Source organism: Pseudomonas sp. GCM10022186, assembly GCF_042656385.1.
In the GTDB taxonomy this organism is placed as follows: Bacteria; Pseudomonadota; Gammaproteobacteria; order Pseudomonadales; family Pseudomonadaceae; genus Metapseudomonas.
The window spans coordinates 1-56513 of the sequence record NZ_JBHSOU010000007.1 but is presented as its reverse complement, the minus strand read 5'-3'; the positions used below and the strand labels follow the sequence as shown (position 1 = coordinate 56513).

Here is a 56513-nt window from a genome sequence, read left to right as displayed (position 1 = left end):
CCGTTGAGCGAGGCGCCGCCGGTGAGCGGCGCGATGGTGGAGTTGGGCTTGAAGGACTCGCTGTAGCCGCCATACAGCGACAGCGTGTCGCTCAGCTTGTAGACCAATCCGGCGCGGGGCACCCAGGTCTGACCGTCGATATCGGTGTTCGCCTGGAAGGGACGGCCGCGCCCGGCGAGCTGGTCGTAGAGCTGGTAGCGCGCGCCGGCGACGAATATCCAGCGCTCGCTGAGATGCATCGAGTCCTGGATGAAGGCCGACTGGGTCTCGAGGCGGTCGGTCTGGTCGCTGTCGCTGGCGACCACTGTGGTGGGCACCGGTACCTGGCCGTAGACGGGGTCGTTGTAGTTCAGCCGGACCTTGGTGTTCTCGCGAATCAGGTCTTCCCGGAAGAACTTGCGGTACTCGTGGTCCACGCCCATCAGCAGGTCGTGGCGCATGCCGCCGAGCTGGACCTTACCGTCCAGGTCGAGCGTGGCGAAATGCTCGGTGCTGACCGCGCCACGGGTGCCGTCCAGGCGTCGCCCGACCGTGCCGCTATCGGTGTCGATGCTGGTCACCCGGGCCTGGAAATCGTCGTAGGTGTCGCGGTTGTAGCTGTAGGCAAAGTGCGCCTTCCAGTCTTCGCTGAACTGGTGGGACAGGTCGAAGATGCTCAGGTCGGAACGCCCCTCGGTGATGTTGAAAGGCTCGTCCAGGCGGCGCTCGGCAGGGATGTCCAGGGGCTTTCCGGTACGCGGGTCGATCACTGTGCCGCGGTCGAACGGCACGCGGTACTCGCGATGCTCGTAGCTGAGGTTCACCGTAGTGTCCTCGCCGAACCAGGTCAGCGAGGGCGCGATGGTCTTCTCGCGGCTATGGCCGAAGTTGCGCCAGTAGTCGGCGTCGTCGTAGTCGGCGATCAGGCGGTAGGCCAGGCCGGTCTCGCCCAGCGGGCCGGTGACATCCAGCTGCCCGCCGCTGCCGTTCTTGCCATCGCCATAGGTCGAGGCGCGGCCGGTTATGGCGTGGTAGGACGTGAGCTGCGGCTTCTTGCTGATGACGTTGATCACCCCGCCCGGATCGAGGATGCCATAGAGCATGGAAGCAGGGCCCTTGAGCACTTCGACGCGTTCGGCAGTGGCGGTGAAGTTGCGGCCCTGGATGGTGCGCATGCCGTCGCGCAGGATGGAGCCGTCGCGGTTGTCGCCGAAGCCGCGCTTGGTCACCGCGTCCAGAGTGCTGCCGAGGGTGTTGGCCTGGGTGATGCCACTGACGTTGTACAGCGCGTCGTCGAGGTTCTGCGGCTGCTGGTCCGCCAGCACCTGCGCGGGAACCACCGCGACGGCCTGGGGAATCTCCAGCAGCGGCGCCTCGGAACGCATGATCGAGGTCTCCGGCGGCGGCTGGTAACTCCCCGCCTGGCCCAGGCGCGAGTCGATGGTCACCGCATCCAGCTTCATGGCTCCGTCATTGCCGAAGGGCTCCAGGGTGAGGGTACCCGCACCGGCCTGGCGCCAGGTGAAGCCGGAACCGGCGAGCAGCCGGCCGAGGGCCTCGTTCGCGCTCATGCGGCCGTTCACCGCCGACGACCTCAAGCCGTACGGCACATCAAGGGTGTAGACCACGCTGAGGCCGGTGACGCGGCTGAAGGCATCCAGCGCCTGGGGTAGCGGCTGGGCGGCAATGGCGAAGTCGTGGGCCGCGGCGGCGGCCTGCGCCTCGGCTGCAGGGGCCACGCCCGACGCCAGCGGCAGCAAGGCGCCAGCCCACAGCAGCGAAGCCATCCCCAGGCCCCTGAACCCACCAGCCTGCACCCGTGTTGTCCTGTACTTCATGAAGTCTTTCACCCTTGGCGTATTGGCGTCTCGTTTGCGAATCACTCGCATTACAAGCACTACACGGATGCCGCCATGGAGTACCTCAGTGGGGATGCGAGAAATTTTCGTCGAGCCGCCGGGAATGCTCCTTTTGTGGGGGCGAATTCATTCGCCAAGCAGGCCGAAGGGCTGCCCTTCGGGGTCCCAGGGGCAGCTTCGCCGCCCTTGGCGAATGAATTCGCCCCTACAACGAATGCCCCGCTGGCCTCAGCGCAGGATCATCACCCGTCCCAGCAGCTCATCCTGCTCGAAGCCCACCACGGCCTTGAGCGAGGCCAGCACCGCCACCGGGTCGTGGCTGGGGAAGCTGCCGCTGATGCGCTTGCCGGCCAGTTCGTCGTCGAGCAGGACGATGCGGCCGGGGTAGTAGCGGTCCAGTTCGGCCAACACCTCGCTCAGGGGCGTGCGGTAGAAGGTCAGGCGGCCTTCGCGCCAGGACAGTTGCGCCGGGACGTCCACCCGCTCCACGGCACCGGCCACACCATCGGCGAAGGCCACCTGCTGGCCGGCGCCCAGCACCTGTTGTGCACCATCGGAATGGGCACGCACACCGACCCTGCCCTGCTCCACCGTCACCCGTGCGCCGTCCGGGCGCAGGCGCACTTCGAACCGGGTGCCCAGCACCCGCGCTTCGCCGCCATTGGCGGTCACCACGAAAGGCACCTGCCCCGGCGAGACCTTGAAGAAAGCCGCGCCGCGGCGAAGCTCCACCTGGCGGGCATGGGCGCCGTAATGCACGGCCACCGCGCTATCGGCATCCAGGGTGAGCACCGAGCCATCGGCCAGGGCGACGTCACGCACCTCGCCCGGCGCCGACACATAATCGGCGCCCAGGTCGTCGAGCAGGTTCTGCGGCTGCCAGCCGCCAACCCAGGCCGCCAGCAGCAGGCTGGCGGCCATGGCCAGTGCGGCGCCCCAGCGGCCGATGCGACGGCGCGGCGCGGCGTCCATGCGCGCCAGCAGCGCGTCCAGCCCGGCGGCGTCTTCCTCGGCCAGGCGCGCGGCGCCGGGCTGGGTCAGACGCCAGAGGTCCTGGGCGCGGGTGTAGGCATCCACATGCTCCGGGGCAGCATGGAGCCAGACCTCGAACTCGCGGCGCAGGGCCGGCTCCGACTCGCCCTGCAGGCGCCCGAGCCAGAGCCAGGCGACCTGGTCGAGGTCGGGCTCGCGGCCATCGTCGACGGCGCGCAATGGCGGTGGCTTGAGGCTCATGGCTTGGCGCTCCGGGTGCTGTGCTGATCCTGCGTGGCCTCGGCGAGGCTCGCCTTGCAGGCATCCAGGGCGCGCATCATATGTTTTTCCACGGCGCTCTGGGTCAGCTCCATGGCCCGGGCGATCTCACCGTAGGTGCGGCCGTGGATGCGGTTGAGCAGGAAGATCTGCCGGGTCCGCTCCGGCAGGCCGCGCAGGGCTGCCTCGACGTGGCGCAGCTCGCTGCCGGCTTGCAGGGCCGCCTCGGGCGAGGCGGGCTCGGCCCGCTGCTGTTCCGGTAGCAGGCCGCCTTCGGCACGGTTGCGCGAATCCTCGCTGCGCATATGGTCGATGGCCATGTTGTGCGCGCTGCGCAGCAGGTAGCTGTCCAGGTCCTCCACCGGCGCAGCAGGGCGGCGCCAGAAGCGCAGGAACAGGTCCTGCACCAGATCGGCCGCCGTGGCCCGGCAGCCGACCTTGCGGCTTACCAGCGCTTCCATCTGCCGCCGGCGGGAGAGGAAGGTATCGAGAAAGGCCTCCCGCGACGCGGGCGCGTCGGGCAACGGAATGGAGCCCGGGGAGGAGGAATCGGACATGGCGGTGCAGGCGGGGGTCGGAATGGCGCAGATGATAATGTTTATCACCTGTAAATGCATCGCCCTGCAGAAGGTGGCCGACCATCGGCCACCCCCATCCCCGCCGCGCCGTCAGAAGGCCCGCGCCAGGTCGATCACCAGGGCGCGATAGCCCACACTGCCCGGTTGTCGACTGTGCACTTTCAGCTCCACCTGCACCTCCTGGCTGCCGTACTTCACCTCGTTGAGCAGGGTGGTGGTGAGCTTCTCCGGGGTCAGGAAGTTCACCGAGGCGGAGTAGATGAACTGAGTGTCGGTGTCGGCACGGTATTGGACGACCGAGGTAATGGGGCTGTACCAGGCGTCCCCCCGTTCCTTGCCGTATTCCCAGATCTGCTCGACGGTGCCCTTGGCTTCGTCGATGCGGTACTCCACCGCGCGGCTGTAATTGCCTGCAAGCCTGGTCGGCGCGAAGTTGCGGCCCCAGCCATTGTCGAACACGGTCAGCGTGCCCCGGCCGGTGAGCCATGCGGTGTGCTGGGTCCAGGACCAGTCGAAGCCTTCGGCATAGACCCCGCCGTCCTCCGCCAGCACCTCGCCCCTGGCGTTCACCGGGGTCAGCACCTTGGCCTTGAGCCGTTCCGGCCAGCCCTGGGGAGACGCGAGGATCCACTTCACCGCCTTGTCGCGGCCGATCTTCACCACGCCCTGGTGGCGGGCGGAGATGATGATGCTGTCGTCGCTGGCGTCGTAGTCGATGGCGTTGACGTGGGCCCAGTTGCGACCGGTGCCGACGCCGGGGGTATCGCCGAAGGGCAGGTCGCCTTCCAGCAACTCGTTGGCGGCGGTGCTGTCCTGCTTCTGCACGCCCTCGGGGAGCTGGATCGCGGCCTTGCCCAGGGTTTCCAGCAGCTCGCCGCGATAGGGATCGAGGATCTGGTTCAGGTCCCAGAAGTCCAGCACGTCGCCGGCCTCGTTGACTTCGATGATGTGGTCACGGATCGAGCGCACGCGCTTGCCGTCGGAACGGCGGTAGTCGCTGGTGCCGACCCGCAGCAGGTAGGTGCCGTTGGGCGTTTCGCGTATCTCGTGGGAGAAGTCGGCGAACTTGTCCGGCAGGCTGCGCTGCCAGACGCGGCGGCCCAGCAGGTCGTACTTGGAGTAGGTCTGCCCCTGGCCCCAGATCAGCTTGCCATCCGTGGTCTGCTGGAAGCCCATGGTGCCGCCCAGGCCGTCCTTGCGGCTGGAGTCGTGGATCTGCTCGATATCCAGGTACCAGCGCACGTCGCCATTGCTGTCGGCGATCCAGTTGTTGCCCACCTGGTCCCACTCCGCCGCGCCGCCCAGGCCGTTCCACCTGAAGGCGCGACCGCCGGGAATCTCGCCCAGCAGGTGGTTGAACAGATAGAGACGCTGCTCGAAGCCGGGCGCCACCTTCACCGGCTCCACCAGGGGCAGGGCCGCGGTCTGGCTGGCCACCACCGGCAGGCGCACGGCCGGGGCATAGACCTGGTAGCGCTCGCGGATGCGCTCGCCGTCCAGCTTGTAGGTCACCTCCACCTGGTTGACGTGGTCCGGGTAGAGGCCGAACACCGGAATGCCGCCATAGGTCCAGAGGGAGCGCTCGGAGACGTCGTAGGCGATGTCCACGCCGCGCTCGCCCTTGCCCAGTACGCGGACATGGGCGGCGCTGATGGCCTGGCCACCATCGCGGATGATGGCGGTCAGCGGCGCCAGCTTGTAGGGGTTGACCACCACATCGCCGAGCAGCGCGGTGCCACGTTCGGGAACCTTGGCGGTGATGCAGGCGCCTTCGGGGAGGTCAGGGGTTTCGGTCTTTGCGTTCATGGGGAGGTTCCTGTGCGGTTCGGGATCAGAAGTCGTAACGGGCCGTGGCGCCGACGGTGCGCGGGGTGCCGAGCACGCCCGCAAAGCCGCCGTTGGCGGAGCTCCACAGGCTGGTGAAATAGGTCTTGTCACCGGCGTTCTTCACCCAGAGGGAGAGGTCGAGGACGCCGTCGCCCTGGTCCAGGCGCACGCCGCCGGAGAGGTTGACCACGGCGTAGCTGGGGATCTGGCCGAAGTCGGAGTCGTCGATGGTGCCCACGGCCTTCGAGCGGAACGCATAGCTGGCGGTGACATAGGGCTCGACGCGGTCAGCCAGCTGCCACTTGTATTCGCCGTTGAGGTTGGCGATGTACTTGGAAGCACCCACCACCTGGTGGCCGGTGAGGTCGCAGGTGGCCGCCGGATTGGCGAGACTGACTTCCGGCGGGCACGGCGCATCCTTGTAGTCGGTGTAGCGCACGTCGTTGTACGAGCCGTTGAAGTTCAGGGTCAGGCCGCGCAGCGGCAGCGCGGTGGCCTCGAACTCCAGGCCACGGGAGCGCACGGAGCCGGCGTTGGCAAGGAATTGCACCCGGTTGACCTGGTCGTAGACGTTGGCCTGGTAGCCATGCACTTCGGCCCAGAACAGGTTGGCGTTGAGCAGCAGGCGGTGGTCCAGCAGGGTGCTCTTGATGCCCAGCTCCGCGTTGTTGATTCGCTCGGTGCCCACCAGCAGCGAGTCGGTGCCCAGGCGCGGCGCCGCCCCCACGGTGAGGTTGATGCCGCCGGACTTCTCGCCGTGGGACAGCGAGGCATAACCCAGCACATCGGGGTTGAACTGGTAGCTCAGCGAGAGCAGGCCGGAGGGGCTGAAGCTGTACTGGCTGAGGTCGCCCGAGTCGAAGGCCCCCGCCCGTGCCTGGCGCGCGGCAGCGGCGGCGCCGGTAACCGCTGCGCCGCCAATGGGCGCGTCACGGTCGACCCGGGCGCTTTTCTCCTCATAGGTGCCACGGATGCCGGCGGTGAAGTCCAGGCGCTCGGTGAGGTGCCAGGTGCCCTGGGCGAAGAGTGCGTAGCTGTCGGTGTCGATGTGGCCATCGCCGAGGGTGGTGACGTTGGCCAGGGCGCCGGCCGGGGTGCCGTTCCAGATGTCCGCCTGGGGTCCGTAGAAAATGAAGGAGTGGTTGTCCAGGTCCTGCTTGAAGTAGTAGGCGCCCAGCACGTAGTCGAAGAAACCGCCGGTGGGCGAGGCCAGGCGGAATTCCTGGGAGTACTGCTTGTCGCGCACCGAGACGCCGGCGTTGATCGAGGCCGGGACATTGAGGCCGTCGTCGTTGCGCGGGGTGAAGTCCCACCAGCGGTAGGCGGTGATGGAGGTCAGGGTGAAGTCGTTGGGCAGGGTCCAGTTGGCCTCCACCGAGGTACCGCCCTGGAACACCGTCACCTGCTGGTCGGAGTCGAAGTTGACCTTGCGGTCCTTGCCCGACACCAGGGTGGCGCCGGCCCGGGCGGCGCGCTGCTCGTAGAGGTTCACGCCGTTGATCGTGGGGCCGGTGCTGAACAGGGTGAGGATGCCGTTGTCGGAATCCTCTTCGTTGTACTCGCCGATCCAGCGCAGGTTGAAGGTCTCGCTCGGCTCGAACAGCAACTGGGTGCGGAAGCCCTGGCGCGCGCCGCCATTGAGGTCCGCGCCATTGAAGACGTTCTTCACATAGCCGTCGTCTTCGGTGTGATAGGCGCTGAGACGCCCGGCCAGGGTGTCGGTGAGGCCACCGGAGACGCTGGCGAGGGTCTGCCAGTAGCCGTCCTCCCCCACCGAGCCCTGGATGCTGCGCTCGGGGGTGAAGGTGGGCTTGCGGGTGCTGATGTTGATCACCCCGGCGGTGGTGTTCTTGCCGAACAGAGTGCCCTGGGGGCCGCGCAGCACTTCCAGTTGCTCGACGTCCAGCAGGTCGAACACCGCCATGCCGGGGCGGCCGAGGTAGACGTTGTCCAGGTAGACGCCGACGCTGCCCTCCAGGCCGTCGCTGGCCGGGTTGTTGCCCAGGCCGCGGATGGAAATGCTCGACTGGCGGGCATGCACGTAGGAAACGTTGGTGCTGGGCACCAGTTGCTGCAGGTCCTGAACGCGGTAGATGCGCTGGTGCTCCAGGGTCTCGCCGCCGAGGACGCTGATCGGGGTGGGCACGCTCTGGGCGGTTTCCTCGCGGCGCCGGGCGTTGACGGTGACGGTGCCGAGCTGGGTGTCCTGTTCGGCTTTCGGCCGGGGACTGGCCGCCTCTTCAGCCTGACCCGGCAGGGCCAGGCCGGCGCCGGCCAGCAGCACGGCCAGGGCGAGGGGTTGCAGAACGGGCGCCGGACGCCGGGTCGGCCCGTGGATAAGTCGGGACATGCAGTGCTCCTTGAGGGGTTGGCCTGGGCGAGCACTTCCGTTGGCGGAACCGAATCGCAATCGGGCGGCAAACTTCTTATATCTTTATAGAATATAAATATTTTTATTTCTTTGTTTTAGAAATAAGTAATTGCCTTTATAAGGAGCGCAACCCCGAGCAGCAATTGCATTTCACCGAATCTTTCCATGTAGAAAATGCATATCGACCTTCGCCAACTCCGCCATTTCATCGCCCTGACCGAGCACCGCAGCTTCGTCGCCGCCGCGGCGGCGGTGAACCTGTCGCAATCGGCCTTCAGCCGCAGCATCCAGACTCTGGAGCACAACGTCGGCTGCCGCCTGGTGGACCGTGCCAGCAAGGACCTCGCCCCCACCAAGCAGGGGTTGCTGGTGCTGGAGCACGCCCGTCGCCTGGTGCATGGGGCGCATAACCTGGTCAACGAAATCAGCCAGTTCAACGGACTGACCGCCGGAGTGGTGCGCTTCGGCTGCGGCCCGGCGCCGGCCGCCCAGCTGATCCCGCGGGCGGTGGGGCGCTTCGTCAGCGACTATCCGGGTGTGCGGGTGAAATTCCAGGTGGACAGCTGGCAGGAGCTGAACCGTCGCCTGACCAGCGAGGAGATCGAGTTCTTCGTCGCCGATACCCGCCATTTCGAGGCCGACCCCGACTACCGGGTGCACAAGCTCAGGGCCCAGCGCTGGCACTTCTGCTGCCGCGCCGGGCATCCCCTGACCGAGCTGGACACGGTGCGGGTGGCGGACATTTTCGACTACCCGCTGGCCACCACCTTCCGCCCGCCGAACATCCGCAAGGTGCTGGTGGACTACAGCGGCCGCCAGGATTTCGTCCCCAATGTGGAATGCGAGCACGGCTATGCGCTGCTCAATGTGGTGCTCAACTCCAACGCCATCGGCATTGCCGGCCAGGGCAACCTGCGCCCCTACCTGCGCGACGGCGCGCTGGTACCGCTGCAACTGGCGGACCTGCCGCCGGACCTGGAGGAGATGCACACCCGCTACGGTATCGTCAGCCGTGTGGGCTACGGCCTGTCGCCGCCGGCCCAGGCGCTGGTGGAACGCATCCAGGCCTGCGACGAGGAAGCCTGAGCGGCCGCCGCCCGGGAACCCCACGAATCTGTTGCCCGGGCAACACCTGGCCAGCAGGAAAATACTTCCGGAAACACCAGCGCCGTGTGGAGGCCCCAGGGCACGGGGCCTGCGCCCCTGGTACGGCAATTGCTCCCTTCCCAGGAACAACGCGCCAGAAGGAGGGCACCCATGATCGACCGGAATGGCCAACGGCGGATGCGGAGCCTCGTCCGCGCTCCGGCACCTTGCGGGAGGCTCCCGTGGTAACTCGCCTCGACAACGCCTTCGAACCCCCACTGCGGACCGCGCAACGCCTTGCCGCCGAGTTCGCCCCGAGCGCCGCCGAACGCGATGAGCGTGGCGGCACCCCCAAGGCCGAGCGCGATGCCATCCGTCGCAGCGGCCTGCTCGCCCTGAGCATTCCCCGCCAGTTCGGTGGCCTCGGTGCAAGTTGGGAAGAAACCCTGGCAGTTGTGCGCGAATTCGCCCGGGTGGATAGCTCCATCGCCCATGTATTCGGCTTCCACCACCTGATGCTGGCAACGGTGCGCCTGTTCGCCCGGCCCGAGCAATGGCAGCCCTGGTTCGAGCAGACCGCGCGCAAGAACTGGTTCTGGGGCAATGCACTCAACCCGCTGGATACCCGTACGCAGGTGCGCCACTTCGACGGCTGGTGCGAGTTCTCCGGGCGCAAGAGCTTCTGCTCCGGCGCCAACGACTCGGAGATGCTCATCGCCTCCGCCGTGGACGGCGCCGACGACCGCTTGCTGATCGCGGCACTGCCGAGCCGGCGCTCGGGCATCACCCTGCACGACGACTGGGACAACTTCGGCCAGCGCCAGACCGACAGCGGCAGCGTGACCTTCGAGCGGGTTCGGGTGGAGACCGGCGAGCTGCTGCTGGACCCGGGCCCCCTCAGCACGCCCTTCGCCTGCCTGCGGCCGCTGATCGCCCAGTTGACCTTCGCCCACGTGTTCCTCGGAATCGCCGAAGGGGCCTTCGAGGACGCCAGGACCTACACCCTCAAGGAAGGCCGCCCCTGGTTCCGCTCCCGGGCCCGCGCGGTCACCGAGGATCCTCATGTGCTGGCCCACTACGGCGAGTTCTGGGTCGGGCTGGAGGGCGTCAGCCTGCTGGTGGAGCGCGCCGCCCGGCAACTGGACGATGCCTGGAATCGCGGCCAGGACCTGGGCGAGGACCAGCGCGGCGACCTGGCCATCGCCATCGGCACCGCCAAGGTGGCCGCCACCCGCACCGGCCTCGACCTGTGCAGCCGCCTGTTCGAGGTCACCGGGGCGCGGGCCACCCACGCGGCCCTGCGCCTGGACCGCCACTGGCGCAACCTGCGCACCCAGAGCCTGCACGACCCGCTGGACTACAAGATCCAGGAGCTCGGCGAATGGGCCCTGAATCGCACCCGACCGACACCAACCTTCTATTCCTGAGACCGCCCCATGCAGCTGCTCACGCTCCCTCCCTCGCCGGCGCTGGCCTCATCCATCCGCGCCACCGCCCAGGTCTTCGACGATTCCAAGTCCAGGGCGCTGCTGGCCTACCTGCAACAGGTGGCGCCGAGCGAAGCCGGCGTGCTGATCATCGGCGAGACCGGTACCGGCAAGGAGCTGGTGGCCCGGCATATCCACAACCTCAGCGGCCGCAGGAACGGCCCTTTCGTCGCCGTGAACTGCGGCGCCTTTTCCGAAACCCTGGTGGAGGCGGAACTCTTCGGCCACGAGAAGGGCGCCTTCACCGGCGCCCTGGCGGCCAAGGCCGGCTGGTTCGAGGAAGCCAACGGCGGCACCCTGTTTCTCGATGAGGTGGGCGACCTGCCCATGCCCATCCAGGTCAAGCTGCTGCGCGTGCTGCAGGAGCGCGAAGTGGTGCGCCTTGGCTCGCGCAAGAGCATCCCGATCAACGTCCGCGTCCTCGCCGCCACCAACGTGCAGCTGGAAAAGGCCATCAACGCCGGGCATTTCCGCGAGGACCTCTACTATCGGCTGAAGGTGGCCAACCTGCAGCTGCACCCACTGCGGGAGCGGCCGGGAGACATTCTCCCCCTGGTCCGCCACTTCATCCACGAATACAGCGGCCGCCTGGGCCACGGCGAGGTCCGGTTGAGCCCCCAGGCACAGAGGCGCCTGGTGGAATACGGCTGGCCGGGCAACATCCGCGAGCTGGAGAACGTCATCCACCACACCCTGCTGGTCTGCCGCGACGGCCTGATCGAGGAGGCCGACCTGCGCCTGTCGGATATCCGCATCGAACGCCGCGACGAACCGAAGCAAGCCGGGGACAGCGCGCAAGCCCTGCTGCAGCGCACCTTCGAGCGGCTGTTCGAGACCCAGGCGGGCGCCCTGCACCAGACGGTGGAAGAGAGCCTGCTGCGCGCCGCCTACCGCTTCTGCAACCACAACCAGGTGCATACCGCCAACCTGCTGGGGCTGACCCGCAACATCACCCGGGCTCGGCTGATCGCCATCGGCGAACTGGTGGTGAACAAGCGCAAGCCGGAGGCGGATATCCGCACCCAGCGCCCCGTGCGGCTCTCCATCTGAGAGTCCGTACCGGCGGCCCGCCGTTTGAGGGTCAGCGGGTGCCTTCGTGCAGGCTCCGGAGGAACCGTTCCACCTCGCGGCGCGAACCCAGGTGCACCACCTTCCTCTGCCGCCCCGCTTCGGCCAGCAGCGCCAGCACCGCGGGACGGGAGCGCCGGCGATAGTCCCAGACCCAGCGCAGGAAGGCCGGCTCCAGGCGCTCGGGGCAGCCATCGGCCATGTCCGGGCGGGTCCGCCCGCGATGGCTCAGGGCGCGCCAGCAGACCCGCCACAGGCAGAGCCAGCGCGGCAGGTCGAGGAACACCACGGTGTCGCAGGCCGCCAGCCGCGCCGGCAGGGTGCCCGAGTAATTGCCGTCGATCACCCAGTGCTCCCGCTCCAGCAGCCGCGCCACGGCAAGGGTCCACTCCTCCCGCGCCGGTTCCACCCAGCCGGCCCGCCAGTAGTGGGCGTCCAGGTGCACCACCGGCAGGCCCAGCCGCTGTCCCAGGCGCCGGGAAAAGGTGGACTTGCCCGCCCCTCCGGAACCGATCACCAGTACCCGTCGCATCAGCGTGGCCAGCGGCCGGAAACGAAATGGGTGGGATCGTTGTAACCCGGGGTCGAGGCGTGGCCCGGCGTCACCAGGCCATCGACGAAGGCCTCGTCCTCCGCCGTGAGGCGCAGCCCCAGGGCCCGCACATAGGTCGCCCACTGTTCCTCGGTGCGCGGTCCGACGATGGCCGAGCTGACGGCGGCATTGTTCAGCACCCAGGCAATGGCGAACTCCACCACGCCGACACCACGCTGCTCGGCGTATTCCTTGACCCGCTGGGCGATTCGCAGCGACTCGTCGCGCCACTCGGTCTCGAGGATGCGCTTGTCCTGGCGCCCGGCCCGGCTGTCGCTGGCCGGTGCCTCGCCGGGCCGGTACTTGCCGCTGAGCACGCCGCGGGCGAGGGGGCTGTAGGGCACCACGCCCAGGCCATGGAAGGCGGCGGCGGTGATCTGCTCCACCTCCGCCTGGCGATTGACCAGGTTGTACAGCGGCTGGCTCGCCACCGGGCGGTCCACGCCCAGGCGCTCGGCGATGTGGACGACCTCGGCGATGCGCCAGCCCCGGTAGTTGGAAAGGCCCCAGTAGCGCACCTTGCCCTGGCGGATCAGGTCGCCGATGGCCGAGATCGACTCCTCCAGCGGGGTCTGGTGATCCTCGCGGTGCAGGTAGTAGAGGTCCAGGTAATCCGTACCCAGGCGGCGCAGGCTGGCCTCCACCGAACGCAGGATGTGCTTGCGGCCCAGCCCGCGACCGTTGGCCGGGCCGTCCGCCGGCCCCATGCCGACCTTGGATGCCAGCACCCAGTCGTCCCGCCGCGCGGCGATGGCCTGGCCGACGATCACCTCCGATTGCCCGGCGTTGTACACATCCGCCGTGTCGATGAAGTTGATGCCCTGGTCGAAGGCGCTGTCGATGATGCGCCGGGCGCTGGACGCGTCGGTCTGGCCGCCGAACATCATGGCGCCAAGGGTCAGCGGGGAAACCTCCAGACCGGAGCGGCCGAGGGTGCGATAACTCATGGGACTCTCCTGTTGTCGCTTGGCGGCCGCGCCCAGAACGGGGGCGGGCCCGCCGGTTCAGACCGCCTCGGCGGTGTCATCGTGAAACAGTTCATCGGACTGGCGGCTCCACAGGCGGAAATAGTGGCCGCGCTTGTTCAGCAACTCCTGGTGGCTGCCATCTTCCACGACCCGCCCCTTGTCGAAAACCACGATGCGGTCGAGGTGGGCCACCGTGGACAGCCGGTGGGCCACCACTATCACCGTCTTGCCCACCATGATCTCGTCCAGCTTGTCCTGGATGAAGCGCTCGGTGATGGAATCCAGGCTCGAGGTGGCTTCGTCCATCACCAGGATCGGCGCGTTCTTCAGCAGTACCCGGGCGATGGCGATGCGTTGCCGCTGGCCGCCGGACAGCTTGACGCCGCGCTCGCCCACCAGCGAGTCGTAGCCCTTCTCCATGGCCTCGATGAAGCCGCTGGCGCCGGCGCGGTGGATGGCCGCAGCCAACTCGTCCTGGGAGGCCTCCAGGCGGCCGTAGTGGATGTTCTCGCGGATGCTGCGGTGGAACAGACCCGGCTCCTGGGGAATCAGGCCGATCTGCTGGTGCAGCGAATGCTGGGTCACCTCGCGCACGTCGACGCCGTCGATCAGCACCTGGCCGCCATCGACGTCGTACAGGCGCAGCAGCAAGTTGAGCAGGGTCGACTTGCCGGAGCCGGAGGAGCCCACCAGGCCGACCCGCTGTCCAGCCGGGATGACCAGGTCGAGGTTCTCGAAGATCGGCTTGTCCGGCGAGTAGCCGAACGCCACGCTACAGAACTCCACCTCGCCCCGGCTGACCTCCAGCCGCCTCGCCCCCGGCTGGTCCACCACCTCGTGGGGACGGATCAGGGTACGCACGCCATTGGCGATGTTGCCGGTGGCCTCGAAGAATTCCAGGAAGCGCCGCGACAGGCTGGCCACATCGTTGATGATCAGCAGCGACAGGCTGGTGGACATGACGAAGGTGGCGATGCTGATCTGCCCGCTGCGCCAGAGGTACAGCGACAGCAGCAGCACGCCGACCTTCAGCAGCATCCCGGACACCGACTGGAACCAGCGGATCTTCTCCATGTAGCCGAAGGAGCGATAGGCCGCGCCCACCTCCCGCTCCAGGTAGTCGCCCAGGTAGCCGTGCTCGTAGGAGTGGCGGGCGAACAGGCGGATGTTGGTGAGGTTGGTCACCGCATCCACCACCTTGCCGGTGCTGGTGCTGCGCGCCGACGAGTACTGCTGCGCCAGCGGGTGGCTGCGCTTGGCCAGGTGGTAGCACACGACGATGAACAGCACCGACCAGCCGAACATGAAGGCCGCCAGCAGCGAGGACGCCGTCCACAGCAGCGCGGTAGCCAGGGTCAGGGTCACCACCAACGGAATCAGGTCGAACAGCAGGATACTCAGGGTCTGGTTGACCCCCAGCGCCACTTCGGAAACCCGGTGCGCCAGGGCGCCAGCGAACTCGCTGCTGACGAAGCGGTGCGAATGCTGCTGCAGGTAGGCGAACACCGCGTGGGTCACGGTGCGGCGCTGCTGCGGCAGCACGCGGATATGGCAGCCGGTGGCGGCGCGGGTGAAGAGCACCTCCAGCGCCACCAGGCCGGCAAAGGCCAGCACCGGCCAGTGCAGTACGGAGAAGGCGCGTTCCGCCGACAGGCCCTCGCTGACCAGCCGCGTGATCTGCCCCAGCCCCCAGGGCACCAGGATGGTACAGACCACCGCGGCGATCTGCAGGAGCAGGATGGCCAGGTACCAGGGCTTGTAATGGACGACGAAGAACAGCACGAACTTCAGCGGCGTATCCGGCAGGCTGCGGATGTTCCAGTCGAGCAAGGCGCTCGGCGGGCGGGGGATCAGTCTGAGAAGGCTCATGGCGGCGGGAGGTCCTTGGGGCGGATGCAGGCTCGGGTTACGCGGAGGCGGCGAGCGACAGGTGGAAGCGGGTCAGCGGCAGGGGTTCGCCGTCTTCCTCGAAGACGCGCTGGCTGGCGGCGTCGGCGCGCAACCCCAACTTGCGGTAGAAGCGGATGGCGCGGGCGTTGCCGTCGAGCACCCAGGCCGTGACGGCGCGGAAGCCGGCGTCCTCCAGCTCCTGCCGCGAGGCTCGCCAGAGGGCGCTTCCCAGGCCTCGTGCCCAGGCCTCCGGCGCCAGGTAGAGGGACATCAGCTCACCGGTGCCGGGCGGCACATCGGCATCGCGGCTGGCGCCGAAGGAACTCCAGCCCAGTAGACGGCCGCCCGCCTCGGCGACACGAATAGACCGCGCGCCATTGCCGATCGCGCCTTCGAGATAGGCCACGCGACGTTCGATGCCCTGCTCCAGGCGCTGCAGGTAAGCCGCCGACAGCAGGCCCTGATAGGCCGCCTGCCAGCTGCGCACGTGTACTTCGGCTATGGCCCTGGCGTCGCCGACCTGCGGTAAACGGATCACCACGTCCTCTTCTACAGACTCGATGCTCATTCCATCCCCCTGGTTCGCCAGTCCTTGCGGCGCTGCGGCCGCGTCTTCCCGAAGCACACCCCATGCCAATGGCTTTCTTCTTTTAATTCAGCTACTTGCAATCAATCATCAACAGCATCGCGGATGCTTCACGGTCACTTTGCTGAACCACTGTCGCCTCAGGAACAGCACTGCGCCCTCACCCGCTCACCGTGGCCCCGGCGCGCCGCCCCAGACGGCGGAACAGCAGCCAGGAGGTTGCGCTGACCGCCGCACAGAGCAGCATGGTCAGGCCGAGGTCCGCGACCTGGAGCCGCTCGTGGCCGCGCAGCGCCATGACCAGGCCGAGCAGGGTCGCCGCCAGGCCGACGGCCAGGCTCATGCTGAGCTGCATGGACATGGCCGACAGGCTGCTGGCCCGGCTCGTGCGCTCGCCGGGCACGTCGGAGAAGGTCAGTGCGCCGAGGGTGCTGAACTGCAGGGAGCGGATGATCCCGCCGAGGAACAGCACCAGCACCACCAGCCACCAGGGCGTGTCCGCGTCGAAGATGGCGCACAGCGCCAGCGAGGCACTGGTGGCCAGGGCGTTGGCCATGAGGGTGCGGCGGAAGCCGAAGCGCTGGACGATGCGCACCGAGAGGAACTTCATGCACAGCGCCCCGGCCCCGCCGGCCAGGGTCAGCAGGCCCGCTTCCAGGGCGCTGAGGCCGAAGCCCACCTGGAACAGCAGCACCAGCAGGAAGGGCTGAGAGGCGCTGCCCAGACGGAACAGGTTGCCCGCCCAGATGGCGGTGGCAAAGGTCGGGATGCGCAGCAGGCGCAAGTCGATCAGCGGCTCGGCCACCCGCCGCGCGTGGCGCAGGTAAAGCAGCGCGGCACAGAATCCGGCACCCAGCAGCAGGGCGATCCAGGCGGGCGGCAGCAGGCCGTGGCCGAGCGCCTCGAAACCGAACACCAGGCAGGCCAGCGCGCAACCGCTGAGGCAGAAGCCGGGGAAGTCCAGCGTCCGCCCCGGCTGCCCTGGGTAGTCCGGCACATGGCGCAGCACCAGGACGATGCCGAGCAGGCCGATGGGCAGGTTGATGAGGAAGATCCATTGCCAGGACAGCGCGCTGACCAGCAGGCCGCCCAGCGGCGGCCCGAGCACCGGCCCGATCAGCGCCGGCATGGTCAGGTAGGCCATGGCCCGCAGCAGGTTCTCGCGGCTCGACCAGCGCAGCAGGATCACCTGCCCCACCGGCACCATCATGGCCCCGGAGGCACCCTGCAGCAGCCGCGCCAGCGAGAGCTGCAGCAGCGAGGTGGCGGCGGCGCAGGCCAGCGAGCTGCACATGAACAGGCCGATGGCGCAGACGAACACCCGACGCGGGCCGAAGCGGTCCGCCGCCCAGCCGCTGATGGGTACGAAGAGCGCCGCCGCCAGCAGGTAGAGGGACACCACCAGGTTCATCCGCACCGTCGGCTCGCCGAACTCCGCCGCCATCTGCGGCAGCGCGGTGAGCACGGCGGTGGCGTCCAGCAACTCCATGAACAGCGCGCAACCGATGATGGTCGGCACCAGCCGGTTGAACGGCGATGCCAGGGGGATGGCGGTATCCCGCGCCAGGGGCTCCAGGCGGCTCACTCAGAACAGCCCGGATGTCGGCGGCTCGGTGCCTTTCAGGCGCCAGGCGCCGACCACGGCGGCCTTCCAATGGCGCGGGTTGTGGTTGGCCACCGTGCGGGCATTGCGCCAGTGGCGGTCCAGGTTGTGCCGGCGCCCGGTGGTCGAGGCACCGCCAACATCGAACAGCAGTTCGGCGGCCTTGAGCGCCGACTCCACCGCCAGGTACTGGGCCTGGGCCACATCCACCGCCGCACGGGTCACCGCGGCGCGGTCGAGATCCGCCTCCCAGGCCGCGTCGATGCTCTCGGCGGCCTTCAGCACCAGGGCTTCGGCGGCGAAGGCGCGGGCCGCGATCTCGCCCACCGCCAGCTCCACGTAGGGATCGTCCACCGAGCGCTGGGCGCTGCTGTGCTTGATCGGCCGGGCATGCTCGCGGGCGAAGCGCACGGCGTCGTCCAGGGCATTGCGGGCGATGCCCGCCTCCACCGCCGCGAGGAACAGCTGCAGGAAGGGCGTGACGATCGAGCGCTGCCCGTCCTCCTGCTGCCGCGTGCGGATTTCGTGGGGGTAGACCACCACGCCCTTGAGGTGGGTGGTGCCGCTGGCCGTGAGACGCTGGCCCATGGCGTCGAAGTCGTCCAGCAGCTCCAGCCCTTCGCGATCCCGCGGCAGGATGAAGGACACCGGCTGCTCCTGCTCGTCCAGGGCCACCGCGCTGACCCAGTCCGCGTAGAGCGAACCGGTGCTGTAGAACTTGCTGCCGGTGGCGCGGTAATGCGCGCCCTCGCGGACGATGCGGGCGCTGACCGCGCCATTGGCGCCGCCGATTTCCCAGCCGGCATTGCCCACCACTTCGCCGGCGAGGTAGCGCGGGAACCAGCGCTCGCGTTCCTCGTCGCTGCCCCGTGCCAGCAGCCCTTCGATGAAGGAGAAGCTCGGCCGCAGCGACTGGGCGATGTTGGAATCGGCGGCGGCCAGGTCGATGACGAAGGCCACTGTCTCGCGCACGCTGGCGCCGCTGCCGCCGTGGGCCCTGGGAATGCGCCAGGTGAGCAGGCGGTCGCTGGCCAACTGGCGGATCTGTTCGTGGGGGAGCTGTCGCTCGCGCTCCCGTTCGGCCGCGCCCTGGGCGATTTCGGGCAGCTGCGAAGCCGCCCGTCGCTGCAGTTCGGCGACGCCGAGGAAGCCGTGGATGGTGACGCTGGCGGGTAACGCGGTCATGTCGATCGTCCTGTCTGGCTGGGCCGCCAGCGCACGCACGGTGCGCAGGGTCCCGGGTCGTTGCTTGCGCATGGGGATACCAGTGATTGCTTCGCTCGGTTCAGATGGCGATGGCCTCGATGCGGATGCCGCGCTCCTCGCGAACGTCGAGTTTCGGGATGGCGCCCAGCAGGGCGCGGGTGTAGGGATGCTGGGGCCGCGAGAACACATCGCGGACCGGCCCCCTTTCCACCACCTCGCCGTCCTTCATCACCAGCACGTGATCGCTCACGTGCTGGATCACGCCCAGATCGTGGGAGATGAACAGGCAGGCCAGGCCGAGGTCGCGCTTGAGCTCGGCCAGCAGGTCGAGGATCTGCGCCTGCACCGAGACGTCGAGGGCCGAGACGGGCTCGTCGCACACCAGCACTTCGGGCTCCGCCGCCAGCGCCCGGGCAATGGCGATACGTTGGCGCTGGCCACCGGACAGCTCGATGGGCCGGCGCGCCAGCAGGCTCTCGTCCAGGCGCACGCGGCGCAGCAGTTCGATGGCCCGCTGGCGGCGTTCACGCCCACGCGGCACGCCGGCCACGGCAAGGGCCTCGGCCAGCACCCGCTCGACGCTGTAACGCGGATCGAAGGAACTCAGCGGGTCCTGGAACACCACCTGGATGCGCCGCCGCTCGGCGCGTCGCTCGGCGCCATCGAGGCCGGCCCAGTCCCGTCCGCGCAGGAGCACGCGTCCGCCGTCCGGCCGCTCCAGGCCGAGCACGATGCGGGTCAGGGAGGTCTTGCCCGAGCCGGATTCGCCGACGATGCCCAGCGTCTCCCCCGCACGCAGGGTGAAGGACACCCCGCCGACGGCGCTGCGGGACACACCGTCCGGGCCGGTGAATTGCTTCTTCACGCCTTCCGCCTGCACCACCACCGGGTCGTTCGGCAGCGATTCCCGCGGCACCGGGCGCGGGTCGCGGTTGCGCCAGATATGCACCGAGGCCGCCGCCCGCAGCAGCGACTGGGTGTAGGGATGGCGCGGCGCGTAGAGCACCTGCTCCACCGGCCCCTGCTCGACGATCTCGCCGTGGTGCATCACCGCCACGCGATCCGCCAGGCGCGACACCACCGCCAGGTCGTGGCTGACCACCAGCATGCCGGTGTCGCCGCCGCGCAGGGATTCCAGCAGCGCCAACACCTGGGCCTGTACCGTGGCGTCCAGCGCCGTGGTGGGCTCGTCGGCAATCAGCAGGTCGGGATCGCAGGCGATGGCCGAGGCGATCAGCGCGCGCTGGCGCAATCCGCCGGAGAGCTGGCCGGGATACTGGCGGGCGCGGAGCTCCGGCTGCGGCACGCCGACCGCGCGGAGCAGCTCGATCACCCGCGCGTCGCGGGCTTCGCGGTCAAGGTCGGTGTGCAGCTTCAGGGGCTCGGCGATCTCCTTGCCCACCGGCCGCAGCGGGTCCAGCGAGCCGAGGGCGTCCTGCATCACGAAGCCGATGCGCGCGCCGCGAACCCGCTGCCAGGTGCGCGCATCGAAGCCGCGCAGGTCGGCGCCGTCGAACAGCAGGCGCTCCGCCTCCAGGCGCGCCCCCTGTCCGGCGAGACCCGCCAGGGTCCGCGAGGTGACGCTCTTGCCCGAGCCGGACTCGCCCACCAGGGCCAGGCACTCGCCGCGGTAGAGGCTGAAGGACAGGCCCTTGAGGACCGGCGCGGCACCGCCGAAGCCCAGGCGCAGCTGTTCCACTTCCACCAGGGGGCGTTGCGGTGCGATCAGGGTGGTCATGCCGTCTTGCCCTCGTTGTGGCGCAGCAGGGCGCGGCCCAGCGCGGTGATGGCGACCACGGTGAGGGTCACCGTGAGCCCAGGGGCAGCCACCAGCCACCAGGCGTTGGCCAGGAAGTTGCGGCCCACCGAGAGCATCGATCCCCACTCGGGCGAGGGCGGCGGCGCGCCGAATCCGAGGAAGCTCAGGGAAGCCCCGGCGGCGATGCTGCCACCGATGCCGAGGGCCGCCAGGATCAGCACCGGGCGCATGGCATTGGGCAGGACGTGGCGGAGGATCACCAGCGCCTTCGGCAGGCCGAGGGTGACGGCGGCCTCGACGTAGGCCGCCTGGCGCACCAGCAGCGTCTGCGCACGCACCATGCGGGCGAAGCGCGGCACAGCGGCGATGCCCACGGCGACCACGGCATTGAGCAGCCCCTGGCCCCAGAAGGTGATGATCACCAGGGCCAGCAGCAGGTCCGGAAAGGCCATGAGCACGTCGACGAAACGCATGATGGCCGCGTCCAGCCAGCGCTGCCCGAGCCCGGCCACCAGGCCCAGCGCGACGCCGCCGACCAGGCCGATGGCGGTGGCCGCCAGCCCCATCAGCAGCGAGGCGCGGGCGCCATGCACCAGGCGCGTGAGGACGTCGCGGCCGTTCTCGTCGGTGCCCAGCCAGTGACTGGCGCTCGGCGGCAGGAAAGCATCGCGGGCCGACGCCGCGAGGGGGTCGCCACGCACCAGCCAGGCCGGTTCGAGGCTGGCCAGCACCAGCAGGGCGGCGAACAGCCCGGCCAGCAGCAGGCCGGGACGGCGCGGCAGCGCCAGGTGGAAGGCGATCCCGCGCAGCCCCGCCAGGGGGGCCGGCCGCGCCGGGATCGCATGCTCGGAAAGGCTCATGACGACTCTCCCGGGTCAGGGCGCCGGATTGGGCAGGCGCGCGTGGATGGCGTTGATCTCGGCCAGCAGCTCCGGGCCGAGGTCCAGGTCCAGGCTGGCAAGGTTCTCGTCCAGCTGCGCCAGGCTGGTGGCACCGCTCAGGGCGCTGCTGACGAAGGGTCGGCTGACGACGAAGGCCAGCGCCAGCTGGGCCGATGACAGGCCGTGGCGCTGCGCCAGCTCGACATAGCCGCCGACCGCGCGCTCGGCCTCCGCGCTGCCGTAGCGGGCGAAGCGGTTGTAGGGCGAGTTCGCCGACAGCCGCGCCCCTTCGGGCTGGGCGCCATCGAGGTACTTGCCGCTGAGCACGCCGAAGGCCAGCGGCGAATAGGCCAGCAGGCCGACGCCCTCGCGATGGCTGAACTCCGACAGGCCCACCTCGAACAGGCGATTGAGCAGGCTGTAGGGGTTCTGGATGCTGACGATGCGCGGCAGGCCGAGGCGCTCGGACTGCTTGAGGAACTCCGCCACGCCCCAGGGGGTTTCGTTGGAGACGCCGATGTGGCGGATCTTGCCGGCCTTCACCAGGTCCGCCAGCACCGCCAGGGTTTCCTCGATGGCCACGCTCTCCTCCTCGCCCACCCAGGGGTAGTCGCGCTGGCCGAAGTAGTTGGTGCTGCGGTCCGGCCAGTGCAGCTGGTAGAGGTCGATGTAGTCGGTCTGCAGGCGGTCCAGGCTGCCGTCGAGGGCTGCCACCAGGTTCTTGCGGTCGTGGTGGCTGCGGCCATCGCGGATGTGCCGGGCCTGCTGCGGCTGGCGCGCCGGGCCGACGATCTTGCTGGCCAGGACGATCTCGTGGCGGCGGCCGGTGCGCGCCAGCCAGCTGCCGATGTAGCGCTCGGTGGTGCCCCAGGTTTCGGCACGGGTCGGGGTGGGGTACATCTCCGCCGTGTCCACCAGGGTCACCCCCCGGGACAAGGCGAAGTCCAGCTGCCGATGGGCATCGGCCTCGCTGTTCTGGTGGCCCCAGGTCATGGTGCCGAGGCCGATGACGCTGACCTGGATATCGGTGTTGCCAAGTGTTCGGTATTGCATCGTCTGGATCTCACGCAAGGGAATTGGAGGGTCAGGCCGAGGCGCTGCGGCGCTCTTGTTCGAACTGGCTGCGGGGGTACGGCAGGCCGAGGTGGTCGCGCAGGGTGCTGCCGCTGTACTCGTGGCGGAACACGCCACGCTTGCGCAGCAGCGGCACCACCTCGTCGACGAAGATCTCCACGCCCGAGGGGAAGCTGTCCGGCATGATGTTGAAGCCGTCGGCGGCGCCGGCGAGGAACCACTCTTCGAGGGTGTCGGCCACCTGTTCCGGGGTGCCGACGATCAGCCGATGGCCGACGAGAATGCGCCGCGACAGCTCACGAACGGTGAGCCGCTCGCGCCGCGCCAGGTTGATCTGGGCCTCGAGGAAACCGTGGGAGCCCTTCTCGAAATCGTTCACCGGGCCGATGCGCTGCCACGGCAGTTCGGCGTCCAGGTCCAGTTCCTCGACGGGAATGCCCAGGCGCTGGGCCACCTGGTTGATCAGCCCGCCTTCACCGATGAAGGAGTTGAGGTGATCGAAACGCGCCCGGGCCTCGGCCTCGGTGCTGCCGATCACGGTGGATAGGCCCGGCATGATCTTCAGGTGCTCGGGGTTGCGTCCCCAGGCCCGCGCACGGCCCTTCATCTCCTGGTAGAACGCCAGGCCGTCGGCCAGGGTGGTCTGGGTGGTGAAGATGGCGTCGGCCCAGCGCGACCCCAGCGCCTTGCCGCCTTCGGAGGAGCCGGCCTGCACCAGCACCGGGCGCCCCTGGGGCGAGCGCGGCACGTTCAGCGGCCCCTTCACCGAGAAATGCCGGCCAACATGGTCCAGGGTGTGCACCTTGGCCGGATCGGCGAACAGGCCGCGGGCGGCATCGCCGATGATGGCGTCATCCTCCCAGCTGTCCCAGAGCTTGACGGCGATGTCGACGAACTCGTCGGCGCGGTCGTAGCGGTCCACGTGCAGCGGCGCGCCGGCCAGGCCGAAGTTCTGCGCGGCGGCGTCGCCGGCATTGGTGACCACGTTCCAGGCCACCCGGCCGCCGCTGATGTGATCGATGGAAGCGAAGCGCCGGGCCAGGTTGAAGGGATCGTTGTAGGTGCTGGAAGCCGTGGCGATCACACCGATGTGCCGGGTGGCCAGGGCCACCGCGGTGAGCAGCACGGTGGGCTCCAGGCGGCCGGCGGGTTGGCGGGCCACGTCGCCGGCCAGCGCCGGGCCGTCGGCCAGGAAGATGGCGTCCAGGGTGCCGCGTTCGGAGATGCGCGCGATGTTGCGGTAGTAGTCCACATCCAGGTAGGCGTTCGGCGGCACTTCGCCGGTGCGCCAGGCAGCCGAGTGGGCGCCGAAGCCGAGGATGTTCATGCCGATGCTCATTTGCCGGGGGTTGCTGCTCATGTCGGGTTCTCCTGGGTGGGCTGGCCCGCGTCCTGCCGGCGCGCGGCTTCGAAGCGCTCGGCCCAGGCTTCGCTGGGCACGGTGCCGTTGAGGTAGTAGTCGCCGAGATAGGCCTCGCGGAGGATCGCCGGGTTGTGGGAGGAAACGGTGCGCGCGTTGCGCCAGTGGCGGTCGAGGCGCCGGGTGCTGCTGGTGGCCGAGGCACCGCCCACTTCGAACAGCAGGGTGGTGGCCTCCAGCACCTGGCCGATGGCGATCTGCTGGGCCTGGTAGGCGCGGATATCGGCCTCGGCGTAGAGCTCGGGCGTCGCCCGGCCGGCCTTGTGGGCCTGCCAGGCGCGTTCCACGGCGGCGGCAACGCCTTCCACCAGGGACTCGGCGGAGAAGGCCAGGCTCGACAGGCGCCCGATCACCCGCTGCACCAGCGGATCCTGACGCGGGCTGGATTGCCCCGGGATGCCGAAGGTGCGCGTTCGCCCCTGGACGAAGGCCACGCCGTCGCGCAGTACCGCCCGCGCGATGCCGGCCAGGGTGGCCAGGTGCACCAGCTGGTAGAACGCGGTGATGTAGGTGGCGCTGCGCCCCTCGCCGCTGTGGAAGCGACGCAACAGCTGCTCCTCGTTCACCTTGACGCCCTCGAAGCGGGTGGTGCCGCTGGCCGTCAGGCGCTGGCCGAAACCGTCCCAGTCGTCCAGGCGCGTCACCCCCGGTGCACGGGTGGGGATGGCCACGGCGACATGCTCGTCGCCATCGCTGGTGGAAGCGGCGATCCAGTCGGCATAGAGGGTGCCGGTGCAGTAGTACTTCTCGCCGTCCACCCGCCAGCCATCGTCCTCGCGAGTCAGGGTCACGCTGTTGCGGGTGGCGTCGGTGCGCTCGGCCATCGCGGCGCCGAAGAGCTCCCCGGCGACGATGCGCGGGAACCAGATATCGCGGTGGGTATCCTCCTCGTCGTTGAGGCGGCCTTCGACGAAACCGAAGTGCGCCCGCAGTATCTGCGGCAGGTTGGAGTCGGCCTCCCCCAGCAAGGTCAGCAGGCGGAACAGCTGCGGCACGCTGGCGCCCAGGCCGCCGTAGGCGCACGGCACCCGCAGCGCGCCGAAACCGGCCTCGCGTAGCCAGGCCACCGGCTCGTGGGCCAGCTCGCGGCGCTCTTCCCGCTGCAGCGCCCCCTCATGGATGCGCGCGAAGATCGGCGTGAACCGCACCAGCAGCTCATCGTCGGCGGGCGGGGCGGAAAGCTCGGCGGGCGGCGTCGCGCCCGACTGGTCGTTGAAGATCATGATCGGTTCCTTGAGGGTCGGTGGCACGCTGTCCTCGTCGAAGAGCGCGCGCAGTTGGGCAAGTGCGGCGTGGCTCATGGGCGGGCCACCCGGGGATCGACAAGGCCGTTGAGCAGGTCCACCAGCAGGTTGATCACCACGTAGATCAGCGCCGCCAGCAGGGTGATGCCGATCACCAGGGGCACGTCCTTGTTGGTGGTCGCCTCGATCATCAGGCGGCCCACGCCCTGCCGGGCGAACAGCGTCTCGGTGATCACCGCGCCCCCCAGCAGGGTGGCGAAGATGAAGCCGGACAGGGTCACCAGGGGGATCAGCGCATGGCGCAGCGCGTGGCCGAGGCGCACCCCTGCCTCCGACAGCCCGCGTGCGCGGGCCATGACGATGAAGGGCTGTTCGAGGATGTCCTCCAGTTCCTGCCGCAGCACCTGGGTGAGGATCGCCGCCACCGGCAGGGCGAGGGTCAGGGTCGGCAGCACCAGGGATTCCCAGCCCTGGGAGCCGGCCGCCGGGAAGATCGGGAAACGGAAGGAGAACAGCAGCAGGAGCAGGATGCCGAGCACGAAGGACGGCATGGATGACAGCACCAGCTCGCCGCCGGAGGCCAACGACGTCAGCCAGCGCGAGCGCCGCGCGGTGGTCACCGCCACGCCGATCGACAGGAACACCGCCACTACCAGCGCGGTCCCCGCCAGCAAGGCGGTGGCGCCCACCTGCTGGGCGATGGCGCGGGTCACCGGAATGCGCAACCGGTAGGACTCGCCCAGGTCGCCCTGGGCCAGGCGCCCCAGATACTGGCCGTACTGGACCAGCAGCGGCTGGTCCAGTCCGTACTCGCTGCGCACCCGCGCCAGCACTTCCTCGGTGGGCAGGGCCTCCGGCCCGCCGAGGATGGCCAGCGCGGTGTCGCCACCCGTGGCGTTAAGGGTGACGAAGGTCAGGGTGGCGGCACCCCAGAGCACGCCGACGCCGGCCAGCAGGCGCCAGAGCAGGGTTCGGATGAGGGTCATGGTTGCTCCCGATCCAGCCAGACGCTGGTGAAGAAGGGGGTGTTGTGGGAGGTGTCGAAGACCACGCCCTTCACCTGCCGGTTGAAAGCGATGAGGCTGTGGTTCTCGTAGGCCGGAACCGCCGGCACCACTTCGGTCAGGCGCTGCTGCGCCTGGCTGTAGAGGCGCTTGAGCTCCTCCGGAACGCGGGACTGGCGAGCCCGTCCGAGCAGGTCGTCCAGCTGCGCGTCGCGAATGCGCGAGCTGTTCTGGCCGATGTAGCGCGGCGAGGTGATCTGGCGGCTGTGGTAGAGGATGTACAGGCCGTCCGGCGTGTTGGTGTGCCAGAAGCCGGCGCCGCTGGCCTGGTACTGGTTGGCGTTGCGGCGCTCGGCGGCCTGCAGCGGCGGCAGCATCTCGATGCGCCAGTCGAAACCGATCTTCTTCAGGTCCGATTGCACCGCCACCTGGTCGGCCGCGGGCGACAGCGGCGTTTCGCTGGCGATCACCGTCGCCGTCAGGCGAACCCCGTCCCGCGTGCGGTAGCCCTCGGCGTCCCGGCCTGTCCAGCCGGCCTGGTCCAGCAAGCGGTTGGCTTGCTCCGGGTCGAAGCGCAGCGAGTCCTGGAAGGATGGGTCGTAGTAGCGGGTGGTGGCCGAGAGGAAGTCGGTCTTCAGCCGGTACTCGCCGAAGCCGATGATCCGCCCGAGCCCTTCTCGATCGATGGCCAGCGCCACCGCCTTGCGCACGCGGACATCGTCGAACGGCGCCTTCTCGGTGTTGAAGGTGACCACCCGCAGGGGATTGCCGAGGTTTATCCGGCTGTGCAGTTCCAGTGCCGGGTTGGCGCGGATGGCGGCGGCCGTCTGCGGCGAGGCGTCGACGGTCAGGTCGTACTGCCCCGAGGCCAGGCTGCTGTAGCGGATCATCGCCTCCGGGACGAAACCCAGCTCGACGCGCTCCAGGTAGGCCGGCCCCTGGTGCCCGAGGAAGTCCGGCGCCCAATGGTAGTCCGCGCGGCGCACGAAGCTTATGCCCTGCTGGGGGACATATTGCTCTATCACGAAGGGGCCGGTGCCCACGGGACGCTCCACCAGGCCCTTGGGGTTCTCCCGCAGCGCGCGGGGCGACATCATCCCGAACCAGGACTGCGCCAGCACGTTGAGGAAGGGCGTATAGGGCTCGCTGAGGCGGGCCTGGAAGGTGAATTCGTCCAGCACCTTGCCGTCGACATAGGGGGCGATGTACGCGGTGGTCATGCCGGTGCGCGTGGCGGGATCGCGAATCCGCCCGAGGTTGGCCAGCACCGCCTCGGCGTTGAACTTCTCGCCGTCGCTGAAGCTGACGTCGTCGCGCAGGTGGAAGGTGTAGGTCAGGCCATCCCGGGAAATCTCCCAGGACTTCGCCAGCCAGGGGGTGATCTCGCCCTTGTCGTCCAGGTAGACGAGGTTGTCGAAGAGCATCCGGCCGAGCCACTTGGGATTGACCCCGGTGATCAGGTGCAGGTCGAGATTGCCCATGTCCATGGCTGCCGAGATGCGCAGGGTGCCGCCGGTATGGCCGGGCGCCTGTTCGACGTAATCGCTGGTGGGGTAGCTGACCGGCTCGCTGGGCGCGGCGGCGGGGCGCAGCGGCTGGTCGTCCGTGGGCGAGCAGGCCTGCAGGACCAGCGCCAGCAGCAGGGGAAATGCGCGCTTCATGGGCGCTCCCCTTCCAGCCAGAAGCTGGTGAACACCGGCGTGTTGTGGGAGGTGTCGTAGACCACGCCCCGGACCCGCGCGCTGCGGGCGGTCATGCTGTAGTTCTCGTACAGTGGGACGGCCGGAACCAGTTCGGTGAGCCGCTGCTGGGCCTGGCTGTAGAGCTGCTGGCAGAGCTGCGGATCGGTGGAGCGACGGGCCTGCCCGAGCAGGCCGTCGAGGCGGTCATCCCTGAGGCGCGCGATGTTCTGGCCAATGCGCCTGGGCGAGGTGATCTCCTGGCTGTGGTAGAGGATGAACAGGCCATCCGGGGTATTGGTGTGCCAGACCCCGGACCCGGTTGCCTGGTAATTGTTGGCCTGGCGCCGTTCGAGTATCTGCAGCGCTGGCAGCTGGACGATCCGCAGCTCCACGCCCACCTTGCGCACGTCGGACTGGATGGCCACGGCATCGGTGACCGACACCAGGTTCTCCGCCAGCAACACCTCGGCGCCCAGGCGCTGGCCATCGCGGGTGCGGTAACCCTCGGCATCGCGGCCGGTCCAGCCCGCCTCGTCCAGCAGGCGGTTGGCTTCATCGGGGTTGTAGCGCAGCGCCGCCTGGAAGGATGGATCGTAGAAGCGCGTATTGGCCGCCAGGTAGTCGCTCTTGGGCCGGTACTCGCCGAACCCGCTGATGCGCACTATCCCCTCACGGTCCACCGCCAGGGCGATGGCCTTGCGCACCCGCACATCGTCGAAGGGCGCCTTCTCGGTGTTAAAGGTCAACCCGCGGTTGGGATTGCCCTTGCGGATGCGGCTGTCGAAGGCCAGGTTGCGGTCGGCGCGGATGCCAGCCGCGTTCTGCGCCGGCGCGTCAATGCTGAAGTCGTACTGCCCGGCGGCCAGCGAGCTGAAGCGCACCAGCGCCTCGGGCACGAAGTCGATGTCGACGCGCTCCAGGTAGGCCGGCCCCTGATGGCGCAGGAAGTCCGGCGCCCAGTGGTAGTCGGCGCGACGCACCAGGCGGATGCCCTGCTGGCGCTCGTAGCGCTCCACCACGAAGGGCCCCGAGCCCACTGGCGCCTCGGCCAGTCCGGCAGGGTTCTCGCGAATGGCCCGGGGCGAGAACATCGCCAGCCAGGATTGCGCGAGCACGTCGAGGAAGGGCGCGTAGGGCTCGCGCAGGTGCGCGCGGAAAGTGAAATCGTCCACCACCTCGCCGTCCACGTAGGGGGCGATGTAGGCGGCGGCCAGGGGCGACCTGGTGGCCGGGGCGCGCATGTGCTCCAGGTTCACCCGCACCGCCTCGGCGTCGAAGCGCACGCCGTCGCTGAAGGTGACGTCATCGCGCAGGTGGAAGGTGTAGGTCAGGCCATCGGCGGAGATTTCCCAGGACCTGGCCAGCCACGGGGTGATCTCGCCCTTGTCGTTGAGGTAGACGAGGTTGTCGTAGAGCAGGCGGCCCAGCCATTGCGAGTTGGTGTGGGAAATCCCGTGCAGGTCCAGGGAGCCGGTGTCCTGGGCGACCGACACCCGCAGGGTGCCGCCGGCCTTGCCCGGCGCCTGCTCGAAGTAGTCGCTGGCCGGGTAGATGAAATCCCGGCCGGATGCCTGCGGCCCGGCGGCTTCCCCGGCGGGTTCGCCGCAGGCCGCCAGGAGCGCCAGGGCCACGGCGCCGGCCAGGTGGCGCAGATGTGCCGGACGAGGGAATCGGCGGGTCTTGATTGGGCTGTCTTCCATGCTGTCGTTTCTTCGCTCGATGGTTAGCCATGGTCCCCGTGGCGCGGACGCCACGGGGCACCTTGGGGTCAGAAGGCCACGGACACGCCACCGAACACGCCGAACTTGTCGCCCGGCGTGGAGCGCGCGGCATCCAGGCCACGGTCGTTGAAACCGGGGCTGACGGTGGCCGCGTAGAACTCGTTGGTGAGGTTCTTGAAGTCCAGGTAGGCCTGCCAGTCGCCGCCCGGGTGGTCGTAGCCGAGGGTCGCGCCGAAGATGGTGTAGGACGCGGTGTTGAAGGTATTGGCGAAGTCGACCGGGTAGGCGGATGCCGATTGCAGGTTGACCCCCGCGTAGAAGCCGGTCGGGTGGTCGTAGCGAAGCTCCGCCTGGTAGAAGTGCTTGGGAATGCCCGGCAGCTGGTTGTCGCCGAAGGTGGCGTCGTCTTCGTAGTAGAAGTCGTTGAGGGTGTACGACTGGCGCAGCACCAGCTTGTGACTGTCGCTGGCACCCCACAGCAGCGTATCCAGGCCGAGCTCGATCCCCTGGTGGATGGTGTCGCTGGCGTTGGCCTCGGTGATCACCGCCGCCGAGGTGGCGGTGGCCGGGAACAGTTCGACGGTCAGCAGTTCGTCCTTCACCTCGGAGCGGTAGAGGCTCAGGCTGCCGGCGAAGATACCCAGCTGTGCCCTGGCGCCCACCTCGAAGGTGACCGCTTTCTGCTCCTTGAGGTTCTTGTGGAACAGGGTGGTGGAACTCGAACCGCCCGGGAAGGACCAGGAGTTGGCCGGCTCGACCGACTTGCTGAGGTTGGTGAACAGCTGCACGTCCGGGTTCAGGTCATAGCGCAGGCCCAGGCGCGGCGCCCAGTTGTGCGCGTTGCGCGAAAACTCGTCACGGATCGGGAAGGTGATCTTGCTTTCGCGCTTGTTGTTGATCCACGACAGGCCGGTGATCAGCCAGAGGTCGGGCGCCACTTCCAGCTCGTTGCTGCCGAAGATCACGTGGTCGGCCGAGCCGCTGTAGTCGGCGACTTTAAGCAGGCGTTTGTAGCTGGCCAGCGCCGGGTTGTTGCCATAGGTGTGCACGCCGCCGTCGAGCTGGGTGGTGGAGAGCAGGCCGAGGCGGCTCTTGCTGGCCAGGCCGAAGAGGCTGTCCTCGCGCAGGTACTTGAGCGAGAGCGAAGCATCGCGGTGGGACCACAGGCTGCGCTCGGTGCTGCGGATGTCGATGGGGTAGTCGTGGAAGACCGCGCCCACTTCCAGGCTGGAGCGCTCATCGAGCACCAGGCTGGTCTTGTTGGCGATCCAGGTCGACCCCTGCTGCACGCGCGACAGGTCGAGGCGCTGGTTGAGCGGTACGGCCTGGCTCGGGTCATCCTCGATCTGGGCACGGGTCAGGTTGCCGGGCGTCTCGTTGTCCGTCTCGCGGTAGCGGTAGTAGAAGCGCGTTTCCAGCTCGGGGCTGAAGCGGTAGCCGAAGTTGCCCGCGATGCCCTGGCTGCTGGCCTTGGTCTGGTCCTGGAAACCGTCGCGGGCGGAGTCGGTGAGGCTGACGAAATAGTCGAAGTTGTCGATCACCTGGCCCGAACTGACCTGGTACTTGCGATAAGCCCAGCTGCCGAATTCGTAACGGGCCTGGAGGCGGTCGGCGTCGTAGCCGGTCTTGGTGACATAGTTGATGGCGCCGCCCAGGGCCAGTGCGCCATGGTCGAAGCCGTTGGCGCCGCGAAGGACCTCGGTGTAGCTCAGACCAAGCGGCTCGAACAGCTCGTAGGGCGTGCCCCCCGGCCCGGTGACCGGCAGGCCGTCGAACTCGAAGAGGATACCGGAGCGGAAGAAGCCCGCCCCCCGGTTGATGCCCGACCCGCGGATGGAAATCTTGATGCCGTCGCCACCACCAGCGGACTGGGCATAGACACCCGGCTGGTAGGCCAGGATGTCCGCGTTGGTGGCCACCCGGCCCTGCTCGACCTGCTCGGAGCTCACCAGGCTGGCGCCTCCCGGAACTTCCCTGATTTCTTCCTTCGCGGCTTCCTGGGCACTATCCACTTTCTTGCCCTTGACCTGGACCGTGCCCAGGCGCGTATCGGTCTCGGCGGCCTGCGCCTGGCCCAGACCCATGATGGCCACCAGTGCCCCCGCACCGACGACCTTCAGCAGCGGCGTGGGCCCCTGCTCCCCCCATACTTCAAGTTTCACTCGAATCACTCCTGTAACTGGCTGAACTTCAATATCGGCCCTCTATTCGTATAGTTGTGCGCTGAAGTTCATTTAGCAGCCTCCATGCCAACCCTGAAATTTCAACCAGATCAACAACTTAACCAAACCAATGAACAGCTCAAGGAACACTCGGACAAACAATCTGCTGAACAAGTGTTGGCCTGAAAACACCCGCCACTAAAATCGCAAGACACTGAAAAACAAGATTTTTCTCAACAACAAAAAAGCCCGGAGCTACTCTCGCAGTCCGGGCCAACCCTGATGTTGAAATTTGAACACTTTGCCTTGATGGCAATAACAGTTCGATAAGATCACCTGATTGACTCAAGCCGATAATTACCCTCCCGGTTTCCCTGACAAGATCTTTCTGAAAGCAAGTTTTACGGAGATTGATTAAAAGGGCCGCCTCTCCCCTGCCTGAAGAGAGGCGACCAAAGCCTGGTCAACGGGCGGTGATCACCGCCAGTTTGGTAATTCCCGCCCGCTCGATGGAGGCCATGGCGCGGGCCACGGCGCCGTAGTCCACCTGGTCGTCGGCCTGCAGCTGCACGCGCAGTTCCGGGTCCTTGGCGCGGGCCACCTCGAGGCTGCTCTGCAGCAGGTCGGGCTGGATCTCGTCCTTGTTGATGAACAGCTTGCCGGCACCGTCGATGCTCACCACCAGCGGGTCCTTCTGCTCGGGCGGGGCCACGGCCTCGGTCTTCGGCAGGTTGATCGGGATGGCGTTGGTCAACAGCGGCGCGGTGACGATGAACACCACCAGCAGCACCAGCATCACGTCCACCAGCGGGGTGACGTTGATTTCGGAAAGGACTTCGTCGTTGTCCTGGGTGGAGAAGGCCATGTCAGGAGGCCTCCTTCACAGTGCTCGCGGTGCGCGCCGGGGCGGGATTGACGATCAGTTTGAAGGCGCTCTTCTGCGCCAGCAGGTAGAAGTCGTGGGCGAAGTCGTCGAGGTCGGCGGCGGTCAGCTTGAGGCTGCGCAGGAAGTAGTTGTAGACCAGCACCGCCGGCACGGCGACGGCGATGCCGACGCCGGTGGCGACCAGCGCGGCGCCGATGGGCCCGGCCACGGTTTCCAGGCTGGCCGAGCCGGCCGCGCTGATGCCCTTGAGGGCCTCCATGATGCCCCAGACGGTGCCGAACAGGCCAATGAAGGGCGAGGTGGAACCGATGGAGGCGAGCACCGCCAGGCCGGATTCCAGGGAACGCCGCTCACGCTGGATCTGCTGGCGCAGGGCGCGCTCCAGGCGGTCCTGGTGGTTGATCGCCTGGCTCAGGTCGCCGGGTTGGCCACCCTGCACCTGGATGGCGGCGAAGCCGGCCTGGGCCACGTGGGCGGCAGCGCCAGCGTGCTGCTGCAGCCGCTCGGCGGCGCTGTCCAGGCTGGTGGCGCTCCAGAAGCGCTTCTGGAACTGGCGGTCGCGGCGCTTCAGGCGGGCGAACTGGATGCCCTTGACCAGGGCCAGGCCCCAGGTGACGACGGAGAAGCCGATGAGCAGCCAGATCACCAGGTGCTCGATGGAAGCGAAGGGGTTGGTTAGCAGGTCCATGGTGAAAATCCTCTGATCAGTTCAACTTGAAATCGATGGGCACGCTGACCCAGCCGTCGCGGGCCACGTCGCCCTGCTTGGCTGGCACGAAGGTCCAGCGCTTGACCGCGCGCAGCGCGGCTTCGTCGAGCAGCTCGCGGCCGCTGGATTTCTGTACCTGCACCTCGCTCGGCAGGCCGCTGGCGAGCACATGCACACGCAGCAGCACCGTGCCTTCCCAGCCGCGTCGCTGGGCGAAGGCGGGGTATTCCGGCGCCGGATTCTTCAGGTAGCCGGCATTGGCCGAGGGCGGCGTCACCGGTGCCGGGGGCGCTGGCGGCGCGGGCGGGGCCTCGGCCTTCGGTGCTGCGGGCGGCGGTTCCGCCGGCTTGGCCACGGGCTTCGGCGCGGGCTTGGGCGGCTGCGGTTTCGGCTTGGGCTTGGCCACCGGCTTGGGCGGCGGCTTCACCGCCAGCTCCTCCACCACCGGCGGTGGCGGCTCGACCACGGGCGGCGGCGGTTCCGGTGGCGGCGGTTCCACCACCGGCGGTGCCGGGGCGGTGAACTCGATGGTCATGGGCGGGATCTGCGGCGGCACCTCCGGTAGCGGCGGGGTGGGTTTCTGGCTCAACCAGTGCAGCACCGCGCCGTGCAGGACCAGGGCGAATGCGCCCAGCAGCAGAGCCTCGCGGCGGCTGAGCACGCGAGTGGAGCCGGGACTGCGGAAGACCACGCGATCCAGCGCCTGGCGCACCGGGACGCCGAGGTCGCGGACCTCGCCTGGGCGGCGCACTTCCTGCCAATGCAGTTCGCGGACGCTGTCGGCTTCGAGGACATTGCCCATGGGCAAGACTCCTGGGGATAAAAAGGCCCGGCCTGTGCCGCCGGGCTTGTTGAACAGGCAACCGGTGCTGGACCGGCGAGACGGCCGAGCTAGAGCGGTCGGCCATGGAGGAATGATTGGGGCGGAAGCCTTATCTCATAAAGTAATTTTTAATGATTTTGTAATTACTTTTAGAGATATATGATTTGTAACTTACTGAATTTGAAAGGAAAAACTTCAAGAATGCCTTGAGGGCATGGAAAATATGCCCGACAAGCATCGCGCCCCCGTAGGGTGCGCCGTGCGCACCGGCCCCTTGGCGCAGGGGTTTCGGTGCGTGCAAAAAGCAAAAAGCAAACGCCCCCGCAGGTCTGTCCCTGCGGGGGCGAATTCATTGCCGGATGGCCGCAGCGCGGCGCCGGGCTCAGGTTTTGCGGATGATCTGGCTGCGCTGGCCGTCGATACCCACCGGCACGTCGCCGGCCAGGGTCACGCGGCGGACGATGCGCGGCTGGGTGTCGTAGTCGTCCACGGCGTAATGCTGGGTCGCGCGGTTGTCCCAGATAGCCACGTCACCGGCCTGCCAGCGCCAGCGCACGGTGTTCTCCAGGCGGGTGACATGGCTCTGCAGCACCCCGAAAAGGTGCGCCGAATCCGACTGGGAGAAGCCCTTGATGCGCTTGACGAAGTGCCCCAGCAGCAGCGTGCGTTCGCCGCTTATCGGGTGCACCCGCACCACCGGGTGCTCGGTCTCGTAGACGGTGGACGTGAACACCTTGCGGTACTGCTCCAGCTTCTCGGCGCTGACATGGGGCCGGACGGCGGCATAGTCGTATTCGTTGCTGTGCACCGCCCAGAGCTTGTCCGCCAACTCGCGCAGCGGCGCTGGCAGGTCCTGGTAGGCGCTGGCGGTGTTGGCCCAGACGGTGTCGCCGCCGGCGGCGGGCGCCACCACGCTGCGCAGGATGGAAGCCTTGGGATAGGCGTCGACGAAGGTGACATCGGTGTGCCAGGAGTTGGCGCGCTGCCCCTCGGCGCCATCCAGTTGCAGCAGATAGTCGGTACCCTCGCGCACCGGCACCGTGGGGTGGGCTACCGGCTCACCGAGCAGCTTGGCGAAGGCTTCCTGGCCCTGGTCGTCGAGCTGGGTCTGGCCACGGAAGAAGATCACCTTGTGCTGCACCAGGGCGGCCTGGATGGCTTCGATGATGGCGGCGTCCAGCGTCCCGGACAGGTTGACGCCGCGGATCTCGGCGCCGATGCGTCCGCCAACGGGATGAATATCGAGTTCGACGGCCTGGGGTTGGCTGGCCAGTGCAGCAGTGCTCATGGTGCGGTCCTCGCGGTCAGGTGGGATGCGCCATATGCTTATTCGATATACGTCTAACAATTTATCGAATGCGCATTTGACGGAATAAGAGCCTGCATTTAAAACCCCAGGCAAACCCGCGACAAATACCTTCTCCCTATATTTTCGATGCCGGAAAAGCACCATGGACCTGCGCCAGCTCCGCTACTTCATCGCCCTGGTCGAACACCGTAGTTTTGTGCGCGCGGCCGACGCCATGGGCATCACCCAGCCGGCCTTCAGCCGCAGCATCCAGGGCCTGGAGCAGGACTTCGGCTGCCAGCTGGTGGATCGCGGGAACAAGGAGCTGCGTCCCACGCCCGAAGGCCATGTGGTGCTGCAACACGCCCTGCGCCTGGTGCAGGGGGCGAGCAATCTGCTGCGCGAAATCGACCAGATGACCAAGCTGGATGCCGGCGAGCTGCACTTCGGCAGCGGCCCGGCGCCGGCCGTTCAACTGGTACCGGACGCACTGGCCGATTTCATGCGGCGCTACCCGCGCATTCGCACGCATTTCGAGGTGAACAACTGGGAAGTGCTGGGACGTCGCCTGGCTCGCGACGAGATCGAGTTCTTCATTGCCGACGTGCGCCAGTTCGAGGCCGACCCGAACTTCCAGACCCGCCCGCTGCGGCCTCGCCACGGCCGCTTCTTCTGCCGTCGGGGGCACCCCTTGCTGGCCAAGGAGAGCCTGTCCACCAACGACATGTTCGACTACCCGCTGGCCGCCACCCGTCTGCCGGCGGGTATCCGCAAGCTGCTGGCGAGCTACAGCGGCAGGGCGGATTTCCAGCTGAGCCTGGAGAGCGACCATGTGCCGACCCTGGTACAGGTGGTGCGCCAGACCGACGCCATCGGCCTTGCCCAGCGGGAAACCATCGCCCCATTGCTGGAGCGCGGCGAGCTGGCCCTGCTGCACTGGCGCAACCTGCCCGAGCGGCTGGACAGCCTGGCGGCGCGCTGCGGCATCGTCACCCGCACCGGCTATCGCCTGTCGCCGGCGGCGCGGGCGCTGATCGAGGTGCTGGTGAAGTTGGATTCGATGGAGCAGGCGGCCTAGGTCAGCGTCCGGACCTCCCTGCAGGGGCGAATTCATTGGCCATGTCTGCGTTAGCTGTTGTAGCACCGAATGGAAGCGTCTAATACGGGATTTTCGGGCCTCCGTGCCCGCCTGACACATCCCTCTCCCCCGGCCCCCGCCCTGCGCCCCTGCCTGATCGCTTCGCGCTCAGGCGTTCATCGGCACCGGAAGCGGTGCTTCCGAAAGCGTGCCTCTTCACCCCGGAGGGAGAGGGGTGACTCGTGCCTGACAGGGCGCAGCAATCCTCATGCCTGATCAATGCCTGAATCGGTGCAGAAGCGGTGGGGCGGCGACTGCGCCCCGTCAGGAGGCCGAGCGGAATCGTTGCAGAGGGGGACGAGCGGCATGGATGCCGCGAGAGGCGTGCGGGGCCAGGGATGGCCCCTCACGCCGGGCCCCCGGCGCAACGATGGAGCGAGGGGAGTCCGGCGAAGCAGGACGGGGACGCCGAGTTCCGGATGCAGGGGCAAGCGTTTTGGTTCCTTTTTGGGGGGCGGCCATCCGTCGTTTGAAAAAGGGACTCGCCGGGGGGCGAAACAGGGATTCGTCGCCCGCTCGATAATCAGCTTGGCTCAGGACGCTCTAGCACTTAACGCAGACATAGCCAATTCATTCGCCAAGCGGGCCGCAGGACTGCCCCGAATCCGCGCCCTCACCCCAACCCTTTCCGCGCAGGCGCATTTGCTCGGGCATTCTTCCTGTGAGAGCGAATTCATTCGCGAATGTCCTGTGGATAAAAAAAGCCGCCTTTCGGCGGCTTCTACAACGTCCCTGTATTGACGTCCTGTCGATGACTCCCTGTCAGCGCGAGGCCTGCACCGGCCCCTGCGCCTGCAATGCCGCGTCGAGGAAACGCGGCTCCACCCAGTCGGATACCTGGAAGCCCCGGCGGATGAGGCGCTCCTTGGCCGCCAGGTCCACGCCCTGCTGCAGCCGGCCGATGAAATCGGCATCCAGGCGGGGATCGAAGTACTGGCTGAAGTTCTCCTTCGCCAGGTCATCCTTGAGGATCACCGGCGGGTAGCTGGCCAGGCGCGAGACCAGTTCCACATAGGCGTCCTTGTTGGCGTCGTCGCGCAGCCAGTTCACCGCCTGCTGCTGGGCCTTGACCAGGCGCCCCACCAGGTCGGGGTGCTCGCGGACGAAGGCGCCCGTGGCCACCAGCACCGCCTGGGTGCTGCCGGCACCTTGCAGGTCCCGGGAGCTCAGCGGCAGTTCGGCCAGGCCACGCTCGCGCAGGGCGAGCAGGTTGGCGAGGCCCCAGGTGGCGTCGATCTGTTTTGCCGCCAGGGCGGCGTTGGCGGCGTTGAAGTCGAGGTTGATCACCTTGAGGTCGCGCTCGCTGAGACCCTGGCTGGCCAGGGCACTGGCGAAGGAAAGCTGGTTGGCGGTGCCTCGGAACACCGCCACGCGCTTGCCCTTGAGGTCCTGGAGGGTCTTGATGCCGGAGCCCGGCACCACGCCCAAGTAGCTCTTCACCCCACGGACGTTGGCGCTGAGCACGCGGGTATCGAGGCCGTTGGCCTTGCCGATGATGGCAGCCAGGTCGCCGAGGTAGGCGAAGTCCGCCTGGCCGTTGGCCAGGGCTTCGTTGATCACCGGTCCCGCCCCCTTGAAGAAGCGCCAGTCGATGCGGATGCCATCCTTGGCGAACTCCTGCTCGAGGGTCTGCCGGTTGCGCAGCACGTCCACCACGCCACCGGCGCTGTGTTCGCTGCCGGCGCTGAGGTCGGGCACGGCGATGCGGATCGCATCGGGCTGGGCCGTGGCAGCCTGGGCGGCCAGGGGGAAGGCGCCGAGCAGGCCGATCAGCAGCGGCGAGGCAAAGGCCCCGAGGACGTGGTTAAGCAGGGTTTTCATGGTGGGCGCTCCTTGGCTGGCGGCCGCCGGCAACAGCCGGCGCTGTGGAGCAGAAGCTAGGCGTGAACCCATAGGCCGAACAAATATTAAAAAATCATTCTTTAGTAACTTTTTTGCCTAAGCCAGGCGCGACGGGGCCTGCAATAGGGCATGCAGCGCGCGCATGAAAAATATGAGGCAAACGCATCGTTCAGCGCTTTTCCGGTGATGGGCCGCCGTGTTCTTATCCATTTCAGTCATTAATTAATAAATTGTTATTCCATAAATGAATAGCAAAAGAACCATCGTTCGGGAGATGGAGATGAGCCGAACCCTGACCTGGGCGCCCGGCGCCCTCGCTGCGCCGGAATGGCTGCGCGGCCGTGCCGACACCCTGCTGCCCTGGTTGCTGCCCCTGGGCGTGGCCCTGCTGTGGGTGCTGGCGAGCCGCTTCCAGTGGATGAGCGCGCAGGTCCTGCCGGCACCCGCACTGGTCTGGCAGAGCGCCCTGGAGTTCGGCTCCGGCGAGCTCTGGGGCCACCTGTGGATAAGCCTGCAACGGCTGTTCTGGGGTCTTCTGGCCGGGGTTGCCGGCGGTCTGCTGCTGGGGACCTGGCTGGGCGCCTCGAAGCGCGCCGAAGCATTGGTCTATCCAAGCTTCGTGGCCCTGGCGCAGATTCCCACGCTGGCCTGGATTCCGCTGTTCATGCTGTTCTTCGGCATCGGCGAACTGCTCAAGCTGGTGGTGCTGATCAAGGCGGTGGTGGTGCCGGTGACCCTGCACACCCTGGTCGGGGTACGCGACGCCCAGCCCAAGCTGCGCGAGGCCGCCGCGGTGCTGCGGCTGCCAAGCCACCTGCTGTTCCTGCGCCTGCTGCTGCCGGCCGCCCTGCCCGCCTTTCTCGCGGGTTTCCGCCTGGCCCTGGCCACCGGCTGGACCTCGCTGCTGGCCGTGGAGCTGCTGGCCTCCAGCGAAGGCCTGGGCTACCTGATGGTCTGGGGCCGGCAGTTGTTCATGCTCGACCTGGTGTTCCTCTGCATCCTGCTCATCGGCCTGGTGGGCGCCGCCATGGATCGCGGCTTCGGCCTGCTGGAGCGGCAGTTGCTGCACTGGCCGCAACCCGCCACCGGCGAGCAACGCCAGCGCGGCGCCAGTCATGGCTGGCGCCGCCTGCAGGGCGGCCTGCTGCCCCTGGCGCTGCTGATCATCTGGCAGTCCAGCAGCAGCCTGGGCTGGGTCGACCACAATATCCTCGCCTCGCCCCTGGATGTACTGCGCGCCCTGGCCCAAGGCCTGGCCGACGGCTCCCTGCCCCATGCCATGCAGCTCAGCCTGCAGCGCGCCCTGGCCGGCCTGGCCCTGGGCGGCGGCGCCGGCTTCCTGCTGGGCCTGCTGCTGGGGCTTTCGGCCCGCGCCGAACGCCTGCTGGGGCCGAGCCTGTCGGCCCTGCGCCAGGTGGCCATCTTCGCCTGGGTGCCGCTGCTCACCGCCTGGTTCGGCCTGGGCGAGGCGGCCAAGGTGGTGTTCGTCGGCCTGGCGGCCTTCTTCCCGCTGTTCATCGCCACCCAGCGCGGCATCGCCAGCCTCTCGCCGCAACTGGAAGAAGCTGCGCGCGCCCTGCGCCTGGACCTGCCGAAACGCCTACGCCTGCTGGTGTTGCCCGGCGCCGCCCCGGCGATCTTCGCCGGCCTGCGCCTGTCGCTGATCTATGCCTGGCTGGGGACCATCGGGGCCGAATACTTCATGCCGTCGGATGGCGGCATCGCCAGCCTGATGCTCGGTGCCCAGCAGCTGTTCCGCATGGACCAGGTGATGGCGGCGATGCTGCTGGTGGGCCTGGTCGGCGCCCTGCTGGGCACTCTCGGACAACGCATCGAAACACGCGCGACGCGCTGGAGACACGCATGAATGCCTTCAATCCCTCGGCCCGGGAAGCGGCCAACCAGCCCCATGCCACGCCACCGCTGGTCAGCTTCGACCGGGTGGGCAAGGTGTTCTCGGTGGACGGCCAGGCCTTCGAGGCGCTCCAGGATTTCAGCCTGGCGATCAACGAGGGCGAGTTCATCGCCATAGTCGGCTCCAGTGGCTGCGGCAAATCCACCCTGCTGCGCCTGCTGGTGGGGCTGGATACCGACTTCAGCGGCGAGATCCGCGTGGATGGCGCGCAGGTCCGGGGCATAGGCGGCGAGCGCGGCATCGTCTTCCAGGAGCACCGGCTGTTCCCCTGGCTGACGGTGGCGCAGAACATCGGCCTGGGGCTGGTGAACGAGAAGCTGACCCAGGGCGAACGCGCGCGGCGGGTGCACGAGTTCGTGCAACTGGTGGGGCTGAATGGCTTCGAGTCGGCCTACCCGCACCAGCTTTCCGGCGGCATGGCCCAGCGCGTGGCCATCGCCCGCGGCCTGGTGGCCAGCCCGCGCATCCTCTTGCTGGACGAGCCCTTCGGCGCCCTCGATGCGCTGACCCGCCAGCAGCTGCAGGACGAGCTGCTGGCCATCCGCGAACGCTCCGGCATCACCACCCTGCTGGTCACCCATGACGCCGAGGAGGCCATCTACCTGGCCGACCGGGTGGTGGTGATGGCACCCCGACCGGGACGGATCAAGTCAGTGGTGGAGATCGACCTGCCGCATCCGCGCCAGCGCACCGGAGCGGACTTCCACCGGCTGCGGGAGGGGTTGCTGCACCAGCTCACCGGGGATGGCGACTACCTGCCGCCGGTGGCGCAGCGGGTGGAAGGGGTGCGGCCGGAGTTCATCGCGCTGTAGGGGCGAACTCATTCGCCAAGGACAGCGCAGCTGTCCCAAGGGTGGATGACGCTCTTTTCATCCACCGCCGGTGCCCCGCCAAGCCTCGCATGGTGGACCGGTGAAGCGTGGTCCACCCTACAAATGTCTGGTAGCACTGCGTCGTGGACCGGCGGCCTCACTCGGCGAGCACGATCTGGTTCTTGCCGCCGCGCTTGGCCTGGTACATGGCGGCGTCGGCGCGGGCATAGAGGCTATCCAGGCTGCCGTCGTCACGCAGGCTGGCCAGGCCCTGACTGACGGTGACGCCGAAGCTCTGGCCCTCGATGGTGAAGCCCAGGCGCTGCACCTCCCGCTGCAGGCGCTCGGCGATCTGCCACGCCAGGTCCGCCGGGCAGCCGGGCAGCAGGGCGGCGAACTCTTCGCCGCCGATGCGGCCGAACAGGTCGCCCCGGCGCAGGGCGTTGGCACCGCACTGGGCGATGCGCTGCAGCACCTGGTCACCTGTCTGGTGGCCGTAGGTGTCGTTGATCTGCTTGAAGTCATCGATATCCAGCAGGATGAAGGCCAGCGGGCTGCCGAACTGCAGCGAATGCTCGAACGCGCTCTGGGCGCATTCGAAGAAGTGCCGGCGGTTGCTGCTCTTGGTCAGCACATCTGTGGTGGCCAGGCGGTGCAGCTCACCCTCCAGGCGCTTCTTCTCGGTGATGTCCTCGGCTATGCCCACCACTATGGTCGGCTGGCCTTCCCCGCCGTGCTGGCTGATGAAGCACTTGTCGCTGATCCAGCGCAATTGGCCATCGGCGCGGATGATGCGGTATTCGCGGGCCTCGATGGCGCCCTTCTCCAGCACCTCGGCGAAGCTCTGGGCGGCATAGTCCACATCGTCCGGGTAGATGCAGTTGCGCCACTCGCTGTAGTCCGCCAGCAGCAGCGCGGCGGAGCGGCCGAACAGGCGCTCGTAGGCCGGGCTCACGTAGATGACCCGCTGGGCCTCCCAGTCGAAGGCCCAGAGCACGGCGTTCACGCTGCCCAGGAGGCTGCTGAAGATGGCCTCGCGCTCGCGCAGCCGTTCCACTTCGCCGCGGCTGTGGAGCAGGGCGAGGGTGAGTTTTTCCAGTTCGCTTGGGGATTCGAGGGACGTTTCCATTCGGCCGCTACCGTCACAGGACCTGCCTTCGACAGATTAGGCAGGTAAAAGTGCGGCGCAAAATCCAGCCGACGGTCAGGCGTGACTGGCGTGACGGAAGGCATCGAAGCGGTTGAGCAGGCGGTGCAGGACGAACACCGCCACCAGGGTCAGAAACACCGCCACGCACACCGACGACAGGCGGTAGGCGATGGAATACAGCACATCGTGCTGCGGCGTCAGGTACTGGCCGAAGACGATGGCCAGGGTGGTGAGGGCGCCGAAGCCGATGCCCTGGGCTCCTTCCAGCACGTGCAGGCGGGCGCAGCAGAGGGCGGCGGTCCAGTACATCAGGGTGACCAGCGGCAGCACGTCGTAATGGCTGTAGAGCACCAGTTGCAGGACCAGGCCGATGGCGCAGCCGAGCAGGGTGCCAAGGGCCCGGATGCGGCCGGCGAAGCGGATGCCGTTCCAGTGCATGGGAAAGAGCACCAGGATCGACGCCACCTGGGCCGACAGCGAGTCGCGCAGGTCGAAGCTCTGGAAGAGCATGAAGGACAGGGTGGCGATGGTGGCGCCGAGTACCGCCTCGTGGCGCTGGCTCGGGAGGTCCTTTGCTGGCGTCTGGCGGGGCGGGCGCGGCTCGGCGTCGGGGAACAGCCAGAACATCAGCCAGGCGATCAGCACCGTCAGGCCTGCGGCCACCAGGTTGCTGGCGACCAGGTCATGGAGGTGGGTATCCGGGTAGCTGGCGAAATGCAGCTGCATGGAGAGGAACACGCTGCCCAGGGCACCGAACATGAACAGCGGCCCCTGGGCCATCAGGCGGAAGCGCCAGAGAAAGGCGAGGAAGGCCAGCGGCGCCATCAGCTGCGGGCGGTCGCCGAACAGGCCGTAGATCAGCAGTACCTCGGCGCTCACCACCACCGCCTGCAGGAGGAACTGGCGCACCACGTGGGCGTTGATGCGCGGCGTCAGGCCGAGCAGGAGCATGGGGTAGACGCAGAAGAAGGCACCGTTGTCCCAGCCCATCAGCTTGCAGATGAACAGCCCCAGGGTGCCGCCGCCGGCCAGGCGCAGGCACTGCCTCAGATCGTTCTCGGCAAGGACTGTCCTGCGGCTCATCAGTACACGTAGTGCAGCAGGCTGATCAGGGCGATCTGCAGGCGGCCGAACAGGTCCGCCAGGTGCGAATCGCGCGGATAGAGCTGGACCGTGGCCTTGGCGCCGCTGGGCAGGGCACGGGGCAGGGTCTCGGTGAGGTTGACGTGCAGGCGCTGGCGCTGGGCGTCACGCACCCAGCGGTCGGACACCGCCGGCGCGGCGAGGTCGCCATTGGCGTCCAGTTGCCCCTCTTTCACCCCGGCATCGATGGCGCTGACCTTCGCCTCGAAGATGTGGCCCGGCAGGGCGTCGAACACCACCGAGGCGCCATCCTCCAGGCGTACGTAGCGCAGGGCCTTCTCGCGGAAGTCGGCGCTGATGTCGGCCTCGTCCGCCACCAGCGCGGCCACCGGGGCGCCGGCGTGCAGGAAGGCACCGGTGGACAGCTGCAGGTTGCTCAGGGTGCCGGCACGCTCGGCACGGACTTCGCTGTATTCCAGTTGCAGGCGCGCCTGGTCCAGGGCGTTGCGCGCCTGGCGCAGGCGCAGGTTGTCATCGCCCGCGGCACCGCGCCGGGCAGTCAGCTCGCGGATGCGCGCACCGGCGGCGCTCAGCTTGGCCTGCGCAGCCTGGCGCTGGGCCTCGGTCTGTTCATAGAGCTGGCGCGACACGTGCTGGCTCTGCACCAGGCGGCCCAGGCGCGCGGCTTCGCGCTGCAATTCGTTGGCCGACGCCTGGGCGGCGGCCTGGTCGGCGCGGGCGGCGGCGATGGCGGCATCGAGCTGGCGGTTGTCCTGCCCGGCCTGCTCCAGCGCCAGCTCGGCGGAACGCACGGCGAGGCGGAAGGGTTCCGGGTCGAGGCGGAACAGCAACTGGCCGGCCTCGACGTGCTGGTTGTTGGCCACGGCGACGTCCAGCACCTGGCCGTCCACCCGCGGGGCGATGCGCAGCACCGGGCGGGTCAGCTGGGCCTGGGGCGTGATGGGCATCCACAGGTCCGCCGCGAGAAAGTAGGCGAACAGCAGGACGAACAGGACGATGGCCGCCTGGACCCGACAGGCGAATCTTTGATCCGGAGTCATGCGTACCTCGAAGGACCCGCGCCAGGGCGGGCGGAAAGACGGGAACGGCAAGGCCTCGGCCATCGCCGCTCATGGGGCGAAAGTATATTTGCCGGGGAATCGTGGATAATCTGGCGATTTCGAGAAGCAGCCTTACACGGGGAGTAACAATGGACACGCTCCACAGCATGCGGGTTTTCGTGCGGGTGATAGACACCGGCAGTTTCACCGCCGCCGCCCAGGCCATGGACCTGTCCACCGCCCAGGTGTCGCGGCTGGTGTCGGAACTGGAGCAGCAGCTGCAGGCCCGCCTGCTGCACCGCACCACCCGCCGCCTGGCGCTGACCGAGGTGGGCGAGCGTTACCTGCAGCGTTGCCGGCAGATCCTCGGCGAGGTGGACGAGGCCGCCGCCGAGGCCCGTGGCGCCCATCTCAAGCCCCACGGGCGCCTGCGCGTGCACACCATGACCGGCCTCGGCCTGCAGCACCTCACCCCGCTGGTGGCGCGCTATACCGAGCTCTACCCGGAGGTGGTGGTGGAGCTGACGCTGTCCCAGCGCACTCCCGACCTGCTGGAAGACGGCCACGACGTGATCATCACCTTCGCCCGCGAGCTGCCCGACTCCCAGATGGTGGCCCAGGTGCTGGGGCCGATGTTCAGCGTGCTCTGCGCCGCGCCCGGCTACCTGAAGAAGCACGGCGTGCCCATCGGCCCGGCGGACCTGCAACAGCACCGTTACCTGCGCCTGCTGGACCCGCTCTACGAGGACAGCTGGGTGTTCAATGGCGAGCACGGCGAGTTCAACGTGCTGCCGGCCGAAAGCTTCCAGGTCAATGTGGCCGAATCCCTGGCCAAGGCCGCCCAGGCCGGCATGGGCATCTGCCTGCTGCCCTCCTTCGTCGCCTGCCCGCCCGTGCGCGAAGGCAAACTGCTGCGGCTGCTGCCGGAGTACCGCCTGCGCGAACGCAACATCTACGCGATCTACCCCTCGCGGCGCTTCCTCGACGCCAAGATCAAGACCTGGGTGGAGTTCCTCAAGGCCGAGCTGCCGCCCCTGCTGACCCAGGACGAAGCCCTGCTGGAAGATCCGAAGCACTGGGCGATCAACGCAAAATTATTGCGCCGAGAGAAATAGTCATTCACTGAAACCACTATTTTTCGCCTGTCATGACCTCCCTAAGATGGCGCCATGTTTCGCAAGAAACCATCCGAGAGGCTCAAGACATGCAACGCAATGTGATTTTTACCGCCATTTTCGCCGCTTTTTCCCTGTTTTTCTCGCAACTGACCCTGGCCGAAGAATCCAACACCTTTGTTGCGCGCAACGCAGCGCTGGCCGAGCAGCGCGCCGATGCCGCCCAGCAGGAAGCCGTCGCCAGGCAGGGCACCGAACAGCACAAGCAGGCCGACGTCCGCCAGGACAGCTGATCCCGGTTTTCCCGCTCTCTACCTCCTGACGTTGATGCGTGACAGCTCCTATATCGACGTCCTGTTCAGGCCGCTCACGATGAGCGGCCTTTTTTTGCATTGTCCACAGGGAACGCCGGGAGGTTTAAGTTCCCCGAGTGGCAGGGTGAGGTCGGAGACTCCGCAGGATGAGGCCGGTGCCGGCCTGCGAAGGGCAGCGCAGCTGCCCCGAAATCTTCCCCAAAAATGAAAAAGGCCGGCATCTCTGCCGGCCTCTTCATGGGCACTTCCAGCGTCAGGCGGCGGCCGGACGCAAGGAGTAGGTCTTCAGCTGTTCGGCGAAGTCGCGCAGGGACTGGATGCCGCTGGCCTCGGCCTCGTGCACCCACTGCTTCATGGCTTCGAGCATGTCGTGGCCGTTGCTGCTGGTCTTCACCCAGATCTGCTGCAGCGCCAGGCGCTTCTCGTAGATCACCTTCAGTGCCTGGCTCTGCTCCAGCATGGCGGCGATGCGCGCCTGGTGGCCCTCGTCCAGCAGGCTGGTCTCGCGGGACAGCAGGCGCTTGGCGCGGCGGAACAGGTGGCGCACCGACTCGTCGGCCTTGGCCAGTTCCTGCTTCACCAGCGGCGCGATCACCAGCTTGCGGTACTGGGCCATGATCTGGAAGCGGTTGTTGAGGATGGCCATGGCGGTGTCCATGTCCAGGTTGCCCTTGCCTTCCACGCGGTGGGCGATGGGCGCCACGCGCTGCACCTTGGCCAGGCCCAGCACGCTGAACAGCTTGATCCAGGCCCAGCCCATGTCGAACTCCCACTTCTTCACCGAAAGCTTGGCGGAGTTGGGGTAGGTGTGGTGGTTGTTGTGCAGCTCCTCGCCGCCGATGAGGATGCCCCAGGGCACCAGGTTGGTGGCGGCATCGCGGCATTCGAAGTTGCGGTAACCGATGGCGTGGCCCAGGCCGTTGACCACGCCGGCGGCCCAGAACGGGATCCAGACCATCTGCACGGCCCAGACGGTCAGGCCGAGGGCACCGAAAAGCGCCAGGTCGATCAGCGCCAGCAGCGTCACGCCGCCGATGGGGTAACGGGAGTAGACGTTGCGCTCCAGCCAGTCATCCGGGCAGTTCTTGCCGTAGATGCGCAGGGTTTCTTCGTTCTTCGCCTCGATCTGGTAGAGCTCGGCGCCTTTGCGCAGCACGGTCCACAGGCCCTTGACCACCGGGCTGTGGGGGTCGTCGGCGGTTTCGCACTTGGCGTGGTGCTTGCGGTGGATGGCAGTCCACTCGCGGGTGTTCATGCCGGTGGTCAGCCACAGCCAGAAACGGAAGAAATGCTTGAGCGCCGGATGCAGCTCCAGGGAGCGGTGCGCGGAATAGCGGTGCAGATAGACGGTGACGCTGACGATGGTGATATGGGTCAGCACCAGGGTGACCGCCACCAGTTGCCATGGCGACAGGTCGAGAAATCCGTTGTACCACATGGATGGTGTTGCCTCGGGTGAAGTGATCGGGGCTCATCGAACAAGCCAGGCCCCGATTATCACAAAGCGCCTGCAGAAAACCATCCCGTCTTTTAGATAGAAGCCCCCCGGTCGTCGGTTGCCTCCTATAATGCGCTCCTTCGCGTTTGTCGCAGCCAGGAAGGCCGAATCCATGCGTTCCAAGTTCAGCGCTCTCAGACTGGTGCTGCCCTATTTCATTCTCGCCAGCCTGTGGGTGCTGTTCAGCGACCGCATGCTCGCCGCCCTGGTGGGCGACCCCGGAAAGCTCGCCGAACTGCAGACCACCAAGGGCCTGCTCTTCGTCCTGATCACCAGCCTGCTGCTGTTCGCCCTGGTCTGCCTGCACCTGCGCCGCCTGAAGGGCTACCTGGACGCCCGTCGCGCCCATGAAAGCAGCCTGCGCCAAGCCGCCGCGGTGTTCGACAGCACCCAGGAAGGGGTGCTGGTCACCGATGCCGAGAGCCGCATCGTCCACGTCAATCGCGCCTTCGCCCGCATCACCGGCTTCGAAGAGGCCGAGGTGCTGGGCGAGAACCCGCGCATCTTCAGCTCCGGGCGCCACGCCCAGGCCTTCTACCAGGCCATGTGGAACGCTCTGGAGAACCGCCGGGAGTGGAGCGGCGAAGTGTGGAACCGACGCAAGGACGGCGAGATCTACCCGCTCTGGCAGAACATCCGCGCCATCCATGACGACGACGGCCAACTGACCCACTACGTCGCGGTGTTCTCCGACATCAGTGCTATCAAGCGCTCCCAGCGCGAACTGGACTTCCTCGCCCACCACGACCCCCTGACCAACCTGCCCAACCGCCTGCTGTTCACCGAGCGTGTCGAGCAGGTGCTGGAGCGCGCCCACCGCGAGAACCAGGGCGGCGCCGTGCTGCTGCTCGACCTGGACCATTTCAAGCACATCAACGAAAGCCTCGGTCACTCCCAGGGCGACCGGCTGCTGAAGATGGTCGGGGTGCGCCTGCAGGCGCTGCTGGGAGGCGGCATGACCCTGGCCCGCCTGGGCGGCGACGAATTCGGCCTGCTCTGGGACGACTGCCCCCAGGCCGAGCAGGCGGCGGACCTGGCCGAGCGCATCCGCATGCAACTGGCCAAGCCCTTCCATCTCGGCGGCCGCGACCTGTTCATCGGCACCAGCCTGGGCATCAGCCTGTTCCCGACTGACGGCGGCCAGGTCGAGCAGGTGATGCGCAATGCCGACTCGGCGCTGTTCAAGGCCAAGAGCGCCGGACGCGACACTTATGCCTTCTACAGCCAGGAGCTGACCGAGCAGGCGCACCAGCGCGTCGAGCTGGTCAGCGCCCTGCGCCGGGCCCTGGAACAGGGCGAACTGCGGGTGCACTACCAGCCGGTGCGGCGCCTGGCCGATGGCCGGCTGATCGGTTTCGAGGCGCTGGTGCGCTGGGAGCATCCCGAACGCGGCATGGTGTCGCCAGGCGAATTCCTGCCGATTGCCGAAGAAAGCGGCCTGATCGGCAATATCGACGCCTGGGTTCTGGAGCAGGCCTGCCGGCAGATGCAGCGCTGGCTGGAACAGGGACGCGAACTGGCCTTCGTCGCGGTCAACCTGTCCTGCCGGCTGTTCCGCCGCGCCGAGCTGGGAGGCGACGTCGAGCGGATCCTGGCCATCACCGGCCTGGCACCGCAATACCTGGAGCTGGAGATCACCGAAAGCGCGGTGATGGAGGATCCGGACACCGCCGAAGCCCTGCTCACCCGCCTGCGCGAGCTGGGCGTGCGCCTGGCCATCGACGATTTCGGCACCGGATATTCCTCGTTGCAGCGTCTCAAGCGCCTGCCGGTGCACAAGCTGAAGATCGACCAGAGCTTCGTCCGAGGGCTGCCGGAAGACCAGAACGATATCGCCATCGCCCGCGCCGTTACCGCCCTTGGCCACAGCCTCGGCCTCAGCGTACTGGCCGAGGGCATCGAGGCCGCCGAGCAGGCAAGCTTCCTGCGCGACCTGGGCTGCGACTACGGCCAGGGCTACCTGTTCAGCCGCCCGCTGCCGGTGGCGGCGGTGGAGAAGCTCTGGCAACCGGCCTGAGCGCCACAGCGGGCCCCGGCGCTCCCCGTGCGTCACTGGACACAGCACGCAAGACAAGATTTCGGTTATATAAAAATTCTTAAATAGTATTTTTAAGAATATTCAGACCCTGCCTAAGATGCGCTCCATGCCACGCGGAAAACCCATCCCGTCCATCGCCGCGTGCAAGATCAACAGGAGCACGACCATGAGCGCAACCCTCCGCAGCCTGGAAGGCCAGGACGAAGCCAGCATCCTGCGTGAAATCCAGAGCGCCCTGCACGGCCTGCGTTTCGGCTCGGTGGAGATCACCGTGCACAACGGCCAGGTGGTGCAGATCGAGCGCAAGGAAAAGTTCCGCCTGCAGCAGCCGAACAACCGCCACAGCTGATCACGAGTTCTGCGCCGCAGGCTCGAGGCCCGACCGGACGGCCGGAGGGCGTTTCGACGAACCCAAAACAACCAGCCCTAGCCAACACCTAAAAAGAATTCAGTCTTCCAGGAGCTCGATAATGTCGATTCGCCGTTTCGCCCTCGCCGCCCTCGCCAGCGCCCTGATCGCCGGCCCGGCTGCCGCCGCCACCGAACTGCTCAACGTGTCCTACGATCCGACCCGTGAGCTCTACCAGGAATACAACGCCGCCTTCGCCAAGCACTGGAAGGCCGAAGGTGGCGACGATGTGAAGGTCCAGCAATCCCACGGTGGCTCCGGCAAGCAGGCCCGCGCAGTGATCGACGGCCTCAAGGCCGACGTGGTGACCCTGGCGCTCGCCGGTGACATCGACGAGCTGCAGAAGATCGGCAAGCTGATCCCGGAAAACTGGCAGGCGCGCCTGCCGCAGAACAGCACCCCCTACACCTCGACCATCGTGTTCCTGGTGCGCAAGGGCAACCCCAAGGGCATCAAGGACTGGGGCGACCTGACCAAGGAAGGCGTGGAAGTCATCACCCCGAACCCCAAGACCTCCGGCGGCGCCCGCTGGAACTTCCTGGCCGCCTGGGCCTGGGCCAAGAAGCAGTACGGCAGCGACGCCAAGGCCCAGGAATACGTGAAGGAGCTGTACAAACACGTGCCGGTGCTGGATACCGGCGCCCGTGGCTCGACCATCACCTTCGTCAACAACCAGATCGGCGACGTGCTGCTGGCCTGGGAGAACGAAGCCTTCCTGGCCCTGAAGGAACAGGGCGGCGAGAACTTCGAGATCATCGCGCCGAGCCTGTCGATCCTCGCCGAGCCGCCGGTATCGGTGGTCGACAAGAACGTCGACAAGAAGGGTACCCGCAAGGTGGCCGAAGCCTACCTGCAGTACCTGTACAGCGAGGAAGGCCAGCGCATCGCGGCGAAGAACTTCTACCGTCCGCGTAACGAGAAGGTCGCGGCCGAGTTCACCAAGCAATTCCCGAAACTGGACCTCGTGACCGTGGACAAGGACTTCAACGGCTGGAAGGAAGCGCAACCCAAGTTCTTCAACGACGGCGGTATCTTCGACCAGATCTACCAGGCGCAATGATCGCCGAGGCGAAACCGTGGCAAGTAGGGTGGATCACGCTTCACCGATCCACCATCGGCCTCCACGGGGTGCCGCTGGTGGAAGTGAAAAGCGACTTCCACCCTGCTGCCTGATGGGTCCCCACCCATCGACGGGGCTCCAGGGATGGAGCGAAATCCAGGCCTGATCCACGGATCGGGCCTGTTTGCCGGAAGCGGCTCGACGGGGCCGGTTCCGGAAAAACCAAGCGTTCCAACGCAGAGTAAGGACAGAACATGTCACGACGCATCTCCCCGGTCATACCCGGCTTCGGGCTGACCCTGGGATACACCCTGGTGTATCTCAGCCTGCTGGTCCTGATCCCACTGGGAGCCCTGTTCCTCAAGACCACCGAGCTGACCTGGGTCCAGTTCTGGACCATCATCAGCGCCCCCCGCGTGCTCGCCGCCCTCAAGCTCAGCTTCGGCACCGCCCTGGCCGCCGCGGTGATCAACGGCATCATCGGCACCCTGCTGGCCTGGGTGCTGGTGCGCTACGACTTCTTCGGCCGCAAGGTGATCGACGCCATGGTCGACCTGCCCTTCGCGCTGCCGACCGCGGTCGCCGGTATCGCCCTCACCGCGCTCTATGCGCCGGCCGGCCTGGTGGGCCAGTTTGCCACCGACCTCGGCTTCAAGATCGCCTACACCCCGCTCGGCATCACCCTGGCGCTGACCTTCGTCACCCTGCCCTTCGTGGTGCGCACGGTGCAGCCGGTGCTGGCGGACATTCCTCGCGAGGTAGAGGAAGCCGCCGCCTGCCTCGGCGCCAAACCACTGCAGATCTTCCGCCATGTGCTGCTGCCGGCCCTGCTGCCGGCCTGGCTGACCGGTTTCGCCCTGGCCTTCGCCCGCGGCGTGGGCGAGTACGGCTCGGTGATCTTCATCGCCGGCAACATGCCGATGAAGACCGAGATCCTGCCGCTCTTGATCATGGTCAAGCTGGACCAGTACGACTACACCGGCGCCACCGCCATCGGCGTGCTGATGCTGGTGGTGGCCTTCATCCTGCTGCTGCTGATCAACCTGCTGCAGCGCCGCATCGAAACCCCTTGAGGAGAACGCCATGAGTTCCGCAACGCTGACCACAGCGTCCTCCGCCAACGCCGCCCGCCGCGGCAGCGCCTGGGGTCGCCGCATCCTGATCGTCGCCGCCTGGCTGGCCTTCGCCCTGTTCCTCCTGCTGCCGCTGCTGGTGGTGCTGAGCGAGGCGCTGAAGCAGGGGCTGGGCACCTTCTTCACCGCCATCTTCGAGCCGGACGCCCTCTCCGCCCTGAAGCTGACCCTGATCGCCGTGTTCATCTCGGTGCCGCTCAACCTGGTGTTCGGCGTGGCCGCCGCCTGGTGCGTGAGCAAGTACGAGTTCCGCGGCAAGAGCCTGCTGGTGACCCTGATCGACCTGCCGTTCTCGGTCTCGCCGGTGATCGCCGGCCTGATCTACGTGCTGCTGTTCGGCGCACAGGGCTACTTCGGCGAGTGGCTGCAGGACCGCGACATCCAGATCGTCTTCGCCGTGCCCGGCATCGTCCTGGCCACCATCTTCGTCACCTTCCCCTTCGTCGCCCGCGAACTGATCCCGCTGATGCAGGAACAGGGCACCCAGGAGGAAGAGGCCGCGCGCCTGCTCGGCGCCAACGGCTGGCAGATGTTCTGGCACGTGACCCTGCCGAACATCAAATGGGGCCTGATCTACGGCGTGGTGCTCTGCACCGCGCGGGCCATGGGCGAGTTCGGCGCGGTATCGGTGGTCTCCGGCCACATCCGCGGCGTCACCAACACCCTGCCGCTGCACGTGGAAATCCTCTACAACGAGTACAACCACGTCGCCGCCTTCAGCGTCGCCAGCCTGCTGCTGGTCCTGGCCTTGTTCATCCTACTGCTCAAGCAGTGGAGCGAGTCGCGTCTTTCCCGCCTCAAATCCAGTGCTGATGAGGAATGATTCATGAGTATCGAAATCCGTAACGTCAGCAAGAACTTCCACGCCTTCAAGGCGCTCGACGCGATCAACCTGGATATCCACAGCGGCGAGCTGGTGGCGCTGCTCGGCCCGTCCGGCTGCGGCAAGACCACCCTGCTGCGGATCATCGCCGGCCTGGAAACCCCGGACGTGGGCAGCATCGTGTTCCACGGCGAGGACGTCTCCCAGCACGACGTGCGCGATCGCAACGTCGGCTTCGTGTTCCAGCACTACGCCCTGTTCCGCCACATGACGGTGTTCGACAACGTCGCCTTCGGCCTGCGCATGAAGCCCAAGCGCGAGCGCCCGAGCGAGTCGGCAATCAAGGAAAAGGTCCACGAGCTGCTGAACATGGTGCAGCTGGACTGGCTCGCCGACCGCTACCCGGAACAGCTCTCCGGCGGCCAGCGCCAGCGTATCGCCCTGGCCCGCGCCCTGGCGGTGGAGCCGAAGATCCTGTTGCTGGACGAACCCTTCGGCGCCCTCGACGCCAAGGTGCGCAAGGAGCTGCGCCGCTGGCTGGCGCGCCTGCACGAGGAGATCAACCTGACCTCGGTCTTCGTCACCCACGACCAGGAAGAAGCCATGGAAGTGGCCGACCGCATCGTGGTGATGAACAAGGGCGTGATCGAACAGATCGGCGCACCGGGCGAGGTCTACGAGAACCCGGCCAGCGACTTCGTCTACCACTTCCTCGGCGATTCCAACCGCCTGCACCTGGGCGACGACCAGCACCTGCTGTTCCGTCCCCACGAAGTCTCGCTGTCGCGCCAGGAAGTGGCCGAACACCGCGCCGCCGAGGTCCGCGACATCCGCCCCCTGGGCGCCATCACCCGGGTGACCCTCAAGGTGGAAGGCCAGGACGAGCTGATCGAGGCGGAAGTGGTGAAGGACCACGACAGCCTGGTGGGCCTGGTGCGCGGCGAAACGCTGTTCTTCAAGCCCAAGGCCTGGCAGAAGGCGGCGGGGTTCTGAAATCGGGCAGAGGGGGCCAGCGCGGCCCCTTCTGAAGGGCGGCACCAGCAATGCCGGAAATCACGAGCAGCGCACAAATCACTCTTTCGGGTAATAGCCTCCGGGGCCGCTCGCAGTAGGCTGTGAACGCACCGCATCGACTCCTCAGAACAAAAAAAACAGGAGCACCCGACATGATCCGCAAGGTCCTGCTGTACCCGCTGCTCAGCCTTCTCTGCTTCGCCGCCGTCGCCCGTGCCAACGAACTGCCACCGCTGGAACAGGTGCAGGTCCACGCCAGCCGCGCCACCAGCAGCCTGCTGCTGTTCCGCGGCGAAGGCTTCCAGGAAGTCCACTCGGCCCGCATGCGGGCTGACCTCAAGGCGCTGGATGACGCCTTCATGCGCATCGCCGAGCCGAGCGAAGCGGTGCGCAAGACCCATGACGAACTCGTTACCCAGCTCGACCGTGGCGTTTCCTTTGGCCCCAACGAGGACGACATGCCCTGGCGCTACCCCCAGGAACTGGCCAAGGCCCTGCGCGACTTCCTCATCGCCGCCCGCACCCAGGCCGGTGACGCCGGAGGCGATGAATTGCCGGCCAAGGTGGAATACCTCAACGTGCAGTACCTGAGCCGCGCCTATATCGGCACCTTCGAGATTTCCCGCGAGAACGGCGACAGCTATATCGGCCAGGACGAACGCCGCCTGCTGCCGGACATCGACCAGCAACTGGCACCGCTGGACGACAAGGCGGACCCGAACCTGGCCAAACTGAAGACCCGCTGGAGCTTCCTGAAGGCCGCGCTGAGTGACATGAACAGCCAGAGCAACGCCCTGGTCAGCACCTCCGGCCGGCCCTACGCGCCGATGGTGGTGGACCGCCATGCGCGGTCGCTGAGTGGGCAGTTGCTGGCGCTGGATGCCCCGTCCCCCGCTCCGCGCCCCGGCCTTAACGCTTCGCGTTAAGGCGCTCATCGGCACAGGAAGCGGTGCTTCCGAAAGCGTGCCTCTTCGCCCCTGAAGAGGAGAGGGGTGACTCGCGCCTGAGACTTTGGATGCAGCCGGCAACTCGGAGCGGAATTGAGCAAGGCATCTGATCGCAGCACGGACTGCCCCCCCTCTCCCTTCAGGGAGAGGGGCTGGGGGAGAGGGATTGCGAGGTCAAACCGCCGCCTTCTTCCCCCGAATGCAGGTCGGCCCCGCCCGCTCTTCCACGGCGCGCTCGACGTCCTTGCGCATCCCGAACAGGAAGCCCAGCTCGGCCACCACGAACAGCGGCCCGATGATCAGCCCGGTGAGGTCGTCGACGAAGGCCGGCTTGCGCCCCTCGTAGTAGTGGCCGACGAACTGGATCACCCAACCCACCACGAACATGCCGAGGCCGGCGCCAAGCCAGATTGCGGTGTCCTGTACCGCGAGCGCTGCGCCCACCCAGAGGCTGAGCCAGAGCAGCACGGCCATCACCAGGCCGTAGCGCAGGTCGAGGCGGAAGTAATAGAGCGCCGACAGCAGGCTGACCGCCACTGCCGGGGACAGCCAGAGACCGAAGACGTCCAGGCCCGGGCGCGACAACAGCACGGCGACCGCCACCACGATCAGCGGGATGCCGACGAAGTGGCTGGCGATATTGCGGCGGTCGCGGTGGTATTCGGCGTACTGGCCAAGTTGCTGGATGAGGGTTTTCATTGTTTTGTCCTCGGGTTGGCGGGCAATTGCGCCGATAATGACGCCATGCCCGAAACGACCTCTGTCAGCTAGGCGACAAAGCCCATGACTGAATTCAAGCAGCACCGCGAACTCCTGCTCACCGGCCAATGGTTCAGCCAGTTGCCCGCCGCCCTGCGGGACGAGCTCCTGGCGATGGCCCAGTTGCGCCGACTGGAGCCGGGCCAACGGTTGTTCCGCCGCGGTGATTCGCCCTGTGGGCTCTATGCGGTACTGGAAGGCACGATGCGCATCGGCAGTGTCAGCGAAAGCGGCAAGGAAGCGCTGCTGGTGCTGGTGGAGCCGCCCCACTGGTTCGGTGAAATATCCCTGTTCGACGGCCAGCCGCGCACCCACGACGCCTTCGCCGACGGCCGGACGACCCTGCTCAACCTGCCCCAGGCGCCGCTGCTGGCCTTGCTGCAGCGGCAACCGGAACACTGGCGCGACTTCGCCCTGCTGATGAGCCAGAAGCTGCGCCTGACCTTCATCACCCTGGAGGAGATGAGCCTGCTGCCGGCACCCCAGCGCCTGGCCCGGCGGCTGCTGATGATCGCCGAAGGCTATGGCGGCCTCGCTGAACGACGGCGGGTGCTCCAACTGGCCCAGGAGCAGTTGGCGATGATGCTGGCGGTGTCGCGGCAAACCACCAACCAGATCCTCAAGGACCTGGAAGCCCAGGGCGCCCTGCGGCTGAACTATGGCGAGATCGAGATCCTCGACCTCGAACGCCTCAAGCGCGCGGCCGACGGCAAGCCGTAGGGTGCGCTGCGCGCACCTGGGATGGTGCACAAGAGACTCGGTGCGCACGGCGCTGTCGAGCCGGGCAACGTGATCCAGCAGGCCCAGGTGCTCAACCCCTGGTGGCTGTGGCCGCTGCAGGCCTTCTGCTTCAACTTCGGCAGTACCCACGCCATCCAGCACTTCGTGGTCAAGGAGCCCTTCTACATCCGCCAGATGACCGCCCCGGTGGTCCACCGGGTGATGCGCGAGATGGGCGTGCGCTTCAACGACTTCGGTACCTTCGTCCGCGCAACCGGCGCGACCCACCCTTGGTTAGGGCCCGGCCGGCAGCTCGCCGCCCCTATGATCGCGATACCGCGCACCACCGGCGCGCCTTCCCCGAGCACAGCTGCAAGCATGAGGTAGCGACATGAAAACCTGGATCTGCGTGGTCTGCGGCCTGATCTACGACGAAGCCAAGGGCTGGCCCGACGAGGGCATCCCGGCCGGCACCCCCTGGGCCGACGTGCCGGACGACTGGGTCTGCCCGGATTGCGGAGTCAGCAAAGGCGACTTCGATATGCAGGAGATCTGAGGTCGGTCCGACACGCCTTGTAGATCCTATGCAAAGGCCGCCCGCACGCCGATTCTTAATCCGGGGGATAGAAGGTTTGGCCCAGAGGAGGAATCGACATGCGGACGGCCTACGTTGAACAG

48 protein-coding genes and 1 pseudogene (1 of these 49 running past the window's edge) are annotated in these 56513 nt (G+C 67.4%); 19 read left to right on the top strand and 30 right to left on the bottom strand.

Going from position 1 to position 56513, the window contains the following annotated elements; genetic code table 11:
• From ACFPU0_RS04325 to ACFPU0_RS04305, 5 genes are all read right to left on the bottom strand, one after another.
• Positions 1-1766 carry the 5' portion of a TonB-dependent siderophore receptor gene (locus ACFPU0_RS04325; protein ID WP_377691554.1) on the bottom strand. 610 nt of this gene lie to the left of the window's left edge, so 1766 of the gene's 2376 nt are visible here — the first part of the coding sequence; the start codon lies at positions 1764-1766; its stop codon lies beyond the left edge, outside the window.
• Positions 1767-2066: 300 nt separating this feature from the next.
• The gene (locus ACFPU0_RS04320) at positions 2067-3071 is read right to left on the bottom strand and encodes a FecR family protein (protein ID WP_377691553.1); all 1005 of its coding nucleotides are present in this window, start codon (positions 3069-3071) and stop codon (positions 2067-2069) included.
• Positions 3068-3646, bottom strand: coding sequence for an RNA polymerase sigma factor (locus ACFPU0_RS04315; RefSeq protein ID WP_377691808.1), 579 nt, complete (start codon positions 3644-3646; stop codon positions 3068-3070). The genes ACFPU0_RS04320 and ACFPU0_RS04315 overlap by 4 nt, the downstream gene beginning before the upstream one ends.
• A gap of 111 nt (positions 3647-3757) precedes the next feature.
• Entirely contained in the window at positions 3758-5473 is a 1716-nt protein-coding gene (locus tag ACFPU0_RS04310) for an aryl-sulfate sulfotransferase (RefSeq protein ID WP_377691552.1), read from the bottom strand.
• Between the two features lie 25 nt (positions 5474-5498).
• Positions 5499-7844, bottom strand: a complete 2346-nt coding sequence (locus ACFPU0_RS04305; protein ID WP_377691551.1) for a TonB-dependent receptor — start codon at positions 7842-7844, stop codon at positions 5499-5501.
• 195 nt (positions 7845-8039) lie between these two features.
• Here ACFPU0_RS04305 and ACFPU0_RS04300 point away from each other — a divergent pair, with 195 nt between their 5' ends.
• From ACFPU0_RS04300 to ACFPU0_RS04290, 3 genes are all read left to right on the top strand, one after another.
• Positions 8040-8951, top strand: a complete 912-nt coding sequence (locus tag ACFPU0_RS04300; protein ID WP_377691550.1) for a LysR family transcriptional regulator — start codon at positions 8040-8042, stop codon at positions 8949-8951.
• Positions 8952-9193: 242 nt separating this feature from the next.
• A complete protein-coding gene (locus ACFPU0_RS04295; RefSeq protein ID WP_377691549.1) occupies positions 9194-10378 on the top strand; it encodes an acyl-CoA dehydrogenase family protein in 1185 nt (394 codons plus the stop codon).
• A gap of 9 nt (positions 10379-10387) precedes the next feature.
• A complete protein-coding gene (locus ACFPU0_RS04290) occupies positions 10388-11488 on the top strand; it encodes a sigma-54 interaction domain-containing protein (protein ID WP_377691548.1) in 1101 nt (366 codons plus the stop codon).
• Positions 11489-11519: 31 nt separating this feature from the next.
• Here ACFPU0_RS04290 and ACFPU0_RS04285 read toward each other — a convergent pair whose 3' ends face one another.
• The 18 genes from ACFPU0_RS04285 to ACFPU0_RS04200 form a co-directional block, all read right to left on the bottom strand.
• On the bottom strand, positions 11520-12038 hold the full coding sequence (locus tag ACFPU0_RS04285; protein WP_377691547.1) for a topology modulation protein: 519 nt from the start codon (positions 12036-12038) through the stop codon (positions 11520-11522).
• Complete coding sequence (locus tag ACFPU0_RS04280) at positions 12038-13045, bottom strand: aldo/keto reductase (protein ID WP_377691546.1); 1008 nt, start codon at positions 13043-13045, stop codon at positions 12038-12040. The genes ACFPU0_RS04285 and ACFPU0_RS04280 overlap by 1 nt, the downstream gene beginning before the upstream one ends.
• A gap of 57 nt (positions 13046-13102) precedes the next feature.
• Complete coding sequence (locus ACFPU0_RS04275) at positions 13103-14935, bottom strand: ABC transporter ATP-binding protein (protein ID WP_377691545.1); 1833 nt, start codon at positions 14933-14935, stop codon at positions 13103-13105.
• A 37-nt stretch (positions 14936-14972) separates the two neighbouring features.
• Positions 14973-15524 (bottom strand): GNAT family N-acetyltransferase, encoded by a 552-nt coding sequence (locus tag ACFPU0_RS04270; protein WP_377691544.1) that lies wholly within the window; start codon positions 15522-15524, stop codon positions 14973-14975.
• Positions 15525-15702: 178 nt separating this feature from the next.
• Positions 15703-17031, bottom strand: coding sequence for an MFS transporter (locus tag ACFPU0_RS04265; RefSeq protein ID WP_377691807.1), 1329 nt, complete (start codon positions 17029-17031; stop codon positions 15703-15705).
• A gap of 96 nt (positions 17032-17127) precedes the next feature.
• Complete coding sequence (locus ACFPU0_RS04260) at positions 17128-18330, bottom strand: acyl-CoA dehydrogenase family protein (protein ID WP_377691806.1); 1203 nt, start codon at positions 18328-18330, stop codon at positions 17128-17130.
• A gap of 100 nt (positions 18331-18430) precedes the next feature.
• Positions 18431-20089 carry a dipeptide ABC transporter ATP-binding protein gene (locus tag ACFPU0_RS04255; protein ID WP_377691543.1) on the bottom strand — a complete coding sequence of 553 codons (1659 nt, stop codon included), beginning with the start codon at positions 20087-20089 and terminating at the stop codon, positions 18431-18433.
• The gene (locus ACFPU0_RS04250) at positions 20086-20970 is read right to left on the bottom strand and encodes an ABC transporter permease (RefSeq protein WP_377691542.1); all 885 of its coding nucleotides are present in this window, start codon (positions 20968-20970) and stop codon (positions 20086-20088) included. Before ACFPU0_RS04250 ends, ACFPU0_RS04255 begins: the two co-directional genes overlap by 4 nt.
• 15 nt (positions 20971-20985) lie before the next feature.
• Positions 20986-22044 (bottom strand): NADP(H)-dependent aldo-keto reductase, encoded by a 1059-nt coding sequence (locus ACFPU0_RS04245; protein ID WP_377691541.1) that lies wholly within the window; start codon positions 22042-22044, stop codon positions 20986-20988.
• Positions 22045-22075: 31 nt separating this feature from the next.
• On the bottom strand, positions 22076-23425 hold the full coding sequence (locus ACFPU0_RS04240) for an LLM class flavin-dependent oxidoreductase (protein WP_377691540.1): 1350 nt from the start codon (positions 23423-23425) through the stop codon (positions 22076-22078).
• Positions 23422-24708: an acyl-CoA dehydrogenase family protein gene (locus ACFPU0_RS04235; RefSeq protein ID WP_377691805.1), complete on the bottom strand. Its 1287-nt coding sequence runs from the start codon at positions 24706-24708 to the stop codon at positions 23422-23424. Before ACFPU0_RS04235 ends, ACFPU0_RS04240 begins: the two co-directional genes overlap by 4 nt.
• Positions 24709-24782: 74 nt before the next feature.
• Positions 24783-25715, bottom strand: a complete 933-nt coding sequence (locus ACFPU0_RS04230; protein WP_377691539.1) for an ABC transporter permease — start codon at positions 25713-25715, stop codon at positions 24783-24785.
• Complete coding sequence (locus tag ACFPU0_RS04225; RefSeq protein WP_377691538.1) at positions 25712-27394, bottom strand: ABC transporter substrate-binding protein; 1683 nt, start codon at positions 27392-27394, stop codon at positions 25712-25714. The genes ACFPU0_RS04230 and ACFPU0_RS04225 overlap by 4 nt, the downstream gene beginning before the upstream one ends.
• Positions 27391-29115, bottom strand: a complete 1725-nt coding sequence (locus ACFPU0_RS04220) for an ABC transporter substrate-binding protein (protein ID WP_377691537.1) — start codon at positions 29113-29115, stop codon at positions 27391-27393. Before ACFPU0_RS04220 ends, ACFPU0_RS04225 begins: the two co-directional genes overlap by 4 nt.
• A 68-nt stretch (positions 29116-29183) precedes the next feature.
• A complete protein-coding gene (locus tag ACFPU0_RS04215; RefSeq protein WP_377691804.1) occupies positions 29184-31220 on the bottom strand; it encodes a TonB-dependent receptor family protein in 2037 nt (678 codons plus the stop codon).
• 541 nt (positions 31221-31761) lie between these two features.
• A complete protein-coding gene (locus ACFPU0_RS04210) occupies positions 31762-32163 on the bottom strand; it encodes an ExbD/TolR family protein (RefSeq protein ID WP_377691536.1) in 402 nt (133 codons plus the stop codon).
• Between the two features lies 1 nt (position 32164).
• On the bottom strand, positions 32165-32872 hold the full coding sequence (locus ACFPU0_RS04205) for a MotA/TolQ/ExbB proton channel family protein (RefSeq protein ID WP_377691535.1): 708 nt from the start codon (positions 32870-32872) through the stop codon (positions 32165-32167).
• Between the two features lie 16 nt (positions 32873-32888).
• The gene (locus tag ACFPU0_RS04200; RefSeq protein WP_377691534.1) at positions 32889-33695 is read right to left on the bottom strand and encodes an energy transducer TonB; all 807 of its coding nucleotides are present in this window, start codon (positions 33693-33695) and stop codon (positions 32889-32891) included.
• On the opposite strand from ACFPU0_RS04200, the gene ACFPU0_RS04195 reads away from it, so the two are divergent.
• Positions 33694-33879, top strand: a complete 186-nt coding sequence (locus ACFPU0_RS04195; protein WP_377691533.1) for a hypothetical protein — start codon at positions 33694-33696, stop codon at positions 33877-33879. The genes ACFPU0_RS04200 and ACFPU0_RS04195 overlap by 2 nt on opposite strands.
• A 219-nt stretch (positions 33880-34098) precedes the next feature.
• Here the strand turns inward: ACFPU0_RS04195 and ACFPU0_RS04190 are convergent, their stop codons facing one another.
• The gene (locus ACFPU0_RS04190; RefSeq protein ID WP_377691532.1) at positions 34099-35004 is read right to left on the bottom strand and encodes a TauD/TfdA dioxygenase family protein; all 906 of its coding nucleotides are present in this window, start codon (positions 35002-35004) and stop codon (positions 34099-34101) included.
• Positions 35005-35167: 163 nt separating this feature from the next.
• Between ACFPU0_RS04190 and ACFPU0_RS04185 the strand changes: the two genes are divergently transcribed.
• A complete protein-coding gene (locus ACFPU0_RS04185; protein ID WP_377691531.1) occupies positions 35168-36082 on the top strand; it encodes a LysR family transcriptional regulator in 915 nt (304 codons plus the stop codon).
• Between the two features lie 822 nt (positions 36083-36904).
• On the opposite strand, the gene ACFPU0_RS04180 is transcribed toward ACFPU0_RS04185, so the two are convergent.
• Complete coding sequence (locus ACFPU0_RS04180; RefSeq protein WP_377691530.1) at positions 36905-37963, bottom strand: ABC transporter substrate-binding protein; 1059 nt, start codon at positions 37961-37963, stop codon at positions 36905-36907.
• Between the two features lie 301 nt (positions 37964-38264).
• Here ACFPU0_RS04180 and ACFPU0_RS04175 point away from each other — a divergent pair, with 301 nt between their 5' ends.
• Together ACFPU0_RS04175 and ACFPU0_RS04170 are read left to right on the top strand one after the other, a co-directional pair.
• Positions 38265-39851 (top strand): ABC transporter permease, encoded by a 1587-nt coding sequence (locus tag ACFPU0_RS04175; RefSeq protein ID WP_377691529.1) that lies wholly within the window; start codon positions 38265-38267, stop codon positions 39849-39851.
• Positions 39848-40711 (top strand): ABC transporter ATP-binding protein, encoded by an 864-nt coding sequence (locus tag ACFPU0_RS04170; protein WP_377691528.1) that lies wholly within the window; start codon positions 39848-39850, stop codon positions 40709-40711. The genes ACFPU0_RS04175 and ACFPU0_RS04170 overlap by 4 nt, the downstream gene beginning before the upstream one ends.
• Before the next feature lie 157 nt (positions 40712-40868).
• Here ACFPU0_RS04170 and ACFPU0_RS04165 read toward each other — a convergent pair whose 3' ends face one another.
• From ACFPU0_RS04165 to ACFPU0_RS04155, 3 genes are all read right to left on the bottom strand, one after another.
• Positions 40869-41840 carry a diguanylate cyclase domain-containing protein gene (locus ACFPU0_RS04165; protein ID WP_377691527.1) on the bottom strand — a complete coding sequence of 324 codons (972 nt, stop codon included), beginning with the start codon at positions 41838-41840 and terminating at the stop codon, positions 40869-40871.
• A 75-nt stretch (positions 41841-41915) separates the two neighbouring features.
• Positions 41916-42944: a DUF2955 domain-containing protein gene (locus tag ACFPU0_RS04160; protein ID WP_377691526.1), complete on the bottom strand. Its 1029-nt coding sequence runs from the start codon at positions 42942-42944 to the stop codon at positions 41916-41918.
• Complete coding sequence (locus tag ACFPU0_RS04155) at positions 42944-44005, bottom strand: HlyD family secretion protein (RefSeq protein ID WP_377691525.1); 1062 nt, start codon at positions 44003-44005, stop codon at positions 42944-42946. The genes ACFPU0_RS04160 and ACFPU0_RS04155 overlap by 1 nt, the downstream gene beginning before the upstream one ends.
• 149 nt (positions 44006-44154) lie before the next feature.
• Between ACFPU0_RS04155 and ACFPU0_RS04150 the strand changes: the two genes are divergently transcribed.
• Together ACFPU0_RS04150 and ACFPU0_RS04145 are read left to right on the top strand one after the other, a co-directional pair.
• Positions 44155-45120, top strand: coding sequence for a LysR family transcriptional regulator (locus ACFPU0_RS04150; protein WP_377691524.1), 966 nt, complete (start codon positions 44155-44157; stop codon positions 45118-45120).
• An 89-nt stretch (positions 45121-45209) separates the two neighbouring features.
• Positions 45210-45413, top strand: a complete 204-nt coding sequence (locus ACFPU0_RS04145; RefSeq protein WP_377691523.1) for a hypothetical protein — start codon at positions 45210-45212, stop codon at positions 45411-45413.
• 274 nt (positions 45414-45687) lie between these two features.
• On the opposite strand, the gene desA is transcribed toward ACFPU0_RS04145, so the two are convergent.
• Complete coding sequence (gene desA / locus ACFPU0_RS04140; protein WP_377691522.1) at positions 45688-46872, bottom strand: delta-9 fatty acid desaturase DesA; 1185 nt, start codon at positions 46870-46872, stop codon at positions 45688-45690.
• 172 nt (positions 46873-47044) lie between these two features.
• Here desA and dibA point away from each other — a divergent pair, with 172 nt between their 5' ends.
• The 7 genes from dibA to ACFPU0_RS04105 all read left to right on the top strand — a co-directional run bounded on the left by dibA (position 47045) and on the right by ACFPU0_RS04105 (position 54335).
• Positions 47045-48949: a phosphodiesterase DibA gene (dibA, locus tag ACFPU0_RS04135; protein ID WP_377691521.1), complete on the top strand. Its 1905-nt coding sequence runs from the start codon at positions 47045-47047 to the stop codon at positions 48947-48949.
• A gap of 187 nt (positions 48950-49136) precedes the next feature.
• Positions 49137-49319 (top strand): sulfur starvation response protein OscA, encoded by a 183-nt coding sequence (gene oscA, locus ACFPU0_RS04130; protein WP_377691520.1) that lies wholly within the window; start codon positions 49137-49139, stop codon positions 49317-49319.
• A 121-nt stretch (positions 49320-49440) separates the two neighbouring features.
• The gene (locus ACFPU0_RS04125; protein WP_377691519.1) at positions 49441-50439 is read left to right on the top strand and encodes a sulfate ABC transporter substrate-binding protein; all 999 of its coding nucleotides are present in this window, start codon (positions 49441-49443) and stop codon (positions 50437-50439) included.
• Between the two features lie 254 nt (positions 50440-50693).
• Positions 50694-51512 (top strand): sulfate ABC transporter permease subunit CysT, encoded by an 819-nt coding sequence (cysT, locus tag ACFPU0_RS04120; RefSeq protein ID WP_377691518.1) that lies wholly within the window; start codon positions 50694-50696, stop codon positions 51510-51512.
• A 10-nt stretch (positions 51513-51522) separates the two neighbouring features.
• The gene (gene cysW / locus ACFPU0_RS04115) at positions 51523-52395 is read left to right on the top strand and encodes a sulfate ABC transporter permease subunit CysW (RefSeq protein ID WP_377691517.1); all 873 of its coding nucleotides are present in this window, start codon (positions 51523-51525) and stop codon (positions 52393-52395) included.
• Between the two features lie 3 nt (positions 52396-52398).
• The gene (locus ACFPU0_RS04110; RefSeq protein WP_377691516.1) at positions 52399-53388 is read left to right on the top strand and encodes a sulfate/molybdate ABC transporter ATP-binding protein; all 990 of its coding nucleotides are present in this window, start codon (positions 52399-52401) and stop codon (positions 53386-53388) included.
• A gap of 173 nt (positions 53389-53561) precedes the next feature.
• Positions 53562-54335, top strand: coding sequence for a hypothetical protein (locus ACFPU0_RS04105; RefSeq protein WP_377691515.1), 774 nt, complete (start codon positions 53562-53564; stop codon positions 54333-54335).
• A 195-nt stretch (positions 54336-54530) separates the two neighbouring features.
• Here the strand turns inward: ACFPU0_RS04105 and ACFPU0_RS04100 are convergent, their stop codons facing one another.
• Positions 54531-55055 (bottom strand): DUF962 domain-containing protein, encoded by a 525-nt coding sequence (locus ACFPU0_RS04100; RefSeq protein WP_377691514.1) that lies wholly within the window; start codon positions 55053-55055, stop codon positions 54531-54533.
• A gap of 84 nt (positions 55056-55139) precedes the next feature.
• On the opposite strand from ACFPU0_RS04100, the gene ACFPU0_RS04095 reads away from it, so the two are divergent.
• The 3 genes and pseudogenes from ACFPU0_RS04095 (at position 55140) to ACFPU0_RS04085 (ending at position 56391) form a co-directional block, all read left to right on the top strand.
• On the top strand, positions 55140-55835 hold the full coding sequence (locus tag ACFPU0_RS04095) for a Crp/Fnr family transcriptional regulator (RefSeq protein WP_377691513.1): 696 nt from the start codon (positions 55140-55142) through the stop codon (positions 55833-55835).
• 45 nt (positions 55836-55880) lie between these two features.
• Positions 55881-56222 (top strand): annotated as a pseudogene (locus ACFPU0_RS04090) (hypothetical protein); the annotation flags it as partial.
• 4 nt (positions 56223-56226) lie between these two features.
• A complete protein-coding gene (locus ACFPU0_RS04085) occupies positions 56227-56391 on the top strand; it encodes a rubredoxin (RefSeq protein WP_377691512.1) in 165 nt (54 codons plus the stop codon).
• Positions 56392-56513: the final 122 nt, after the last annotated feature.

Bases quoted from the DNA above. Each gene is read 5' to 3' on its own strand.
- ACFPU0_RS04285 (WP_377691547.1), bottom strand. From the start codon at position 12,038: ATGCGACGGGTACTGGTGATCGGTTCCGGAGGGGCGGGCAAGTCCACC.
- ACFPU0_RS04290 (WP_377691548.1), top strand. From the start codon at position 10,388: ATGCAGCTGCTCACGCTCCCTCCCTCGCCGGCGCTGGCCTCATCCATC.
- ACFPU0_RS04210 (WP_377691536.1), bottom strand. From the start codon at position 32,163: ATGGCCTTCTCCACCCAGGACAACGACGAAGTCCTTTCCGAAATCAAC.
- ACFPU0_RS04085 (WP_377691512.1), top strand. From the start codon at position 56,227: ATGAAAACCTGGATCTGCGTGGTCTGCGGCCTGATCTACGACGAAGCC.
- ACFPU0_RS04175 (WP_377691529.1), top strand. From the start codon at position 38,265: ATGAGCCGAACCCTGACCTGGGCGCCCGGCGCCCTCGCTGCGCCGGAA.
- ACFPU0_RS04260 (WP_377691806.1), bottom strand. From the start codon at position 18,330: ATGACCGCGTTACCCGCCAGCGTCACCATCCACGGCTTCCTCGGCGTC.
- ACFPU0_RS04235 (WP_377691805.1), bottom strand. From the start codon at position 24,708: ATGATCTTCAACGACCAGTCGGGCGCGACGCCGCCCGCCGAGCTTTCC.
- oscA (WP_377691520.1), top strand. From the start codon at position 49,137: ATGAGCGCAACCCTCCGCAGCCTGGAAGGCCAGGACGAAGCCAGCATC.
- ACFPU0_RS04275 (WP_377691545.1), bottom strand. From the start codon at position 14,935: ATGAGCCTTCTCAGACTGATCCCCCGCCCGCCGAGCGCCTTGCTCGAC.
- desA (WP_377691522.1), bottom strand. From the start codon at position 46,872: ATGTGGTACAACGGATTTCTCGACCTGTCGCCATGGCAACTGGTGGCG.
- ACFPU0_RS04190 (WP_377691532.1), bottom strand. From the start codon at position 35,004: ATGAGCACTGCTGCACTGGCCAGCCAACCCCAGGCCGTCGAACTCGAT.
- ACFPU0_RS04185 (WP_377691531.1), top strand. From the start codon at position 35,168: ATGGACCTGCGCCAGCTCCGCTACTTCATCGCCCTGGTCGAACACCGT.
- ACFPU0_RS04315 (WP_377691808.1), bottom strand. From the start codon at position 3,646: ATGTCCGATTCCTCCTCCCCGGGCTCCATTCCGTTGCCCGACGCGCCC.
- ACFPU0_RS04280 (WP_377691546.1), bottom strand. From the start codon at position 13,045: ATGAGTTATCGCACCCTCGGCCGCTCCGGTCTGGAGGTTTCCCCGCTG.
- ACFPU0_RS04215 (WP_377691804.1), bottom strand. From the start codon at position 31,220: ATGGGTCTGGGCCAGGCGCAGGCCGCCGAGACCGATACGCGCCTGGGC.
- ACFPU0_RS04300 (WP_377691550.1), top strand. From the start codon at position 8,040: ATGCATATCGACCTTCGCCAACTCCGCCATTTCATCGCCCTGACCGAG.
- dibA (WP_377691521.1), top strand. From the start codon at position 47,045: ATGCGTTCCAAGTTCAGCGCTCTCAGACTGGTGCTGCCCTATTTCATT.
- cysW (WP_377691517.1), top strand. From the start codon at position 51,523: ATGAGTTCCGCAACGCTGACCACAGCGTCCTCCGCCAACGCCGCCCGC.
- ACFPU0_RS04165 (WP_377691527.1), bottom strand. From the start codon at position 41,840: ATGGAAACGTCCCTCGAATCCCCAAGCGAACTGGAAAAACTCACCCTC.
- ACFPU0_RS04250 (WP_377691542.1), bottom strand. From the start codon at position 20,970: ATGAGCCTTTCCGAGCATGCGATCCCGGCGCGGCCGGCCCCCCTGGCG.
- ACFPU0_RS04125 (WP_377691519.1), top strand. From the start codon at position 49,441: ATGTCGATTCGCCGTTTCGCCCTCGCCGCCCTCGCCAGCGCCCTGATC.
- ACFPU0_RS04240 (WP_377691540.1), bottom strand. From the start codon at position 23,425: ATGAGCAGCAACCCCCGGCAAATGAGCATCGGCATGAACATCCTCGGC.
- ACFPU0_RS04270 (WP_377691544.1), bottom strand. From the start codon at position 15,524: ATGAGCATCGAGTCTGTAGAAGAGGACGTGGTGATCCGTTTACCGCAG.
- ACFPU0_RS04110 (WP_377691516.1), top strand. From the start codon at position 52,399: ATGAGTATCGAAATCCGTAACGTCAGCAAGAACTTCCACGCCTTCAAG.
- ACFPU0_RS04265 (WP_377691807.1), bottom strand. From the start codon at position 17,031: ATGGAGTTGCTGGACGCCACCGCCGTGCTCACCGCGCTGCCGCAGATG.
- cysT (WP_377691518.1), top strand. From the start codon at position 50,694: ATGTCACGACGCATCTCCCCGGTCATACCCGGCTTCGGGCTGACCCTG.
- ACFPU0_RS04180 (WP_377691530.1), bottom strand. From the start codon at position 37,963: ATGAAAACCCTGCTTAACCACGTCCTCGGGGCCTTTGCCTCGCCGCTG.
- ACFPU0_RS04195 (WP_377691533.1), top strand. From the start codon at position 33,694: ATGGGCAAGACTCCTGGGGATAAAAAGGCCCGGCCTGTGCCGCCGGGC.
- ACFPU0_RS04220 (WP_377691537.1), bottom strand. From the start codon at position 29,115: ATGGAAGACAGCCCAATCAAGACCCGCCGATTCCCTCGTCCGGCACAT.
- ACFPU0_RS04205 (WP_377691535.1), bottom strand. From the start codon at position 32,872: ATGGACCTGCTAACCAACCCCTTCGCTTCCATCGAGCACCTGGTGATC.
- ACFPU0_RS04150 (WP_377691524.1), top strand. From the start codon at position 44,155: ATGGACACGCTCCACAGCATGCGGGTTTTCGTGCGGGTGATAGACACC.
- ACFPU0_RS04200 (WP_377691534.1), bottom strand. From the start codon at position 33,695: ATGGGCAATGTCCTCGAAGCCGACAGCGTCCGCGAACTGCATTGGCAG.
- ACFPU0_RS04155 (WP_377691525.1), bottom strand. From the start codon at position 44,005: ATGACTCCGGATCAAAGATTCGCCTGTCGGGTCCAGGCGGCCATCGTC.
- ACFPU0_RS04310 (WP_377691552.1), bottom strand. From the start codon at position 5,473: ATGAACGCAAAGACCGAAACCCCTGACCTCCCCGAAGGCGCCTGCATC.
- ACFPU0_RS04230 (WP_377691539.1), bottom strand. From the start codon at position 25,715: ATGACCCTCATCCGAACCCTGCTCTGGCGCCTGCTGGCCGGCGTCGGC.
- ACFPU0_RS04320 (WP_377691553.1), bottom strand. From the start codon at position 3,071: ATGAGCCTCAAGCCACCGCCATTGCGCGCCGTCGACGATGGCCGCGAG.
- ACFPU0_RS04255 (WP_377691543.1), bottom strand. From the start codon at position 20,089: ATGACCACCCTGATCGCACCGCAACGCCCCCTGGTGGAAGTGGAACAG.
- ACFPU0_RS04245 (WP_377691541.1), bottom strand. From the start codon at position 22,044: ATGCAATACCGAACACTTGGCAACACCGATATCCAGGTCAGCGTCATC.
- ACFPU0_RS04105 (WP_377691515.1), top strand. From the start codon at position 53,562: ATGATCCGCAAGGTCCTGCTGTACCCGCTGCTCAGCCTTCTCTGCTTC.
- ACFPU0_RS04170 (WP_377691528.1), top strand. From the start codon at position 39,848: ATGAATGCCTTCAATCCCTCGGCCCGGGAAGCGGCCAACCAGCCCCAT.
- ACFPU0_RS04095 (WP_377691513.1), top strand. From the start codon at position 55,140: ATGACTGAATTCAAGCAGCACCGCGAACTCCTGCTCACCGGCCAATGG.
- ACFPU0_RS04100 (WP_377691514.1), bottom strand. From the start codon at position 55,055: ATGAAAACCCTCATCCAGCAACTTGGCCAGTACGCCGAATACCACCGC.
- ACFPU0_RS04160 (WP_377691526.1), bottom strand. From the start codon at position 42,944: ATGAGCCGCAGGACAGTCCTTGCCGAGAACGATCTGAGGCAGTGCCTG.
- ACFPU0_RS04225 (WP_377691538.1), bottom strand. From the start codon at position 27,394: ATGAAGCGCGCATTTCCCCTGCTGCTGGCGCTGGTCCTGCAGGCCTGC.
- ACFPU0_RS04145 (WP_377691523.1), top strand. From the start codon at position 45,210: ATGCAACGCAATGTGATTTTTACCGCCATTTTCGCCGCTTTTTCCCTG.
- ACFPU0_RS04305 (WP_377691551.1), bottom strand. From the start codon at position 7,844: ATGTCCCGACTTATCCACGGGCCGACCCGGCGTCCGGCGCCCGTTCTG.